Origin of the sequence: Natronobeatus ordinarius (assembly GCF_024362485.1) — an archaeon.
Lineage (GTDB): Archaea > Halobacteriota > Halobacteria > Halobacteriales > Natrialbaceae > Natronobeatus > Natronobeatus ordinarius.
In genome coordinates this window covers 1,164,149-1,218,851 of record NZ_CP101456.1, presented here as the reverse complement: position 1 = coordinate 1,218,851, position 54,703 = coordinate 1,164,149, and the positions used below count along the sequence as shown (strand labels likewise).

General features: G+C 64.9%; 59 protein-coding genes and 1 tRNA gene (2 of these 60 cut by a window edge). 34 read left to right on the top strand and 26 right to left on the bottom strand.

All coding sequences use genetic code 11. From position 1 onward, the window contains the following. On the bottom strand, positions 1–223 hold the 5' end (the start) of the coding sequence (locus NMQ09_RS06280) for a 2-hydroxyacyl-CoA dehydratase subunit D (protein ID WP_255193617.1). The gene continues 1,112 nt to the left of window position 1, outside the view; the window shows 223 of its 1,335 coding nt (coding positions 1–223); its start codon is at positions 221–223; its stop codon lies off the left edge, out of view. A 176-nt stretch (positions 224–399) separates the two neighbouring features. After that, on the bottom strand, positions 400–912 hold the full coding sequence (locus NMQ09_RS06275; RefSeq protein WP_255193615.1) for a winged helix-turn-helix transcriptional regulator: 513 nt from the start codon (positions 910–912) through the stop codon (positions 400–402). Positions 913–1,438: 526 nt separating this feature from the next. On the opposite strand from NMQ09_RS06275, the gene NMQ09_RS06270 reads away from it, so the two are divergent. After that, a complete protein-coding gene (locus tag NMQ09_RS06270) occupies positions 1,439–2,086 on the top strand; it encodes an HAD family hydrolase (RefSeq protein WP_255193612.1) in 648 nt (215 codons plus the stop codon). A gap of 3 nt (positions 2,087–2,089) precedes the next feature. On the opposite strand, the gene NMQ09_RS06265 is transcribed toward NMQ09_RS06270, so the two are convergent. Beyond that, a complete protein-coding gene (locus tag NMQ09_RS06265; protein WP_255193611.1) occupies positions 2,090–3,814 on the bottom strand; it encodes a YcaO-like family protein in 1,725 nt (574 codons plus the stop codon). 200 nt (positions 3,815–4,014) lie between these two features. On the opposite strand from NMQ09_RS06265, the gene NMQ09_RS06260 reads away from it, so the two are divergent. After that, positions 4,015–4,860 (top strand): universal stress protein, encoded by an 846-nt coding sequence (locus NMQ09_RS06260; protein ID WP_255193610.1) that lies wholly within the window; start codon positions 4,015–4,017, stop codon positions 4,858–4,860. A gap of 408 nt (positions 4,861–5,268) precedes the next feature. On the opposite strand, the gene NMQ09_RS06255 is transcribed toward NMQ09_RS06260, so the two are convergent. Next, entirely contained in the window at positions 5,269–6,465 is a 1,197-nt protein-coding gene (locus tag NMQ09_RS06255) for an MBL fold metallo-hydrolase (RefSeq protein ID WP_255193608.1), read from the bottom strand. 220 nt (positions 6,466–6,685) lie between these two features. Between NMQ09_RS06255 and NMQ09_RS06250 the strand changes: the two genes are divergently transcribed. The 15 genes from NMQ09_RS06250 (at position 6,686) to NMQ09_RS06180 (ending at position 21,498) form a co-directional block, all read left to right on the top strand. Next, positions 6,686–6,931 (top strand): sulfurtransferase TusA family protein, encoded by a 246-nt coding sequence (locus tag NMQ09_RS06250; RefSeq protein WP_255193606.1) that lies wholly within the window; start codon positions 6,686–6,688, stop codon positions 6,929–6,931. 6 nt (positions 6,932–6,937) lie between these two features. Further along, positions 6,938–7,504, top strand: coding sequence for a DsrE/DsrF/DrsH-like family protein (locus tag NMQ09_RS06245; protein WP_255193604.1), 567 nt, complete (start codon positions 6,938–6,940; stop codon positions 7,502–7,504). A gap of 136 nt (positions 7,505–7,640) precedes the next feature. After that, positions 7,641–8,312: a rod-determining factor RdfA gene (gene rdfA, locus NMQ09_RS06240; RefSeq protein WP_255193602.1), complete on the top strand. Its 672-nt coding sequence runs from the start codon at positions 7,641–7,643 to the stop codon at positions 8,310–8,312. Between the two features lie 87 nt (positions 8,313–8,399). Continuing rightward, positions 8,400–8,807, top strand: a complete 408-nt coding sequence (locus tag NMQ09_RS06235; RefSeq protein ID WP_255193600.1) for a hypothetical protein — start codon at positions 8,400–8,402, stop codon at positions 8,805–8,807. Beyond that, positions 8,807–10,315, top strand: a complete 1,509-nt coding sequence (locus NMQ09_RS06230) for a UbiD family decarboxylase (RefSeq protein ID WP_255193598.1) — start codon at positions 8,807–8,809, stop codon at positions 10,313–10,315. The genes NMQ09_RS06235 and NMQ09_RS06230 overlap by 1 nt, the downstream gene beginning before the upstream one ends. Continuing rightward, on the top strand, positions 10,312–11,703 hold the full coding sequence (locus NMQ09_RS06225; RefSeq protein WP_255193596.1) for a UbiD family decarboxylase: 1,392 nt from the start codon (positions 10,312–10,314) through the stop codon (positions 11,701–11,703). Before NMQ09_RS06230 ends, NMQ09_RS06225 begins: the two co-directional genes overlap by 4 nt. Before the next feature lie 392 nt (positions 11,704–12,095). Beyond that, positions 12,096–13,709 (top strand): long-chain-fatty-acid--CoA ligase, encoded by a 1,614-nt coding sequence (locus tag NMQ09_RS06220; protein ID WP_255193594.1) that lies wholly within the window; start codon positions 12,096–12,098, stop codon positions 13,707–13,709. A 156-nt stretch (positions 13,710–13,865) separates the two neighbouring features. Then, positions 13,866–15,188: an ABC transporter substrate-binding protein gene (locus NMQ09_RS06215; RefSeq protein WP_255193592.1), complete on the top strand. Its 1,323-nt coding sequence runs from the start codon at positions 13,866–13,868 to the stop codon at positions 15,186–15,188. Between the two features lie 27 nt (positions 15,189–15,215). Beyond that, entirely contained in the window at positions 15,216–16,106 is an 891-nt protein-coding gene (locus NMQ09_RS06210; RefSeq protein ID WP_255193590.1) for a branched-chain amino acid ABC transporter permease, read from the top strand. Then, positions 16,103–17,125, top strand: coding sequence for a branched-chain amino acid ABC transporter permease (locus NMQ09_RS06205; protein WP_255193589.1), 1,023 nt, complete (start codon positions 16,103–16,105; stop codon positions 17,123–17,125). Before NMQ09_RS06210 ends, NMQ09_RS06205 begins: the two co-directional genes overlap by 4 nt. Next, on the top strand, positions 17,122–17,892 hold the full coding sequence (locus tag NMQ09_RS06200) for an ABC transporter ATP-binding protein (protein WP_255193588.1): 771 nt from the start codon (positions 17,122–17,124) through the stop codon (positions 17,890–17,892). Before NMQ09_RS06205 ends, NMQ09_RS06200 begins: the two co-directional genes overlap by 4 nt. Beyond that, the gene (locus NMQ09_RS06195; protein ID WP_255193587.1) at positions 17,893–18,618 is read left to right on the top strand and encodes an ABC transporter ATP-binding protein; all 726 of its coding nucleotides are present in this window, start codon (positions 17,893–17,895) and stop codon (positions 18,616–18,618) included. Next, positions 18,619–19,839, top strand: a complete 1,221-nt coding sequence (locus tag NMQ09_RS06190; RefSeq protein ID WP_255193586.1) for a thiolase C-terminal domain-containing protein — start codon at positions 18,619–18,621, stop codon at positions 19,837–19,839. It begins immediately after the preceding gene. Positions 19,840–19,935: 96 nt separating this feature from the next. Continuing rightward, positions 19,936–20,316 carry a Zn-ribbon domain-containing OB-fold protein gene (locus NMQ09_RS06185; protein WP_255193585.1) on the top strand — a complete coding sequence of 127 codons (381 nt, stop codon included), beginning with the start codon at positions 19,936–19,938 and terminating at the stop codon, positions 20,314–20,316. Positions 20,317–20,355: 39 nt separating this feature from the next. Beyond that, positions 20,356–21,498: an acyl-CoA dehydrogenase gene (locus NMQ09_RS06180; RefSeq protein WP_255193583.1), complete on the top strand. Its 1,143-nt coding sequence runs from the start codon at positions 20,356–20,358 to the stop codon at positions 21,496–21,498. A gap of 21 nt (positions 21,499–21,519) precedes the next feature. On the opposite strand, the gene NMQ09_RS06175 is transcribed toward NMQ09_RS06180, so the two are convergent. Both NMQ09_RS06175 and NMQ09_RS06170 read right to left on the bottom strand, forming a co-directional pair. Next, positions 21,520–21,939 (bottom strand): hypothetical protein, encoded by a 420-nt coding sequence (locus tag NMQ09_RS06175; RefSeq protein ID WP_255193581.1) that lies wholly within the window; start codon positions 21,937–21,939, stop codon positions 21,520–21,522. A 117-nt stretch (positions 21,940–22,056) separates the two neighbouring features. Beyond that, positions 22,057–23,142, bottom strand: a complete 1,086-nt coding sequence (locus NMQ09_RS06170; protein WP_255193579.1) for an aminopeptidase — start codon at positions 23,140–23,142, stop codon at positions 22,057–22,059. Positions 23,143–23,289: 147 nt separating this feature from the next. Here NMQ09_RS06170 and NMQ09_RS06165 point away from each other — a divergent pair, with 147 nt between their 5' ends. Next, positions 23,290–24,246 carry a mechanosensitive ion channel family protein gene (locus NMQ09_RS06165; protein WP_255193578.1) on the top strand — a complete coding sequence of 319 codons (957 nt, stop codon included), beginning with the start codon at positions 23,290–23,292 and terminating at the stop codon, positions 24,244–24,246. 23 nt (positions 24,247–24,269) lie between these two features. On the opposite strand, the gene NMQ09_RS06160 is transcribed toward NMQ09_RS06165, so the two are convergent. Next, the gene (locus NMQ09_RS06160; protein ID WP_255193577.1) at positions 24,270–25,301 is read right to left on the bottom strand and encodes a hypothetical protein; all 1,032 of its coding nucleotides are present in this window, start codon (positions 25,299–25,301) and stop codon (positions 24,270–24,272) included. Between the two features lie 202 nt (positions 25,302–25,503). On the opposite strand from NMQ09_RS06160, the gene NMQ09_RS06155 reads away from it, so the two are divergent. After that, entirely contained in the window at positions 25,504–26,523 is a 1,020-nt protein-coding gene (locus tag NMQ09_RS06155) for a threonine aldolase family protein (protein ID WP_255193576.1), read from the top strand. A gap of 141 nt (positions 26,524–26,664) precedes the next feature. Further along, complete coding sequence (locus NMQ09_RS06150; protein WP_255193574.1) at positions 26,665–28,278, top strand: long-chain-fatty-acid--CoA ligase; 1,614 nt, start codon at positions 26,665–26,667, stop codon at positions 28,276–28,278. On the opposite strand, the gene NMQ09_RS06145 is transcribed toward NMQ09_RS06150, so the two are convergent. Then, entirely contained in the window at positions 28,279–28,527 is a 249-nt protein-coding gene (locus NMQ09_RS06145; protein ID WP_255193572.1) for a DUF8143 family protein, read from the bottom strand. Between the two features lie 62 nt (positions 28,528–28,589). On the opposite strand from NMQ09_RS06145, the gene NMQ09_RS06140 reads away from it, so the two are divergent. Beyond that, complete coding sequence (locus tag NMQ09_RS06140) at positions 28,590–28,808, top strand: zinc ribbon domain-containing protein (RefSeq protein ID WP_255193569.1); 219 nt, start codon at positions 28,590–28,592, stop codon at positions 28,806–28,808. Positions 28,809–28,844: 36 nt separating this feature from the next. Here the strand turns inward: NMQ09_RS06140 and NMQ09_RS06135 are convergent, their stop codons facing one another. Beyond that, positions 28,845–29,885 (bottom strand): PH domain-containing protein, encoded by a 1,041-nt coding sequence (locus NMQ09_RS06135; protein ID WP_255193567.1) that lies wholly within the window; start codon positions 29,883–29,885, stop codon positions 28,845–28,847. A 145-nt stretch (positions 29,886–30,030) separates the two neighbouring features. On the opposite strand from NMQ09_RS06135, the gene NMQ09_RS06130 reads away from it, so the two are divergent. Together NMQ09_RS06130 and NMQ09_RS06125 are read left to right on the top strand one after the other, a co-directional pair. Then, the gene (locus NMQ09_RS06130; protein WP_255193564.1) at positions 30,031–30,738 is read left to right on the top strand and encodes a V-type ATP synthase subunit D; all 708 of its coding nucleotides are present in this window, start codon (positions 30,031–30,033) and stop codon (positions 30,736–30,738) included. A gap of 5 nt (positions 30,739–30,743) precedes the next feature. Continuing rightward, a complete protein-coding gene (locus tag NMQ09_RS06125; protein WP_255193562.1) occupies positions 30,744–31,133 on the top strand; it encodes a DUF6276 family protein in 390 nt (129 codons plus the stop codon). Positions 31,134–31,173: 40 nt separating this feature from the next. On the opposite strand, the gene NMQ09_RS06120 is transcribed toward NMQ09_RS06125, so the two are convergent. After that, positions 31,174–32,805, bottom strand: coding sequence for an HTTM domain-containing protein (locus NMQ09_RS06120; RefSeq protein ID WP_255193560.1), 1,632 nt, complete (start codon positions 32,803–32,805; stop codon positions 31,174–31,176). 194 nt (positions 32,806–32,999) lie between these two features. Between NMQ09_RS06120 and NMQ09_RS06115 the strand changes: the two genes are divergently transcribed. The 3 genes from NMQ09_RS06115 (at position 33,000) to NMQ09_RS06105 (ending at position 33,743) form a co-directional block, all read left to right on the top strand. Then, the gene (locus tag NMQ09_RS06115; protein WP_255193557.1) at positions 33,000–33,380 is read left to right on the top strand and encodes a Rid family detoxifying hydrolase; all 381 of its coding nucleotides are present in this window, start codon (positions 33,000–33,002) and stop codon (positions 33,378–33,380) included. Between the two features lie 2 nt (positions 33,381–33,382). Beyond that, positions 33,383–33,598: a DUF7981 family protein gene (locus NMQ09_RS06110; RefSeq protein ID WP_255193555.1), complete on the top strand. Its 216-nt coding sequence runs from the start codon at positions 33,383–33,385 to the stop codon at positions 33,596–33,598. Positions 33,599–33,661: 63 nt separating this feature from the next. After that, positions 33,662–33,743: transfer RNA gene (locus NMQ09_RS06105), tRNA-Ser, on the top strand. Positions 33,744–33,937: 194 nt separating this feature from the next. Here the strand turns inward: NMQ09_RS06105 and NMQ09_RS06100 are convergent. After that, a complete protein-coding gene (locus NMQ09_RS06100; RefSeq protein ID WP_255193552.1) occupies positions 33,938–34,183 on the bottom strand; it encodes a DUF7127 family protein in 246 nt (81 codons plus the stop codon). A 235-nt stretch (positions 34,184–34,418) separates the two neighbouring features. Between NMQ09_RS06100 and NMQ09_RS06095 the strand changes: the two genes are divergently transcribed. Further along, a complete protein-coding gene (locus NMQ09_RS06095; protein ID WP_255193550.1) occupies positions 34,419–34,688 on the top strand; it encodes a hypothetical protein in 270 nt (89 codons plus the stop codon). Between the two features lie 10 nt (positions 34,689–34,698). Here NMQ09_RS06095 and priL read toward each other — a convergent pair whose 3' ends face one another. From priL to NMQ09_RS06080, 3 genes are all read right to left on the bottom strand, one after another. Then, complete coding sequence (gene priL / locus NMQ09_RS06090; protein ID WP_255193549.1) at positions 34,699–35,766, bottom strand: DNA primase regulatory subunit PriL; 1,068 nt, start codon at positions 35,764–35,766, stop codon at positions 34,699–34,701. Between the two features lie 87 nt (positions 35,767–35,853). Continuing rightward, complete coding sequence (locus tag NMQ09_RS06085) at positions 35,854–36,252, bottom strand: SHOCT domain-containing protein (RefSeq protein WP_255193547.1); 399 nt, start codon at positions 36,250–36,252, stop codon at positions 35,854–35,856. Between the two features lie 67 nt (positions 36,253–36,319). Beyond that, positions 36,320–37,492, bottom strand: coding sequence for an MFS transporter (locus tag NMQ09_RS06080; protein WP_255193546.1), 1,173 nt, complete (start codon positions 37,490–37,492; stop codon positions 36,320–36,322). A gap of 707 nt (positions 37,493–38,199) precedes the next feature. Between NMQ09_RS06080 and NMQ09_RS06075 the strand changes: the two genes are divergently transcribed. Further along, positions 38,200–39,060: a hypothetical protein gene (locus NMQ09_RS06075; RefSeq protein WP_255193545.1), complete on the top strand. Its 861-nt coding sequence runs from the start codon at positions 38,200–38,202 to the stop codon at positions 39,058–39,060. Positions 39,061–39,101: 41 nt separating this feature from the next. Here NMQ09_RS06075 and NMQ09_RS06070 read toward each other — a convergent pair whose 3' ends face one another. Beyond that, positions 39,102–39,830 carry a type 1 glutamine amidotransferase gene (locus NMQ09_RS06070; RefSeq protein WP_255193544.1) on the bottom strand — a complete coding sequence of 243 codons (729 nt, stop codon included), beginning with the start codon at positions 39,828–39,830 and terminating at the stop codon, positions 39,102–39,104. 160 nt (positions 39,831–39,990) lie between these two features. Next, positions 39,991–40,116 (bottom strand): hypothetical protein, encoded by a 126-nt coding sequence (locus tag NMQ09_RS06065; protein ID WP_255193543.1) that lies wholly within the window; start codon positions 40,114–40,116, stop codon positions 39,991–39,993. Between the two features lie 136 nt (positions 40,117–40,252). On the opposite strand from NMQ09_RS06065, the gene cofH reads away from it, so the two are divergent. The 5 genes from cofH (at position 40,253) to NMQ09_RS06040 (ending at position 44,128) form a co-directional block, all read left to right on the top strand. Beyond that, the gene (cofH, locus tag NMQ09_RS06060; RefSeq protein WP_255193542.1) at positions 40,253–41,626 is read left to right on the top strand and encodes a 7,8-didemethyl-8-hydroxy-5-deazariboflavin synthase subunit CofH; all 1,374 of its coding nucleotides are present in this window, start codon (positions 40,253–40,255) and stop codon (positions 41,624–41,626) included. Positions 41,627–42,075: 449 nt separating this feature from the next. Continuing rightward, the gene (locus tag NMQ09_RS06055) at positions 42,076–42,384 is read left to right on the top strand and encodes a hypothetical protein (protein WP_255193541.1); all 309 of its coding nucleotides are present in this window, start codon (positions 42,076–42,078) and stop codon (positions 42,382–42,384) included. 104 nt (positions 42,385–42,488) lie between these two features. Then, positions 42,489–42,911 (top strand): hypothetical protein, encoded by a 423-nt coding sequence (locus tag NMQ09_RS06050; RefSeq protein ID WP_255193540.1) that lies wholly within the window; start codon positions 42,489–42,491, stop codon positions 42,909–42,911. Between the two features lie 85 nt (positions 42,912–42,996). Further along, positions 42,997–43,506: a metallophosphoesterase gene (locus NMQ09_RS06045; protein ID WP_255193539.1), complete on the top strand. Its 510-nt coding sequence runs from the start codon at positions 42,997–42,999 to the stop codon at positions 43,504–43,506. Positions 43,507–43,996: 490 nt separating this feature from the next. After that, a complete protein-coding gene (locus NMQ09_RS06040) occupies positions 43,997–44,128 on the top strand; it encodes a DUF7859 family protein (RefSeq protein ID WP_255193538.1) in 132 nt (43 codons plus the stop codon). 308 nt (positions 44,129–44,436) lie between these two features. Here the strand turns inward: NMQ09_RS06040 and NMQ09_RS06035 are convergent, their stop codons facing one another. The 8 genes from NMQ09_RS06035 to ahaH all read right to left on the bottom strand — a co-directional run bounded on the left by NMQ09_RS06035 (position 44,437) and on the right by ahaH (position 52,584). Then, complete coding sequence (locus tag NMQ09_RS06035; RefSeq protein ID WP_255193537.1) at positions 44,437–45,843, bottom strand: ATP synthase subunit B; 1,407 nt, start codon at positions 45,841–45,843, stop codon at positions 44,437–44,439. Between the two features lie 2 nt (positions 45,844–45,845). Beyond that, positions 45,846–47,609 carry an ATP synthase subunit A gene (locus NMQ09_RS06030; RefSeq protein ID WP_255193536.1) on the bottom strand — a complete coding sequence of 588 codons (1,764 nt, stop codon included), beginning with the start codon at positions 47,607–47,609 and terminating at the stop codon, positions 45,846–45,848. 4 nt (positions 47,610–47,613) lie between these two features. Then, on the bottom strand, positions 47,614–47,943 hold the full coding sequence (locus NMQ09_RS06025; protein ID WP_255193535.1) for a V-type ATP synthase subunit F: 330 nt from the start codon (positions 47,941–47,943) through the stop codon (positions 47,614–47,616). Then, on the bottom strand, positions 47,940–48,992 hold the full coding sequence (locus NMQ09_RS06020) for a V-type ATP synthase subunit C (protein ID WP_255193534.1): 1,053 nt from the start codon (positions 48,990–48,992) through the stop codon (positions 47,940–47,942). Before NMQ09_RS06020 ends, NMQ09_RS06025 begins: the two co-directional genes overlap by 4 nt. Next, positions 48,989–49,570 carry a V-type ATP synthase subunit E gene (locus tag NMQ09_RS06015; protein WP_255193533.1) on the bottom strand — a complete coding sequence of 194 codons (582 nt, stop codon included), beginning with the start codon at positions 49,568–49,570 and terminating at the stop codon, positions 48,989–48,991. Before NMQ09_RS06015 ends, NMQ09_RS06020 begins: the two co-directional genes overlap by 4 nt. Before the next feature lie 18 nt (positions 49,571–49,588). After that, the gene (locus tag NMQ09_RS06010) at positions 49,589–49,852 is read right to left on the bottom strand and encodes a hypothetical protein (protein WP_255194562.1); all 264 of its coding nucleotides are present in this window, start codon (positions 49,850–49,852) and stop codon (positions 49,589–49,591) included. Positions 49,853–50,060: 208 nt separating this feature from the next. Further along, complete coding sequence (locus NMQ09_RS06005; RefSeq protein ID WP_255193532.1) at positions 50,061–52,265, bottom strand: V-type ATP synthase subunit I; 2,205 nt, start codon at positions 52,263–52,265, stop codon at positions 50,061–50,063. Further along, complete coding sequence (gene ahaH / locus NMQ09_RS06000; protein WP_255193531.1) at positions 52,252–52,584, bottom strand: ATP synthase archaeal subunit H; 333 nt, start codon at positions 52,582–52,584, stop codon at positions 52,252–52,254. The genes NMQ09_RS06005 and ahaH overlap by 14 nt, the downstream gene beginning before the upstream one ends. A 155-nt stretch (positions 52,585–52,739) precedes the next feature. On the opposite strand from ahaH, the gene NMQ09_RS05995 reads away from it, so the two are divergent. Then, positions 52,740–53,363: a methyltransferase domain-containing protein gene (locus NMQ09_RS05995; protein ID WP_255193530.1), complete on the top strand. Its 624-nt coding sequence runs from the start codon at positions 52,740–52,742 to the stop codon at positions 53,361–53,363. Between the two features lie 9 nt (positions 53,364–53,372). On the opposite strand, the gene NMQ09_RS05990 is transcribed toward NMQ09_RS05995, so the two are convergent. Next, complete coding sequence (locus NMQ09_RS05990; protein WP_255193529.1) at positions 53,373–53,861, bottom strand: type IV pilin N-terminal domain-containing protein; 489 nt, start codon at positions 53,859–53,861, stop codon at positions 53,373–53,375. 185 nt (positions 53,862–54,046) lie between these two features. Next, on the bottom strand, positions 54,047–54,703 hold the end of the coding sequence (locus tag NMQ09_RS05985) for a DUF7096 domain-containing protein (RefSeq protein WP_255193528.1). The gene runs 684 nt beyond the window's last position; only the last 657 of its 1,341 coding nucleotides appear in the window; its start codon lies off the right edge, out of view; its stop codon occupies positions 54,047–54,049.

Sequence of the window (54,703 nt, the reverse complement as noted above, 5' to 3'; positions counted from 1 at the left end):
AAGCGCGTACCGGAAGGACGCCACTCGCCCAGAGAATCTCTCGTGGAACGTACGTGCTCAGGTACGCGACGACGGGCGCGTCGTGCCGTCGTTTCCAGTCTCTCGCATACTCGTGTGGCTTCGTGACGACCGAGAGTGCGTCCGTGACTGCCGGGAACATCTCGGCTGCGTCCGAGTCGGAGCTGTCGCCGTCGTCCGTGACGGCATCTGTAAATGTCGACATGGGTACTTGTACAGGTACGCGTCAGGTCGTGACGCGACAGCAGTGATGTTTGAAACAAGACACCTTGAACAGGCTAGTCCAATCACTGAAATCCCACTCGCCGACTCGTGTGATCGAAGATTCCAGTATCGGCCGCTCGATCACGGGTGACGCGACCGCTCGAGAGTTGACCCGAGTCAACGCTCCTCGAGAAGTGAATCTGACAGCCGCATGAACCGATCGACCAGCGTCTCCGAAAGCGAGGGCGCGACGTGCTCGAGTGCGGTTTCAGTACTCGTCGGCCGAGTCGAATAGAGTCTAACGCGGCCGGATTCGACCTCCTTGTCGACGAGATCCTGTTCGTTCAACTGATCGAGATGGTACTCGAGCGTGCTCCGGGGGAGGTCGAGCCGGCTGGCGACGTCGTTCGGACGTGCCCCAGGTTCGGCGAGCAACGTCACGAGGATCTCTCGAGCGGTCTCACGGCGCAACATCGCGATCGCCCGGCGGTCCCACTCGTCGTACTCCGGGGGGAAGTAGTGTGATCGGCCGTACAGCGACTCTTGAACGATGCAGTCCGACCTGAGGAGCCGGTAGACGTGGTACTGGACCTGTCCGGACGCGATGTTCGTCGACCGGACGAGTTCGTTGAAATGTACTCCTGGATGCGTTTCGATGTGTCGCTCGATCCGTTTTCGTGTGGTTGTCATGGGTTGGATGCCGCCTGTGGAATCGACTGCTCGGGTGGTCGCGTTTCACTCTCGGCTCGATCCGACCGCCAGTCCGCCTGTGGTGTACGTCATCGTGCCTCACGCGGCACACACCCTGATACGGCGTGTGGTTCATGTCCTGCAAGTGTCACACACATTCGTACGTTTCACTATGAAGCCAGCAAAACATCATGAATATGGTCCATTCATCTAAGCGACCGACGTCATTAGACGATCGTACTACAACCCAGCGACACCGACCCACGCCTCGAGTCCAGTTCACCTGACGATCGAACGGACGGTCAGGGAGAGGGATGGAACGCCCGCTCGAGTCGAGGTTCGAAGCCCAGCTCCTCGGAGACCGTCGTCGCGCGCTCGCCGAAGAAGGGGTCGCCGGTAGGCGACGACCGTTTTCTGCGTCGAGTGTGGAAGTCCGTTACGACGACTCATTGAATCAGGTGACCATCCCATTGGGCTGCCGGCCGGGCGAAACGCCGAAGCCGTCCGTTCACGTAGGTGAACGCGAATGTCGTACGACGCGGTCATCTTCGACAACGATGGAGTACTGACGACGCCCACGAGCCGCGAGGCGCGCAATCGGGCCATGCGCGAGGCGTTCGCCAGTGTCGGCATCGCCGACCCGCCCGAAGCGCACCTCGAGACGCTCGTCCGCCCCGACGTCCCAGCCCTTCGCGCGATCGCGGCCGCACACGACCTCTCGGCGGAGCCGCTCTGGGAGGCCCGCGAACGCGCCGCGATCGAGGCCCAGGTCGAGGAGATTCGCGCCGGACGAAAGGTCCTCTACGACGATGTCGATGCCCTGGCTGCCCTCGAGCAGCCACGAGCGATCGTGAGCAACAACCAGCACGAGACGATCGGCGAGATCGTGAGCCACTTCGGCCTCGAGGGGTTCGACCCGTGGTACGGCCGCGAGCCGACGGTGAAGGGGATCGAACGCAAGAAACCGACGCCGTACTACCTCGAGCGTGCCATCGCGGACCTCGACGCGCGAAACCCGCTGTACGTCGGCGACAGCTGGATCGACGTGGCCGCCGCCGACGCCTGTGGCATCGACTCGGCGTTCGTCCGCCGCCCCCACCGAAAATCGTACGAACCGGAGCCAGAACCGACCTACGAGATCGACTCGCTCGAGGCGCTGGTCGACCTCGTGTGACGGTCAGGGATAGGGGTGGAACGCCCGCTCGAGTCGAGGTTCGAAGCCCAGCTCCTCGGGGACCGTCGCCGCGCGCTCGCCGAAGAAGGGGTCGCCGGTGAACAGCGGCTGTGCACCGGGGACGACCGTTCGGACGGCCTCGAAACCGAGCGAGTCGACGTCGCGGGTGGTGAGCCGGGCCGCGTACGGCGTCAGTCCCACGTCGGCGAGCCTCGAGACGAGTTCCTCGAGGGCGTCCCGGCCCGTCGGGGCGGGATCGGGGCCGACCGCCGCGGCGTCGATGCGTCGGTCGACCGTGACGTACGACTGGACCGATTCCGGGAAGTCGGCGTACTCGCCGATCGCCCCGCCCGCGTCGGCAGCGTCCTCGGGGCCGAGCGATCGCAGCTCCATCCAGTTCTGGATCGCCTCCGCAAGCGCCGACCGGGCTGCTGCGGTCGCGTCGAAGTCGGCTGCCGAACCCATGGCGAACGACGGCCACTCGCCCGGAGACTCCCGGTGGACGGCCACGGCCACGACCGGCACGTCGACGTCCTGGGTGACGAGCAACGGCGTCACGGAGAGCCCCTCGCTCCGGGCGCGTTTCTCGAGGGCGGCGAACTCCTCGTCGTCGACGGCGAGGCCGAGAGGCTCGAACGTGGAGTACCACGAGAGCATCGTCGCGTCGCGCTCGACGACCTCGAACAGCCCCGAGAGCAAGGCATCGACCGTCGAGGAGCCGAGTCCCAGACCGGTCGTGATCGCGGGCACGAACCGCTCGCCGGGCGGGGGAAACTGCACGGCTGCGGCGGGGAGGTGCGCGGGTTCGCCCGTCTCGAGATTCTCGCCTTCGACCCATCGACTCTCGGCGGTGGGGTCGAACGCGGGAGCGTCGGCCGGTCGGACGAGGTCGGTCGGCGAGACGGCCTCGTCGAGGGCCTCGAAGCTCGCGTGGACGAAGTCGTCCTCGCGGTAGACGCCCGCACAGTAGCGCTCGAGCGCCTCGCCGACGGCTTTCATCAGCGCCGTGTTCCAGTCGGGGTCGACGCCGGCTGACTTTCGCGCGGCGTCGGCGTCGCTGAACCCCGACGTGTCGGCCGTCGTCGCGAGGTAGTAGGGTGCCGGGAACGACTCGACCTCGCCGAGCCCCTCGACGATGCCGACGCGGTCGTCGATCGCGAGGTCCGCGCGGTCGACCGCCGCCTCGAGTTCGAGGGCCTCGTCGTCGCGCTCGAGGGTCCGGTTTCGGCCATCGCCGCAGTCACAGCCGGGCACAGGCAGGAATCGGCGGCGGACGTGCGGGAGTTCGACGACGCTCCCGAGGATCGTTTGCTCTTCGCCGGCGAACACCCGCACGCACTCGCGACCGGCGATGGCACCCGCGAGGCGGACGGCACTCCGATCACCTTTCACGGCGTCGGCGGGCTCGTCGACCGTGGCCGCGACGCGAGCCCTGAGACACTCGTAACAGCCAGTTTGCGGGGCGAACCCGGAGACGGCGGCGTCGACCTCCGCCAGCGGATGGCCGCCGACGCCGCCGACCTCGACGGCGATCCACGGCGTGTTCCCCTCGAGTGCGGCCTCGTTCGCGGCGCGCAACGGCTGTCCACCGGCAGCCCCACTGACGACGGCAAAGCGCGCGTCGGCGATCTCGCGGGGGTCGGCGTCGCGGACCTCGAGGTCGACCTCCTCGAGCGCGGCGACGACGGCATCGCGAATCGGATCCTCGGCGACGACGTGAACTGTCATAGGCGATGACTCGAGGGCGAGGGGGAAAAACGAACCGGCAGCCGTCAGACGCGATCGCAACCGTCGCTTCTCAGCGCTCCAGCGACCGAGAACGGGCTGTGCTACTGCCCCCTCGCTGAGAGTCGATTTCGCGTGACCCTCCGGTTCAGTGTATTGGGCCAACCAAACAATATTATATGCTGCAACGCGTACGACCGTCTATGAAGGCTGTCTACGCGACGGACCTCTCGGCGGCGAGCCAGGCGGCGATCGAGACCGAGACCTGCCTGCACTGTCTGGGTCGGATCGGCGTCGAGGAGTTTCACCTCGTCACGGTCGTCCCCGCGAACGTCCACTCGGGAATGCCCGGGATCGACTTCGAGAAGCGACGCAAACGCGCGCTCAGGCGGTACCGCGACGTCATCGAAGGCGAAGGGTTCGCCGTCGAGACCCACGTCGTCCGCGGAACGCCTCATCGACGGATCAACGGCATCGCCGAGACGGTCGGCGCCGACCTCACGCTCGTCGGTTCGCGCGGGAAGAGTCCCCTCGAGAACCGACTCATCGGCTCGACGACCCGAAATCTCGCCCGGACGACTGTCACACCGCTGCTCGTCACCCGGATCGAGCGCGGCGTGGACGAACCGGCGGTCGTTCGACGCCACACCTTCCAGCGGATGCTGTACGCCACGGACTTCTCGACGAACGCAGCGCACGCGTTCGAGGCGTTCTCCTACCTCAAAAACGCGACCCAGGAGGCGACGCTGGTCCACGTCGAGACGCCGAAAGACCCCGAGCCGTCGGCAGAAGACGATCCACGAGACCGACTCGAGGAACTCGCCGATCGGCTCGAGGGCTGGGAGATCGACACCAGAATCGACGTTCGGCAGGGTGATCCGGCCGAGGAGATCCTCGCTTCGGAGGCAGAACACGATCCGTCGACGATCCTGCTCGGAACCCGCGGACACAGCCGGCTGCGCCGATTGCTGCTCGGGAGCGTCTCCGAGGATGTCGTCGCCAGGGCGACCGGGAACGTGATGCTCGTGCCTCCCTCCCAGACGGTCTGATCGTCGGTCGTTCACAACGGTGTCCGGCGAGCAGTATGAACGCGCATCGAGCAATCGGTTTCTCTCTCCTCCATATCGGCGTGCTCACCGACGATCGAAGGAAATCGGAGCGGTCGCCGAGGCAGTCGGAGTATGCTGGCCACTGGACGTCAGTGTACACCGGCTCGTGATGTAGCGGCCAGTGCCGGCGAGCGTCCACCGGCACTGGCCGCTCCGCTGTGAACAGTGTGTGACTCGTCCCAGTTGTCACTACTGGTGACCTGAAAACGGTACCACAACAGTCAGCGACGAGCCGATCCCGTTGACCGACGTTCAGCGGCGGCTCACGTGGGCGATCGCCGTCGACAGTTCCAAAAAAGCCGCAACCAACGTGCAGTCTTCCGCGAGGAAGGAGCGTTCTCGACGGTTTCAGTCGCCCGTCAGCGCGTCCTGGCTGGCGGCGCAGTTGTTCGGCCCGAGCTCGAGCTCGAACGCCTCGTCGTCGTCCTCGACGTCGTTCTGGCCGAGGTTGGTGGGGATGATCGTCTCGTAGTTGGCCGGGCGCGGGGGCATGTCGGAGAGGATTAGCTCGACGAACGCGTCCTCGTCCATCGAGAGGGCGTCCATTTCGGCTTCGAGCTGGCCGATCGGCGCAGTGTAGGTGCCGTCCTCGGCGGGTTCGGCGGCGTCGCTGAAGTGAGCGCCACCGACTAGGGTGTCGTCGGGAAGTGGCAGCACACGCTCTTGCAGGCTCTCGTAGAGCATGCTCGCGGCCTCGGGGGCGCCGTCGTCGCCCTCCTCTAAGTCGGGACGGGCGACGCTCTCGGTGAACAACCCGTCGCCGGTGGCGAGCAGGGAGCCGTCGATCAGGTACGACGTCATGTCGGTGGTGTGACCGGGGGTGTAGACGGCCTCGATGGTGACGTCGCCGACGTCGAACTCGTCGCCGTCTTCGGCGAGCGTGACGACGTCGGTGTAGGTGGCGCCGCGGTCGGCGGACTTCTGGGGGATGACGCCCTCGACGCCCTCCTCGGCGAGTGCACGCACGCCCGAGATGTGGTCGGCGTGCATGTGCGTATCCAGGGCGTACGTCAGCTCGACGCCAAGTTCCTCGGCGTCTTCGAGATAGCGGTCGGTAAATGCCCGCAGCGGATCGATCACGGCGGCTTCGCCGTCGTCGTAGACGAGATAGCCCAGGCAGCCACTCGAGGGACGCTGGTACTGGAGGAGCGTCCCGGCGCCGTCGTAGCGGCTGACCTCGACGGCCTCATAGATGCGCGCCCAGCCGTTCATCCCGTCCTCGAGGTGGACGGCGTCGTAGCCGTGCTCGACGAGCGTGCCCGCGACGAACTCGCTGGCACCGCCTTTCGCACAGAGCACGACGATCTCGTGATCCTCGGGAATCGACTCGAACACCGACTCGTCGAGATCGTCCTCGAGGAACTCGAAGTACGCGACGTTAATCGACTCGACGTTCTCGTCGTCGATGTGCCACTCCTCGTAATCCGACGCCATCCGGGCGTCGAGGATGGTGACGGCCTCGCCTGCGTCGATTCGTCCCTTGAGTTCGTCGGGGGAGATCGTCTCGACCGGTACGTCCGGCGTTGGAAGGTCCATGTCGGCCATGTTGTACACTCACCAGTACCGAGCACAACCACTTAAAGTTTTGGGTAGTATTCCCCATATAGTGCAATACTGGTGTTCGAAGGAGCGCCTGGACTCGCACGGACGAAAGAGTATTTTTGGCGTTCAATAGCTATTTCTGGGGCGTGTGTCGACCGACACATATTTATCCAGTGTGTCCAGTAGTGTTTAGTAAGCCCATTACAGGGCACAGAGATAACCTATGAGTTCAGAATTCACCGTTACGGAGACGCTCGACGTGAAAGGACTGTCCTGCCCGATGCCCATCGTGAAGACCAAGCAGGCGATCGACGACCTCGAGGCCGGCGAGGTGCTCGAGGTGGTCTCGACCGACTCGGGCAGCATGAGCGACATTCAGGGCTGGGCCGACGGCACCGACGGCGTTTCCCTCCTCGAACAGGATGAGGGCGACGACGTCTACAAACACTACGTCGAGAAGACGGCCTGAGCGGCGATGAGTACGGATACACCCGCGCCAGCGGACAATTCTGCGGAGCTGCAGGCCCAGCTCGAGGCACTCGAGGAGCGCCTGACCGACCTCGAGGCAGCCGAGGGTGACGACCAGAAGCAGATGACGATCATCGCCACCAAGGGCAGCCTCGACATGGCCTACCCGCCGCTGATCCTGGCGAGTACCGCCGCCGCATTCGGCTGGGACGTCGTCGTCTTCCACACCTTCTGGGGGCTCGACATCCTCCACGAGGAGAAGTCGAAGAAACTCAAACTTTCAGCCGTCGGCAACCCCAGCATGCCGATGCCCAACGCGCTCGCGGCGCTGCCCGGCATGGACGCGATGGCGACGAAGATGATGGCGAAGAAGATCGACGACAACGGGACGGCGACGATCGAAGAGCTCATCGAGCTCTCACTCGAGTCCGGCGTCGACCTCCAGGCCTGCCAGATGACCATCGAGCTGATGGGCTACGACGAAGCCGAGTTCTACGACGGCGTCACCACCGGCGTCGGCGCCGCCACCGCCCTCCAGCACATGGCCGACGCCGACGTCCAGCTCCTCGTCTGAGCCGGCCGGTTCGACTCGATTCTCAACCACTCCGACCGTCGAGCCGACGGTTTCGGCTGGCGGAGATTGGTGTCGGGTGGCCGATAGCACGCCGAACGCGGATGAGCTATGTAATCGGAGGCGAAACGTACGGCGCGTGACCCGCTCTCGCTGTAAGGTATGCGACGCGATCACCACGTACGACGTCTCGCCACCGTCGGGTGACGGCGACGTCGACGAGTACCTCCTCGACCGCTGGCACGGCAGAGGAGACGAGCAGGAAGCCGGCTACCGAACGCTAACGGACTGGTTCAACCGACAGCTACTCCGAGCCGTCTACGAGCGATACGGCCGCGAAACCGTCGGAACTCGCGTCGAGGACGAGTACCGGACACTGACGGCAGAAGATAGTCCTGCGCGACGGGAGCTGATCGAGCACCTCAAGGGCGATGGGATCAACGTCCGAGCGGTTCGTGAGTCGTTCGTCTCCTGGAGTACGATGCGACATCACCTCACGGAGTGTCTCGGCGGCGAGAAACGTCGTCCGGAGGCAACGACCGACTGGGAACGAACGAGCATCGACGTCGCGGTCGATCGAACCGAGCGGACGGTCCAGGAAGCGATCCGTTCACTGGCGAACAAGGACGAGCTGGCCGACGGTGAGGATGCCGACGTCGCCGTCAAAGTTCACCTCGAGTGTCCCGAGTGTCCGGTTCGAGTGACGCTAACCGAGGCACTCCGGCGTGGCTTCGTCTGTCGAGTCCACGGGACGCCGAACTGGGGACGAGAGACCGTGGAGCAGGAAAACGACGACGAGGACCCAACGTAGCGGACGTCGGCGACGTCGAGCGGGGCCACCGTCGTCGGACTGGGGAACTTTAAGTCAGTACCCGCTCGAACCCCAACTGTTCGTGGCATGGTACGGGAATGCAGTACGTCGCAGGCGGGGCTCCACGAAGACACCGACGGCGTCGAGCGGCCGATGACCGACGCGGAGCCGGAAGTAATCGTTCGAACGGAGGCGCACCTGGCCCACTCGGCGGCGCAGCTGTCCGATCCAGTCTCGCCCACCGTCGGCAGCGGTCCACGCGAGACCCAGTGTGAGCAGTTGGACGCCGAGTTCCTCTCCGATCGGGTGGCGGGGCCGGTCGACAACCGACGCCTTCGACGGGGTGGGCTCGAGTCGCGAGCGTCGTCCGACGGAGTCGACACTCGCTCGAGCGACCTGAAGGCGGTACTGACGTCTCCGACCGAAGCGAGTGAGAAATCGAACCTCGAGGTGCGTTCGACGTTCGAGCGTGACGCTCTCGGCGGTGGTCGGTAATGGTCGGCGTCAACAGTTTTCGTGAGTATCTCGGCCTCCTCGACGCTCACGGGATGGTGAACCGAATCGAGCGGCCGGTGTCGTGGAACCTGGAAGCGAGTGCCATCACGATGCTGGCAAACGAGCAGGACGTCGAGATTCCGCTTTTCGAATCCGTGGCCGACACCGATTCGATCGCCCGGCTGGTCGGTGATCCCTACCGGGGAGCCGGCGATCGGCCGTGGGATAAGGTCGCGCTGGGGATGGGGCTCTCGCCGTCGATCGGCGGCGACGAGTATTACGACGAAGCGATTTCCCGGCTCCGATCGCCGATCGACCCGATCACCGTCCCAGCCGAGCAAGCGGCCTGTAAGGAGGTCGTTCGCGTCGGCGAGACGATGAGTTTGCTGTCGTTTCCCTGGCCGTACATTCACGACGGTGACGGTGGACGGTACTCGACGCTCCACAGCTTCATCGCACCCGATCCGAACACCGACGGGGAGAGCTGGGATCAACACCGGCTGATGATCCACGGCCACGACCGGGCGAGCGCGCTGTTGCTCGCGGGCGAGCAGATCCCGAACAACTTCTACTACCAGTACGCTCCTCGAGAGGAGGAGATGCCCTTTGCGGTCGCTATCGGGGTCGAACCGGCGGTGACGTTCGCGTCGCCGCTGTGGGTTCCGACGGATAAAACCGAGGCGCAGTTCGCCGGCGGACTGAAACGAGCCCCGATCGAACTGGTCGAGTGTGAAACGAACGGGCTCCGCGTCCCGGCGTCGGCGGAAGTCGTCATCGAAGGTCACGTGCGCCCGGATCGACAGCTCGACGAGGGGCCGTACGGCGACTACGTCGGCTACATCAACGGCCCTCGCCGATCGATGCCGGAGCTTCAAATCGACGCGATAACCCACCGGGAAGACCCGTACATCCCGTTCTGCGTCGACGGCTGTGCAACGGGCTATACGTTCAACTCGAACGCCTCACTCGAGGTCGCCTGTGCGGGCCCGGACATGACGATCGGCCTCAGAGCCGGCGGGTTCGACGTCGAACGCGTCGGCGTCTGGCAGTACGCCGAAAAGACGATGTACGTCTTTTCGACCGACGTCTCCGAGCCCGGCTACTTCCACGAGGCGGCGAACTTCGTGTTTACGACCTGGGGAATGCTCCACGTCGATTTCTTCGTCTTCGTCGACGGCGACGTCGACCCGCTGGACCAGCGAGCGGTCCTCGAGGCGGTCGCACTCCACGCCGACCCCGACGAGGATTTTCACCAGTTCGGCGTCGAGACGATGCCGAAAGTGCCGTTGAACATCTACCAGACCCCCGATGAGAAAGGCGACACCGAGCCCGGAACGTCGAAGACGCGGACCGCGAAGGCCTACATCAACGCGACGAGACGCGAGCGAGCGACCGGCGTCGAACAGGCGATCTACGCCGACGATCGGCTGGCCGCGCGCGCACGGGAGCTACTCGATCGGGCGATACGTTCCGGAGATGGCGAACGAACCGAGGTGACGGAGACGTGAACAGCGAGTTTCGCGCGCACGTAGCGCAGCTCGGGGCGACCGACGACCTGCTCTCGCTCGAGACGGCCGTCCACACGGTCGATGAGGTTGCGACCGTCGCGTGTGAAGCGCTCAGACGGAACGGACCGGCGGTGCGGTTCGAGTCGACGCCCGGCGCCGTTGGCCTCATCAGCGGGGCGTACGCCGGCCCCGACCAGCTGCGACGGCGAACCCGAAAGCCCTGGACGCGACTCGCGCTCGCACTCGGTGAGCACGACGAGTGTACGTACACCGACCTGTTGCGTCGCATCAATCGCCTTCGAACGTCGACGCCGGTCGAAGAGAATCCACGCGAGCAGCGGGCGGCGACGCCGTCGGAGCTGACGCTCGGCGACCTCGGCTTTCCGGTCCTCCCGACGGGCGACGCACCGGTCGTCACCCTCGGCATCATGTCGGTGCAGACCGACGGCGTCACGAGCTGGTGGCCGGTTCGCGGGCTGGTCAACGGCCCACACCGAATCAGAGTCTCTATCCCGCAGCTTCCGGCGGAGGCGCTCGAGGAACGGACGCCGGTTTCGATCGCGTTCGGCGTGCCGGCTGCAGCGCTCATCGGTGGCTATCTGCCGTGGCTGAAGAGCGTCCGACAGCGAGACCCGTTCCCGCCGACGGCCGTTCCCGACGACGTCCCGGTCGCGGAGACGGTCGGGGGGCTCCTCCCCGCCTCGGCCGAGCTGGTCATCGAAGGGATCGTCGGTGGCGCAGCCGAGCCACTCGGGGAGCCCCTCGCCGGCTGGGAGCGCCTGAGCGACTGTGGTCAGGCGACCGTCGACGTCGACCAGGTCCTCTGCCGGGAGGAGTCGATCGTCCCGTTCGTTCCACTCGGCGCACCGCTGAGCGACGACATCCACATCGCCGGCGTCCTCGAGGCATCCAAGCTGTACGAACGGGTGAACAACTACTGGGGCGTCTCGCCGATGAAGTGGCTCGCGATCCTCCCCGAGGCTCGACTCGGGCTCTGTATCGTCTCCAGTGAGATTCTGTACGCGGGCTTCGAATGGCAGCTCGCGAACGCCCTCTTTACGTTCTCCGACAGTTTCGATAAGGTCCTCATCCTCGACAGCGACGTCGAACCCATGGCGCTCGGACGGGCGCTGGCCGACCTGTGGGTGAAAGCCCATCCCTCCCACGACTGGACGTTCAGCGACGACGATGCGCCAGCGGCGACGGCACCGCTGTACCGGCGCGATGGATCGACCGGCAAACGGCTGTACATCAACGCGACGTGGGACCCCTCCTGGGAAGCAGAGTACATCGCCCCGAAAGTCAGCTTCGAGAACTCCTATCCCGAGGAACTCAAAGCGGAGATCCGTCGGTCCTGGGATAGCTTCGGATTCACCGCGCCCGAGTAAAAAACAAGGATCGGTATTCGAAATAATCCGGTGAACCCAGACAGAGCAGGTGATCCGTCGAAGAAGAACACACCCTCAGGGTGTGTTATGAACGATCCTGTGGCCGTCGCTTCCGCCGTGAGCGTGAGGCATCGGAATCGATGGCCCCTCCCACTGAACCTGACGCAGTCGACCGGTGATATGACGTCGACGACTGCCGGCGCAGAAATTGTATACACATCTGTAAACAGCATACGGTGGCGAGTTTGTGCTCGATAAAAGAGCGTTATTCAAATTAATCCTATGTATTATAGTCAGATGAAAAATCTGAAGCCTGCATATATGTCTTTTCCCGCCGGAAAAGGTTAGTCTCGAAGTGAGATTTATATGGGGGTGGTTGAACCCCCTCTCCCATGACGCAACCACTGCTGGTGACCGAGTTTCTGGACCGGGCTCGTCGCAGCTACGGAGAGCAAGAGGCGATCGTCGCGACGACGGGTGAACGATTTACCTACAGGGAGTTCGGCGACCGCGTCGACCGGCTGGCCGCGGCGCTGCAGGAACGGGGCGTCGAGAAAGGTGACCGCGTCGCCGTTCTCGATCCGAACACGCACTACCACCTCGAGGCCGCCCACGCCAACGTGGGAATCGGCGCGGTTCACACGCCGCTAAATTACCGACTCCTGCCGTCGGACTTCGAGTATATTCTCAACGACGCTCGAGTGACGGCGGTCATCGCGGACTACGAGTACGCCGAGAAGATCGAGGCGGTTCGTGACGAGGTGCCGACGGAGGTGTTCATCACGACCGACGCCGCCGCCGTCGCGGGCGACTGGGAGGACTACGAGAAGGTGATCGACGGCGTGACGACCGAGCCGACCCGTCCGGAGATGAGCGAAACCGAGGTGATCACGATCAACTACACCTCGGGGACGACGGGCGATCCGAAGGGCGTGATGCGAACGCATCGAAGCGAGACGCTTCACGCGTATGCCTCGTCGGTCCACCAGCAGATCCGCGACGACGACGTCTACCTCTGGACGTTGCCGATGTTCCACGTCAACGGCTGGGGACACATCTTCTCGATTACTGGCGCCGGTGGAACGCACGTCTGCACCCGTGGCGTCGACGTCGAGAAGATCTACGAGAGTCTCCGGGACGAGGGCGTGACGTACATGTGCGGTGCGCCGACCGTCCTGGACATGCTCGTCAAGTACCACCAGGACAACGACGTGGACCTCTCGGAGATCGACAACGTTCGAATCGCCACCGGTGGCGCTGCGCCGCCCGAAGTCACCGTTCGAACCATCGAGGACGAGTTCGGCTGGTACTTCAAACACGTCTACGGCGCGACCGAGACGGGGCCGCTCGTCACCACCTCCGACGCCCGTCGGTTCTTCGACGACGATTCGGCCGACCGCTTCGCCGTCAAGAAACGCCAGGGGCTCGAGTTCCTCGGCACCGAGGTGCGTGTCGTCGACGAGGACGGCAACGACGTCCCACAGGACGACGAGACGATCGGCGAGGTCGTCGTCAAGGGCCACCAGGTGATGAGCGGCTACTGGGAAAGCCCCGAGGCGACCGAGGAGGCGTTCTCCGACCGCGTCGAGGGCTACTACCACATGGGCGACCTCGCGACGGTCGACGAGAACGGGATGATCTCCATCCAGGACCGCAAGAAAGACATCATCGTCTCGGGCGGGGAGAACATCTCGAGCATCGAACTCGAGGACGTCCTCTTCGAACACCCGGAAGTCGCTGACGTGGCGGTGATCCCGTCGCCGAGCGAGCAGTGGGGAGAGACGCCGAAGGCGTTCGTTATTCCGGAGAGCGGTGACCCGGACAACCCGGACGTCACGGAAGACGAGATCATCGCCTACAGTCGGAAGAACCTGGCCTCCTACAAGATGGTACGACGCGTCGAGTTCGTCGATCAGTTACCGACGACGGCGACCGGGAAGGTTCAGAAGTTCGAGCTCCGCGAACGGGAGTGGGAAGAAGAAGACAGCCTGATCGGCGAGGGGTAAGCGACGGGTGCCGTTCCCAATTATTGGATTTATGCGCCCAATTCGGCCAATAACCTGGACAGAAACATCTATTTCTACCTAATAGGGTTTGGTTTTTCATTTATTTTCGGAATATTTATTACGGTAGGTGCGGCATGAGGGACGTAGGCAAGAACAATGCCAGAGACTACCAACACGACACGACGAACGCTCCTGAAAGGGGCCGGTGTGGCAGCACTTTCGACGACCGTTGCTGGCTGTGCGTTACTCGACGGCGGCCAGGCCACAGAGGAGGAAGTCGAAGGGATTCCGGACGAGCCGTTCCGGCTCACGCACATGACCTTCGAATCCGGCCCCGCAGCCTTCTACGGGGAACAGGCGGTCAACGCCCTGGAGTTGCTGGTCGACGACATCAACGCCGAAGGCGGACTGCTGGGTGAACGCGAGATCGACGTCGTCGAGACGATCGACGAGGGGGCTGGCGCCGACACGCTGGTGAGCGACACCCAGCGCCTCGGCCAGCAGGACGAGACGGACCTGCTGTTCGGCGTGATCTCGAGTGCGAACCTGCTCGCGGTCGCGCCGACGGCCGACGAACAGCAGCTGCCGTTCATCGCGACGATCGCCGGCACGTATCAGCTGTTCGAGGAGAATCCAGAGATGGAGTACGTCGCCCGAACGTGTGCGACCAACTCCGCCGGAGCCGTGTCGGCTGCACGCGTCGTCGCCGAGATGGAGGACGTCGAGACGGTCGTCACGATCGACCAGGACTACGCGTGGGGACACGACCACCGTGACATGGTGATCGCGGTGCTCGAGGGGCTCCGCCCGGACATCGACATCGTCGAAAGCCGAACGCCCGAGCCGTTCATCTCCGACTACAGCGCGCACGTCAGCGCGATTCAGGACCGCGGGCCCGACGTGCTGATGAGCAGCCTCTGGGGTGGCGACATCGCGACGTTCATGAATCAGGCCGTCGACGAAGGGCTGTTCGACGACGTCGGCACCGGCGTGCTGATGGGGGACACCGGCTCGCCCCTGTTGCAGTCACTGGGCGGCGACGTCCCCGAGAACGTCTTACTCGGTGGCCGAGGTGGCTACCAGTTCAACTTCCGCGCCGAGGAGAACCCCCTCCAGCGCGAGTTCGCCGAGGCGTACCTCGACGCCTACGGCGAGTATCCGGGCTGGGGTGCGTATCACACCTGGCAGGGCGTCCGCGCGCTCGAGGTCGGCGTCGAACGCGTCGTCGACATCACCGGCAACTGGCCGACCGACAGTCAACTCATTTCGGCGATTTCCAACGTTTCGTTCAACTCGCCGGGTGGGATGCACACGATCACCGACTATCAGGCGGTCGCACCCGGCGTCTACGGACGACCGGTGACGTCGGAATCGGCCCAAGAGTACGAACTGACCGACTATCAGGTCGTCTCGCCGGTGGACTGCAACCCACCACAGGGTGTGCCAACGATGGAGTACGTCGAGACGATCACCGAGTGATCGACCGAGCGTAAGAAAAGTTCCACAATGATATCAATATTTGGACAATTATTCAACGGGCTGTACTTCGCCGCCATCCTGTTCTTCGCGGCGGTCGGGTTGACGCTCGTCTTCGGCATCCTCAACCTGTTGAATATGGCCCACGCGGCGTTCTTCGCGGTCGGGGCGTACCTCGGCGTCTGGACGCTCAACAACCTCGGTACAGTCTCAGAATCGATTCTGTTGGCCCTGTTCACGCTCGTCGTCGCGATTCCCCTCGTGGTCACGGTGCTCGCAGCCGCGCTGGACAGGACGGTCTTCGCCCCCCTTTACGACGTCGAGCCGGTGTACCAGCTGTTGGCGACGTTCGGCGTTATTCTGATGCTCGACGACGTTATCAAAATCATCTGGGGAACAGCCCCGATCACCGCCGATCGAGCGATTAGCCCGGCCGCACAGCTCGGGTCAGTCGCAGGTGTGTCGGTGTACCGGACGTTCACGATTCTAACGTTCGTCGCAGTTGCCGCCGGACTCTACCTGATGTTCAAACGGACGCGACTCGGGAAGATCTCCCAGGCGATGTCCGAAGACTACGAGATGGTCGAGATGCTCGGCATCGACGTCGGCCGGGTTCGACTGTTGATCTTCGGCATCTCCATCGGGCTCGCCGCACTTGGCGGGGCGTTGTTCGTCCCGTTCGCCGCCGCCACACCGGGGATCACCCTCGAGTACGTCCTCCTCTCGTTCGCCGTCATCGTCATCGGTGGGCTGGGAAGTTTGAAGGGCGCGATCGTCGCGGCGCTGTTGCTCGGCTTCGTCCGGAGCTTCGGGATCGCCTACGTTCCCCAGATCGAACTGGCGATCGTCTTCGCGCTGATGGCGATCGTCATCATCGTTCGACCCGAAGGACTCTTCGGCGGCCGCGGGGTGGTCGAATGAGCACGCGATTCGCGCTGTTCGATCCAGCCGCCATCGGCGAGGCAGTGCGGACGCCACGGATTCTCGCGTCGATCGGCGTGTTCATCGCGCTCGCATCCGTTCCGGTCGTGACCGGCGACGCCTACCTCACGTACGTCGCGGGGTGGATCCTGTGTTTCGCGATCGTCGCCCTCGGCTACAACGTTCTACTCGGCTATACCGGGCTGTTATCGTTCGGTCACGCGGCCTTCTTCGGGGCCGGCGTGTACACGACCGCCCTGCTGATGCACCACACCGAGGTCCGTGACTTACTCGTCTTGCTCTTCGTGTCGGCGCTCGTCGCCGCCGCGCTGGGGCTCGTCATCGGCGCCCTCTCGTTGCGCAGTCACGAGATCTACTTCGCGTTGCTCACGCTCGCGCTGGCACAGCTCCTCTACGTGCTCACCGTCCGATTCAACAGCCTCTCGGGCGGAACCGACGGCATCTCCGTCGACCGGTTTAACTTCCTCGGGATCCCGGTCGGCGAACTCGCACCGAACGTCTACCTCATGGGCTTTTACTACCACGTGATTCTGATCGTCTTCGGGCTCTGCGTCGTCACGCTGTGGCTCATGATGCGGTCGCCGTTCGGGCTGACGTTGAAGACGATCCGCGAAAACCCAACTCGAGCCCGCTCGACCGGCGTTCCCGTCCAGCGGTATCGGCTCTACTCGATGGTCGTCTCCGCGATCTTCCCGGGGATCGCCGGCGCGCTGTACGCCGTCCACATCGGCCACGTCACTCCCGAGTATCTTGACTGGACGATGTCCGGCGACATCGTGTTCATGACGCTCCTCGGCGGCATCGGGACGTTCATCGGCCCGGCCGTCGGCGCCGCCGGCTACATATTACTCGAGCAGTTCGCCACCCAGTACGTTGGCGGCTACTGGCACTTCACCATGGGTGCCATCATCTTCGTCGTCGTGCTCACGCTCCGCGAACGGGGTATCTGGGGTGGCGCGAAAGATGCGGTCGCGAACCTACGGAGGCGAAGCCGATGACCGGACCAGACACGAGGGCACCGATACTGCGTACTGAGGGCGTCGAGAAGCGATTCGGAAGCCTGACTGCCGTCGACGGCGTCGACGTCGAGTTCTACCGCGACGAAATCGTCAGCATCATCGGCCCGAACGGTGCGGGGAAGACGACGTTTATCAACCTCGTCTCAGGGCTGTTGGAGTTAACCAGCGGCAGAATCGTCTTCGATGGCGACGACGTCTCCGAGCTGGCCCAGTACAAACGCGTCCAGCGAGGGCTCGTCCGTTCGTTCCAGTTGCCCCAGGTCTACGACGAACTCACCGTCTTCGAGAACTTACAGTCGAGCGTCATCACGCGAAACCGGGACAACAACAGGCTGCTCACGCCAGTGACTCGAGACGCCGGTTCGCTCGAGGAGACCGAACAGTTGCTCCGCACGTTCAACCTGTACGAACACCGCGACGAGCACACCGAACACCTCCCACACGGGGTGCGAAAGATCCTCGACATCGCGATGTCGTTCGCGCTCGAGCCGAGCCTGATGTTGCTCGACGAGCCGACGTCGGGCGTCGGGACGAAAGAGAAAAACGCGGTCATGGAGACGATTACCGAGGCCGCCACCGAACGGGGCGTCGGCCTCGTCTTCATCGAACACGACATGGAACTCGTGATGAACTACTCCGATCGCATCGTTGCACTGCACGAGGGCTCGGTACTGATCGACGACGACCCCGAACGCGTGATGAACTCCGAGACGGTCCAGGCGTACATCCTGGAAGGAGGGGTCTAGATGGCCGAGCGGCTACTCGACGTCGAGGGGATCACCGTCGACATCGACGGCGTGCCAGTCCTTGACGACCTCTCGCTTTCGGTCGACGCCGGTGAAACCGTCGGCCTGGTCGGGCGAAACGGAGCCGGTAAGACGACGACGTTTCGGTCGGTGATGGGGCAGGCGAACATCAGGGAGGGCACGGTGTCGATGCGAGGCGTCGACATTACCGACGCCTCGCCGAAAGCGCGCCCCGGCCACGGCCTCGGGTTCGCACCCGAGGATCGGCGGCTGTTCACGACTCTGAGTGTCGTCGACAACCTCCGGATGGCGACCTGGGGGAAAGGTGGCATCGACGAGGCCGGATTCCAGGAACGGGTCGATCTCGTCCAGGACATTTTCCCCGAGATGACGGAGTTCATGGACCGCCCCGCGGGGAACTTAAGCGGCGGTCAACAGAAGATGGTGACCGTTGGTCGCGCGCTGGCGGCCGACCCCGACCTGATCCTCATCGACGAACCCTTCGAGGGACTCGCTCCCTCCGTCCGGGAACGGTTCAGGGAGGGGATCGAGCGGATTCAGGAGATGGACGTCTCCGTCCTCCTCGCCGAATCGAACGTCCGCCACGCCGAAGAGGTCGCCGAACGCTTCTACGTCATCGAACGCGGCGAGATCGTCGACAGCGTCAGCCGGGACGAACGACTCACCGAGCACCCCTCGGTCAAACGAATCTTCGAGGGTGGATAGATGGCCGACAGCCAGCCGACTGACGGCCGACAGACGCGGAGACGGGAGACGTCCCTCGAGGGCGTCCGAGTCGCCGCCATCGGGCAGACGTCGTTCGGCAGCTCCCCCAACCGAACGGCCAGGGACCTGTTCGCCGACGCGGCGGACGAGGCGTTCCGGAACTCGGCGCTCGAGCCCCGAGACGTCGAAGAGGTCTTCTACGGAAACTTCATGGGCGAACTTAGCGAGTCACAGGGACACCAGGCGCCGCTCGCCGCCGACGTAGCCGGCGTCTCTGCACCGGCGACTCGCCTCGAGAACGCCTGCGCCTCCGGCGGCACGGCGGTCCGATACGGCCTCGAGCGAATTCGTTCCGGTTCAGCCGACGTCGTGCTGGTCGGCGGTGCAGAGCGGATGACGCACATGAGTACCGACGACGTGACCGCCGGGCTCTCGACGGCCGCCGACGCCCTCTACGAGATCACCGCCGGCGTCACGTTCCCCGGCGCGTACGCGCTCATGGCACAGGCGTACTTCGCCGAACGCGGTGGGAGCCGGACGGACCTCGCTCACATCGCCGTGAAGAACCACGAAAACGCCCTCGAGAACGACCACGCACACATCCAACAGCGGATCACCGTCGAGGAAGCCCTCGAGGCGCCGCCGATCGCCGAGCCGCTCGGCCTGTACGACTGTTGTCCGATCAGCGACGGCGCGAGCGTCGCGGTACTCACGAGCGACGCGTACGCCCGCCAGCACGGACTCGACGCGCCGATAGCGATCACCGGGTCTGGACAGGCCGGCGACCGGCTCGCACTCCAGGATCGGCCGTCGCTCTCGCGGACGCCGGCGACCGAGAAGGCCGCGACACGCGCGTACAGTGAGGCGGCCGTGACGCCCGCCGACGTCGACTGCGCGGAGGTTCATGACTGTTTCACGATCGCCGAGGCGATGGCGATCGAGGCGCTCGGGTTCGCCGATCCAGGCGAAGGGGTGTCTGCCGCCAGAGCCGGCCTGACGACCGCCGACGGCGACGTCCCCGTCAACCTCTCGGGCGGGTTGAAAGCGAAAGGACACCCCGTCGGTGCGACCGGCGTAAGCCAGCTCACGGAACTGACGCGGCTCCTCCGCGGCGACCATCCGAACAGCGACGCGCTTTCGAATCCACGCGTCGGCGTCGCCCACAACGCTGGCGGAACGGTCGCGAGCACGACCGTCCACGTTCTGGAGGTGGTCGCGTGAGCGTAGCGAACGCGAGTACGCCGGAATCCCTTCCGGAGGTGGTCGCGTGAGCGTAGCGAACGCGAGTACGCCGGAATCCCTTCCGGAGGTGATCGCGTGAACGCCGCTCGAGTCGACGGGTACGACGACCTGCTCGACGCGATCGTGGAGGGCGAGGGCTACTACTATCGGTGTCCGGACGGGCACGCGACGTTCCCGCCGGCCAGGCGATGTCCGGACTGCGGATCGGCAGCCCTCGAGCGGGCCCCGCTTCCGGATCGAGGGACGATCGTCTCTCACACCACCGTACACGTCGCGGGGCCGTCGTTCGTCGACGATGCGCCGTACGTGACGGCCGTCGTCAGCTTCGGGCCGATCAAACTGACGGGAATCGTCAGGGGAGGCGCAGTCGCCGTCGGCCAGGAGGTCGCCGTCGACGTCGGAACGACTGAGACGACCGGCGAGCGCTTCGTGGCGTTCGAACCGGTCGAGAAGTAGTACAGGCGGACGAACGAATACACACAACTAGCAAATTACATGAATTTCGAGTACACGAACGAGCAAGAGCAGATCAAGACCATGGTTGCCGACTTCGTCGACGAGGAGATCGTTCCGGTCGCCGGCGACGTCGACAAGCACGACGAGTTTCCCCACGAGATCGTCGACCAACTCGGCGAGCTGGGACTGATGGGGATGCCGTTCCCCGAGGAGTACGGTGGAGCGGGACTCGACTACCACGCCTACCCCGCCGCACTCGAGGAGATCGCCCGCGGGTCGGGCGGAATCGGGACGATCGTCGCCGCGCACATCTCGCTCGCGGGCAACATGCTCTATGCGTTCGGCTCCGACGAACAGAAAGCGGAGTACCTCACCCCGCTCGCGGAGGGAACCGACATTGGCGCGTTCGCCCTCTCGGAAGCTGGCGCCGGCAGCGACGTCCCCGCGATGGGGACGACCGCCGAGAAAGACGGTGACGGCTACCGTATCAACGGCGGGAAACTCTGGATCTCGAACGGCTCCGTGGCCGACACCGTCACCGTCTTCGCGAAGACCGACCCCGACGCCGGGAACAAAGGAATCTCTTCCTTTATTATCCGACCCGAGGACGACGACGGCTTCATCGTCGAGGGCACGGAGGAGAAACTTGGCGACAAGGGCTGTCCGACCGCCGAACTGCGCTTTGATGACCTCTGGATCCCCGAAGACCGCCTCCTCGGCGAGGAAGGTGACGGCTTCGTCCAGGCGCTAAAGACGTTAAACGGCGGCCGGATCACGATCGCCGCCCGCTCGGTCGGTATCGCTCAGGCTGCCCTCGACGCTGCGATCGAGTACGCCACCCAGCGTGAGCAGTTCGGCCAGCCCATCGGCGAGTTCCAGGCGATCCAGCATAAACTCGCGGATATGGATACGAAGACGCGGGCAGGCCGGTTGCTCATGCACGACGCGGCGGACAGGAAGATCCGCGGCGAGAACTTCATCAAGGAGGCCGCGCAGGCGAAACTGTACGCCTCCGAGGTGAGCCGCGAGGTCGCGAACGAGGGGATTCAGATCCACGGCGGCTACGGTTACACCAAGGACTTCCCCGCCGAGCGGTTCTACCGCGACGCCAAGCTCAACGAGATTTACGAGGGAACGAGCGAGGTGTTGCGGAACACGATTGCACGAGATCTCCTCACCTGAACCGTCTGATATCGGGGTCGTTCACTCGAGGCTCGAGTCCGCGTCGCTCGCCGCGAGGTGTGCAGCGAGGATCGCCGTGTGGACCGTCCGAAGGTCGGTCTCCTGAACCGTCGCCGCCGCCTGGAAGCGTTCGCGGGCGTTCGCCACCGTTTCGGGTGCCGCGGCGAGGTGGACGAGGACGAACGCGTCGGGATCGACGCGGCTCGCGGCCGCGAAGTCGGCGGCGTCGTACAGCTCGGCGAATCGCCGGACGACGTCCGTGAGGAGTTCGTGGGTCACCTCGGCGCCGGGGTCGTCCGCGGGGACCGTCGACTCGCTCTCGTCGAAGTACGTCTCGAGGTCGACCACGCCAGCGTCCTCGTACAGTCGGTCGGCGAGTGCGTCGGCGACCGACTCGGAGACGTAGACGCCCAACAGTTTGTGGTGCCCGGCTCCCGTCATCGGTCGACCGTTCGGCGGCCGAACGTAAAAGTGGGGCCGGTTTGCTCGAGTGAGGCCGGCTGTCGATTCGCTCGGCCTGGACGCCCGCTCATCGGAACTGACGGATAGCAGTCCGTCTCACTCGTCCTCGAAGACGAACGTGCCGTCTTCCTGGACGCGTTCGCCGTCGACCTCGATGAACGAGTCCTCGCTCATGTCGACGATCATGTCGACGTGGACGGCGCTGTCGTTCTGTTCGTTGCCCTCGCCGACGGTGTCGTCGTAGGCTCGGCCGACGGCCATGTGGACCGTGTCGCCCATCTTCTCGTCGAACAGCATGTTGTAGGTGAACTGGTCGATGTCCCGGTTCATGCCGATGCCGAGTTCGCCCAGTCGGCGGGCGCCGTCGTCGGTCTCGAGCACTTCCGTCAGCAGGTCCTCGTTTTTGCCCGCCGCGTGCTCGACGACCTCGCCACCGTCGAACTCGAGGTAGACGTCCGTAATCTCCCGACCCTGGTGGTACAGCGGCATGTCGAACAGCACGGTCCCCTCGACGCTGTCGGGGACCGGTGCGGTAAAGACCTCGCCGCCGGGGAGGTTGCGCTCGCCGTAGTCGTTGAGCGTTGGGTTGCCGGCGACGCTCATCGTGACGTCGGTCTCCTCGCCGCTGACGATCCGGACCTCGTCGGCGGGGTCTAAGATGTCGACCATGTTCGCCTGGTGGGCGCGCTGGGCGTCCCAGTCTTTGTTGACGGCGTCCCAGACGAAGTTCTCGTAGCCTTCGGTACTCATTTCGGCGAGCTGGGCGTTCGCCGGCGCGGGGAACTGCGTAAGACACCAGCGCTTCGAGAGGCGTTCCTCGAGGATGGGCCGGTGGGCCTGGGCGTAGGCCGCGTTGACCTCGGGATCGACGTCGCTCGTCTGGGTAACGTTGTCGCTCGCGCGGATGGCGATGTAGACGTCCGTCTCCTCGATGAGCGCGAGTTCGTGGGCGGGCGTCTCGAACTCGCCGTCCGACGCGCGCAGATACGCCCGCATCCCTCGCTTGCCGGTGCGCTGGCTCGTGGTGACCGGGTTCGCGCCCTGGTCGCCGACCACCTCGTGGAGGGCGACGACGAGGTCTTCGGCGACCGGGTGGGCGTCGATGACGACGTTGTCGCCTTCCTGTAAGTCGACGGAGTGGTTCGCGATGATCGCTGCGTGCTCGCGGATACGCGGATCCATGGACGACAACTTCTGCCACTACCGGCATACCCCTTTCGGAACGAAGGGCGTCGGCGTCCGTCTGCGTCGACTCGATTGCTGGCACGCCCGCCGACCCGGCCGCTGCCACGCCCGTGCTTTTTCCGCGGGCCGTGAAACGCCGCGTACATGCGACGATCCGTTCTCGGACAGACCCCCGAATCGATGCTCGTGGACGACGTGCTCGAGGCGCTCGAGGCGTCGTGGGTGCTCGCCCTCCTCGCGCTGATCGTGGCGTGGTACGGCTCGAAGCTCCTGACCGAGCGCGTTCGGCCGGCGCTCGAGGAACGCGTGCTCCGACCGACCACCGCGAACGCCGTCCTGCTGGTCGCTCGAGCGGGGATCGTGCTGTTCGCGCTCGTCCCGTTCGCCGGACTGTTCGGCTTTCGACCACAGAACGTCCTGCTCTCGTTCACCGTCATCTCGATCGTCGTGGGCGCGATGCTCGCGCCGGTCGCGCGCAGTTACATCAGCGGCCTGTTCATCCTGCTCAACCGCCCCTACGAGGTCGGTGACGTGGTCGAACTCGTCGATCGGGGCGAACGCGGCTACGTCGACGACGTCACCCTCGGCTACACGAAGGTGTTCACCCTCGAGAACTCGTTTCTGGTCGTCCCGAACGAGACGATGCGCGAGCGGGACGTCCGTAACCTCTCGGCGGAGGACGAGCGCGGCCGCATCTCGATCGAGGTCTGTGTCACCTACGAGGGCGACCTCGAGCGCGCCCGCGAGTTGCTCGAGGCGACGGCCAGGGACGTCGACGGCGTCGTCGAGGGCGGACCGCCGATCCGAATCGGCGACACCCGCTACCCCGCCGAACCGACGGCACTGGTCCGTGAGTTCGCCGACCACGGCGTCGTGCTCGAGCTCCGATTCTGGATCGAGCAGCCGTCTCGGACGCTGCCGATCCAGTCTGCGGTTCGGGCGGCCGTCTGGACGGCGTTCGAGGACGCCGACGTCGAGTTCGCGTACCCGCACACTCACCACGTCTTCGACGAGACGAGCGGCCGGGCGCGGCTCGCGTTCGACCGCGAATCCGGCCGGGCCGCGCCGACGGAACGAGAGGAAGAACAGGCGGCGGACTGATCGTAACCGCTCGAGTAAGTGCGTCAGTCGGCTGCCCGTCCGCTCCCCGCCGGCCGCCCGTCGTCACGTCGGTCGCCGACCGATCGCTCGTCCTCGACGAGTTCCCGGAGGAACGAGGTCGTCGCCGCCGTCAGCACGAGCGAGAGCGGGGCCGTGACGGCCAGCCCCAGGAGGAGCGCGACCGGGCCGCCGGGGCTGACGAGGATCGACAGCAGCGGCGAGACGACCAGCGTCACCCCGAGGTGCCAGAGCGCGAAGGTGAGGTACGGTCCGGCGTCGATCGCGAGCCGGTAGGAGCGACCGAACGACTCGAGCAGCGACGCGTCGGCGACGACGAAGAGGAACGGGACGGCGTAGAAGAGGTACGCCAGGACGAGGAAGGCGGGAATCGCGAACACGATGAGCCCGATCGTGGCACCCGGGGCGGAGGCGAGCATCGTCACGACGACGAGCACGAACGCGATCGCCGCGGCGAACAGGACGGCGAAGTAGCCGAGAAAGCGGCCGGCGTACCTGGTGACACACTCGAGCGGGGCGGCCGGTTCGCCCCGGAGCCGCCGATCGATCCCGCCGACGTAGACGGCGTAGACGACTGCGGCCACCACGGCGTAGGCGACGAGCAGGGGGACGAGCACTGCGAGCAGGCCGAATCCGACGTCCGCGAGCGCGACCTCGCCGGGGCCGACCGGCAACTCGAGGGTCACGCCGTCGCTCGCCGAACCCGTTCCCGGGGTGCCGGCCGGATCGGAAGCAGGGCTCGTTCCGGGGAGTTCACCGACTGAATCACCTGAGGATGACGACCCGGGCGGATCGACGAACGACCACAGGTCGAGCACCGGTGACGGAAACTCCGCACCGAGGTTGATCGAGAACTCGCGATTCCCGGAGGCGAGTAGTCGCTCGACGTTGCCGAACTGCATCAGTGACGTGAGTAGCGGAATCGCGAGGAACGCGAGAAGCTCGTCGAATCGACCGACCGCGCGGGAGACGTGTCGCCAGAACGGGCTCCCCCGGTCGGGAGCCGCGCTGGAGGGCGAGGAGGCGTCGGGGCTCACATTCACGCCGACTATAGGTACCACCATAATAGTTTACGGATCGTTGACCGTTTCCGAGGGGGGTCGCCGACACGTCTCGAGGGCGGGCGCCCCAGCTCTCGATGCGGGGCGTTCTCGATCTCGAGTGAGACGAGAACGAACGCGTGGCCGCCGTTGAGCCGTGTCGACAGCGTTAGGGGGCTGCCGACGGGAGTTCGTGGTGATGATCGATCTGCGCTCGGACACCGTCACGAAACCGGACGAAGAGATGCGCGAGGCTGCTCACAGCGCGGCCGTCGGTGACGACGTCTACGAGGAGGACCCGACCGTGACCGAACTCGAGTCACGCGCCGCCGACCTCGTGGGCACGGAGGCCGCCCTCTACGTGCCGACGGGGACGATGGGGAACCAGATCGCCGCTCACGTCCACACCGAGCCCGGCCAGGAAGTGATCGCCGACCGACAGAGCCACGTCGTCAAGTACGAACTCGGCGGGCTGGCCCAGCACGCGGGGGTGCAGGTCAGGATGATCGACGCCGACCCGCACGGCGTACCGACTCCCGAAGCGTTCGACGCGAGCTACGTCGAGGAAGATCTCCACCGGCCCGGCACCGGCCTGCTCTGGCTCGAGAACACCCACAACGTCCGGGGTGGCGTCGCGGTCGACTCCGAAACGATTGCGGCGGCCGCCGACGCCGCGCACGATCGGGGCGTTCCCGTCCACCTCGACGGCGCGCGCGTCTGCAACGCCGCCGCCGCCCTCGACGTCCCCGTTTCCGACCTCACAGCGCCCGTCGACTCCGTCATGTTCTGTCTCTCGAAGGGCCTCGGCGCGCCAGTCGGCTCGATGCTCGCCGGGAGCGAGACGTTCATCGAGCGCGCCCGTCGCACCCGGAAGCTGTTCGGCGGCGGCATGCGCCAGGTCGGCGTGATCGCCGGCCCCGGCCTGTGCGCCCTCGAGAACGTCTCCGACCTCGCGACCGACCACGAAAACGCCCGCGTCCTCGCCGAGGAACTCGACCGCGTCGACGGCCTCTCGGTCGCCGAGCCGGAGACGAATATCGTTCTCGTCGACGTCTCCGACACCGGCCTCGACGTCGAGACCGTCCTCGAGCGCCTGCGCGAGCAGGAGGTGCTCGCCACCCCGTTCGGTCCGACGACGATCCGCTTCTGTACCCATCGCGACGTCGACCGCGCAGCCGTCGAGACGGCGATCGATCGGGTCGCGACGGCACTCGAGTGAGCTCGGAACCTACGGATCGTTATACCGGTAACGAATTACAACGGACCGTACCGTCGTTTGACGCCGTCTCGAGCCCGTTTCGACGATCGTTCCAGCCCGTCGTGCGAAACAACTAAGTGCCGGCCGCTTGGGGTGTCAAGCATGCACAGGCCACTACTCGTCACGGAGTTTCTCGACCGCGCGCGCGAGTACTACGCGGACGACGAAGCCGTGATCGCCACGACGGGCGAACGGTACACCTACGGCGAACTCGCCGACCGTGCCGACCGCTTCTCCGCCGCGTTACAGGACCGGGGTATCGAGAAAGGCGACCGCGTCGCGGTGCTCGACCCGAACACCCACTACCACCTCGAGGCGGCCTACGGCTCGATGCAGGTCGGGGCGATCCACACGCCGCTGAACTACCGGCTCACGCCCGACGACTTCGCCTACATCCTCGCAGACGCGGGCGTAGACGTCATCTACGCCGATTACGAGTACGCCGAGAAGATCGAACCGATCCGCGAGGAAGTGCCGACGGAGACGTTCATTACGAACGACCCGGACGCCGTTTCCGGCGAGTGGGAGGACTTCGAGGAGGTGCTCGAGTCGGTCGACCCCGAGTACGACCGCCCGGAGATGGCCGAGAACGACGTCATCACGATCAACTACACCTCGGGGACGACGGGCGATCCGAAAGGCGTCTGTCGGACCCACCGCTGTGAGACGATCCACGCCTACCTCGTCGCCGTTCACCAGGAGATTGCAGACGACGACGTCTACCTCTGGACGCTGCCGATGTTCCACGTCAACGGCTGGGGACACATCTACGCCGTCACGGGGTTGGGTGCCAAACACGTCTGCACCCGTGGCATCGATGCCGAGTGGCTCTTCGAGACGATTCGCGAGGAAGACGTCTCGTATCTGTGTGCCGCGCCGACGGTGCTCAACATGCTGATCGACTACTACGAGGACAACGACGTCGAAACCAGTGGAGAACACGACGTGCGGATCGCCACCGCGGGCAGCGCCCCGCCGGAGGCCACGATCCGAACGGTCGAAGACGAGTTCGGCTGGTATCTCAAACACGTCTACGGCGCGACCGAGACGGGGCCGCTCATCACGACCTCCGACGCCCGCCGAACGTTCGAGGACGACTCGAGCGCGCGCTTTGCGGTCAAAAAGCGCCAGGGCCTGGGCTTTCTGGGCACCGAGGTTCGTGTCGTCGACGAGGACGGGGAGGACGTCCCCCGCGACGACGAGACGGTCGGCGAGGTCGTCGTCAGCGGCAACCAGGTCATGGAGGAGTACTGGAACAAGCCCGAGGCGACCGAGGAAGCCTTCACCGACCGCGTCGAGGGCTACTACCACATGGGCGACCTCGCGACGGTCGACGAGAACGGGATGATCTCCATTCAGGACCGCAAGAAGGACATCATCATCTCTGGTGGCGAGAACATCTCGAGCATCGAACTCGAGGACGCGCTGTTCGACCACGAGGCCGTCGGCGACGTCGCCGTCATCCCCGCGCCGAGCGACGAGTGGGGTGAGACGCCCAAGGCGTTCGTCGTGCCCGCCAACGGTGACCCCGAGAACCCGCCGGTCTCGGCCGAGGAACTCACGGCGTACACCCGCGAGAAGCTGGCGAGTTACAAGGCGGTCAGGAAGATCGAGTACGTCGAGGCGCTGCCGACGACCGCGACCGGAAAGGTCCAGAAGTACGAACTTCGCGAGCGGGAGTGGAAGGACGAAGACCGGATGGTCGGCCAGGGCTGATCACTCGTCCCGGCGCCCGAGGCTGCCCCACCCGTCGTCATCGCCGGTCTCTCGGTCAGTGTTCGGCGATCCCGTTCGATCCCCCCTGGAACGGTCGCCGAGGCCGCCACGCTCCTGTGCCTCGCGTTCCGCCGTCGCCCGATCGACGACTCTCGGATTCGACGTCTCCTCGCGGATGAGCGCGTACAGTCCGAACGTGAACGCGAGACCCAAAAACAGGACCACGACGACGAGCGCGCCAGCGGACATGATAGAAGACGAATCGTCAGCGAGGCACAAGACATTTATCATCGAGACAGAAGGATCCTCGTATGCAATCGGTCGACGACGATACTGACGAGCACGGCTGTCCGAAGTGTGGCCACACGGAGACGGAGGTCGACGACATCGCGACGACCGGGACGGGCCTGTCGAAGTTCTTCGACATCCAGAACCGACGGTTCCGGGTCGTCTCGTGTACGAACTGCGGCTATGCCGAACTGTACAAGGGCGGCTCAACGAGCGACATGGTCGACCTCTTTTTGGGGTAACGTCTCGGACTGCCGTCTCGAACCAGTCGGGCAGGCTCACCGTGCGTCGGACGTCGCTTCCGCATCGGACCGCGCGCGCTCGAGGAACTCGAGCGCGCGCTCGGGGTCGTCGATCACCGATCGCCGGCACCGAATCGGGTCGCCGCCCGCGCGTTCGACGACGAGGAGGTCGGGCGTCAGCGAGACGTCCGTGACGGCCGTCCAGGGGACGAACCGCTCCCCTCGCGGGCCGGTGACGACCAGGCCACGATCGTGCACGCGGAGTTCGGGGAACGCCGAGGGGTCGGCCCCGACGACCATCGTCTGTGACCACTCGGCGCCGAAGACGACCCGCCGCTGTCGGTCCGGCAGCAGTGAGTGGAGCAAGCCGTCGTCGGTTCCGCCGCCGTTCTCGTCCGCGTCGCGGGCGACGTGTAGCCACTGTGAGAACCCGGCGAAGACGAACGAGACCCCCACGACGAACGTGGCGCCCGCGGCGCCGGCGATCGTTCGCGATCCGCCGGGCGGTCGATACCTCGCCCCGGCGCCGACGAGGAAGATGACGACGGCAACGACCAGACAGCCGAGGCCGAATCCGATCACGCGACGATGGTAGCCGGGGGCCAGCCGGGGAATCGTCGCCCGCGGCTCGTCGGGCGTCAACGCCCGCGCGTATCGCGTTCGGGCCATCGACGCGATGCCATCGGCCGCGAGCAGCCCGCCGACCGCGCCGAAGCCCGTTCCCGCGGCGGCCGCCGCGGGCAGCGACGGAATCGTCAAGACGGCGACCGTGGCGAGAGCGAACGCGACAGGGGGGACGAACGGGAGCGCGGGCGAGCGCGGCCGGCTGCCGAGTCGCTCGGGGAGTCTTTCGAGCCGACTCGAGCCGACCGCGCCGACGAGGAGCCCGACCGTGGCCGCAGACGCGATGCTCCCGACGATCGTCGCCGTCGACGCCTCGAGTGTGAGGGCCGCGGCGACGGTAGCGCCGACGAGCGCGACGGCAGCGTAGACGCCCGTGGCGGCGACGAAGGCGACGTCTGGTGATCCAGGGGCATTGGGACGGTCGACGGCCGAGGTCGACTGCGAACGTGGCATACGCTCGAGGAAATGATAGGCTGGCAGTAGTAAAGTGCGTTCGCCCGGACGGCGTCGATCGAACGCACACACCCACACCAGGGGCGCGTACCCGCCGGGACGACTGAAAAAGGTTAACCGCCTCGGCACACAAGCGTCGACCAACATGGCCACGGACGTCAAGCCCACCCGCAAGAACCTGATGGCGATCGACGATCGGATCGATCTCTCGGAGCGGGGTCACAGCACGCTCGAGAAGAAACGCGACGGGCTGATCATGGAGTTCATGGACATCCTCGATAAAGCCCAGGACGTTCGCGGAGAGCTCTCTTCGGACTACGAGCGCGCCCAGAAGAAAATCAACATGGCCCGGGCGATGGAAGGCGACGTCGCGGTTCGCGGGGCCGCCGCCGCGCTCGAGGAACACCCCGAGATCACGACCGAGTCGAAGAACATCATGGGCGTCGTCGTCCCGCAGATCGAGTCGACGAGCGTCTCGAAGAGCCTCGATCAGCGCGGCTACGGCGTGCTCGGCACCTCGGCGCGAATCGACGAAGCCGCGGAGGCCTACGAGGACCTCTTGGAGAGCATCATCCTCGCCGCCGAGGTCGAGACGGCGATGAAGAAGATGCTCCGAGAGATCGAGACGACCAAACGGCGCGTCAACGCCCTCGAGTTCAAACTCCTGCCCGACCTCTACGAGAGCAAAGAGTACATCGAGCAGAAACTCGAGGAGCAAGAACGCGAGGAGATCTTCCGGCTGAAGAAGATCAAAGAGAAGAAAGAGCAGGAGGAAGCCGAAGAGCGGAAGAAGGCCGAAGCCGACGAGGAGCCCAAGCAGACGGCCGCCAGCGGCGTTCCGGGCGACGACTAGCGCGGATGGCCTGTTCGGCGTGCGGTGGCGCAGTGGTCGACTTTTCGATTCCGACAGACGCACGCGAGTACGCTCCAGGCGACACCGGGGCGGCGTCGATCTGCACGACCTGTCTCACGGTCGACTCGAGCGAGAACCCCGACGACCCCGACTTCTCGCGGGTGAGCGACGCGTTTCCGACGAACCGGTCCGCGGCGGTTCCGCTGGCGCTCGCGCTCGGACGCTGTGACTCGCTCGTGACGAACCGCGCGGCCCTCGAGACGCTGCTCGAGCGCGTCGAGCGTGCAGGCGCGGACCCGTTACTGATCATCGACCGGCTACTCGCCGACCCGTCGATCGAGCCGGCGGTCGACCTCGAGCGCCGTCGTCACCAGCTCGAGCAGCTTCTGTACTGATGCTTCCCTGACTCACAGCTCACGGTTGGTCCTCGCTCGGTTATGGCGGATCGATCGCTTTCGGCTCGTTGTCGTCACAGCCGTGAGTGTAAAACCGCCGGACGTCCCGGTCACGGTTCTCCGGGTTGTCGATCGTCTCGAGGGTCACGTCTTCGACGACGACGTACATATTGAGGTGGGTGAGCGATTCGCCGTGTTCGTCCTCCCACGTCGAACAGAGGTGGTCGGCGAGCGTCTCGGAGACGACGTCGTCCGGGCCGCCACGGCTCACACTGCTCATGTAGAACCGTTCGCGGTACGTGTCGTACTGACGCTGTAGCTCGTCGTAGGGCCGCTCGTACGTCAGCGATCGGCCGTTGTAGGCGTCGATCCGGTCGCCGCTTTCGTCCACCGCCGGGAAGACGTAGTAGCTGTCGGACGTCCGCGGGTGTGGGGCGAAGACGGTCCAGACGGGCTGGCTGACGCCCAGTTTCGACGCGGTGTCGTCGATCCGTTCGGCCGGGCCGTCGTCGTCCTCGAGGCTGTTGGCGACGGGGAGGTGACCGAGCGCCGGAATCACCAGGATCGAGACGACGGCGATGGCGACGACGACGGTGGAACCGATCCTGCCGGCTCGAGCGAGCGAGGCGCGCGTTTCCGGACCGATCCCGAATCGGAGTCGCGGGAACGTCGCTCCGAGTCGCACGAGGGTCGATCGGAGCGGATCGGCCCGGAGCCGACCGGACGAAGCGTACCGACGCAGGGCGGTCAGGTCCTCCCAGAACGGCGACTGCAAGAACAGCAACAGCCCCGCGATCGCGACGTACGGAAACGCCCCGATTCGGACCGTGAGCGCGAACGACGCGTGGCCGCCGACGAACATGGCGACGAGGAGCGTGCGTGCTCGACCGCGCAAGAGCAAGAGGAGCCACGCGAACAGGAGCATGTAGTACCACGTCAGCCCGCCGTACCGGAGCAGCGTCGGGACGTTCCGAGTGAACTCGCCCAGCAGGAACGTCGTGTCGTCGAGCCCCATGATCAGCGGCGTGGCCTCGCCGCCAGTCCATAGCTCCGACTCTCGCTTGTGGTAGCCGTTGAGAACGTACATGTAGACGATCTGTATCAGGATCGCCGCGGAGGCGAGACTCGAGATTTGCTCTCGCGGCCGAGAGTCCGCGTACAGGGCGTCGACCGACCAGCGTTCGCCGAGCGGGAGGAAGATGGCCCAGAAGAGAAGCATTCGAAAGAGCGTGTCGGCGTAGCTGAGAACGAGCGGGTTTCGGTGATCCAGCGAGATCACCAGCAAGAACGAGAGGATCGTCGCGAGTCTCGTCCTGTAGCCGACGATCAACTGGAGGGCGATCAGTACGTGGAGTACGAACAGCGCCGCGATCACGGTCGAGTTCGTCGTGTAGTAGAAGATCGAGAACGCCCCATCGGCTGACATCTGCTGTGCCAGCGAGAGAGGCACGGCTCCGTCTTCAGTGTAAAAGAACGTAAAGTTTCGAGATCGAAGGAGGACGTCCGCGATGATGAGCAGCCCGGCCGACACTCGGAACGCAGCCAGCGCCCGCGTGTCGATCGCCACGAACCCCGGATCGAGATAGACCGACTCACGAGCGCCGCGGCGGAGACGCTGTAAGAGGTGGGCGAGCTCGGAACGTCCGTGTCGTTGCCGGCGATCGTCGGTCATTCGTTCGCCGTCCGGGTCTCCCCAGGACGTACCGGGGTCGTACCACGCAACGGGGCAAAAACGCTCTCCTCGGGTCGACGGTACAGCCGTTCGACTCCACCGTCAACCGGTGCCGTCACCGGCCCGTCCGGGCCGCCACAACGCCGCGACGCGTTCCGCCGCCTTTTAAGGGTGATCGCGACGACGGTTGCGTCATGAAACGCATCGTCAGCACCGACGAGGCTCCCGAGGCGGTCGGGGCGTACAGCCAGGCAACGACGAACGGCTCGCTGCTGTTCACCGCGGGCCAGATTCCGCTGACCACCGACGGCGAGTTGCTCGCCGACGAATCGATCACCGCCCAGACCGAACAGGCGCTCGACAACCTCGTCGCCGTCCTCGAGGAGGGTGGCGCGAGCCCTGAGGACGTCCTCAAGGTGACGGTATTCCTCGGCGACATCGATGACTTCGAGGAGATGAACGAGACCTACGCGGGCTACTTCGACGAGGAGCCGCCGGCCCGCAGCGCCGTCGAGGTGGCGAACCTCCCGAAGGGCGTCGGCGTCGAGGTCGAAGCGATCGCCAGCCTCGAGTGAGCGTGAACCGCCGCGTCAAATCGGCACTCCTGTGGGGCGCGGTGGGCGTTCTGTCCTTTCTCGTGCTCGCCCAGGGGTACGCCCTCGTCGCCGGCCCGCTTGTGACGATCATCCAGGGGGCGGCCGTCGCCCTCCTCGTCGGGGCCGGCGCCGCCGCGAGCGCGTACGTCCTCGAGTACCGAATCGCCGAGTGGGCGGCAGAACGAGCCCGGAAGTGAACCGCCGACGGCGCGGGCGCTTCTCGTAACAGTTAAACGACCGACCCCGCTACGTTCGAGTGAGCCAGGATGGCCGAACGGTAAGGCGCACGCCTGGAAAGCGTGTTCCCTTTCGGGATTCTGGGTTCAAATCCCAGTCCTGGCGTTTCTGCCGCGAACAACTCGTGAGCGGCAGGAACCGAACGAGTGGGATTTGAGGCCCTGGAAGTCGCAGCCCCGGAACGGCCGAACGAAGTGAGGCCGCACGCCCGGAACGTCTTCCTATGGGTTCAAATCCCAGTCCTGGCGTGTCGTGATTCAACACCTGCGAGCGACGCGTAGCGACGAGATGGACGCGAGTCAGCCACGAATCGTCAGGATTCCGTCGTTGACGATGACGTCGGTCGCCTCGGGCGGGACGTCGAACTCGAGGTGCGTCCCGTCGACGACGACGATCGCCGTGTCGTCGACCACGTCGAGCGTCGGCTCGCCGATGACGGGGCCGAAATCGACCGTGACGATGGTCTCGTCGTCGTACTCGCGGACGGCGATCGCGACGTCGTCGCGGTTGCCCGCGGCTGCTTCGAGTTCGGGTGGCGTCTCCATAGCTGGCCGTTGGGCGTCGCCGCCAGTAAGCGTCCTGCACGAGTGTGCCCGCCGTCGCGTACCGAACGACTGGACGGCCTCGTCGATGGGCCGAGCGGGCGAGCGTCGAGACTCCATAGATCGTCCGGTGATGGATTCGCACCCGTCGGCCGAACGGTCGACGACCACCTGTCCGTTCTCTCGACGAGGTACATTCAGGGCCGAGACGTATGTCTCCCGATGGAGTGGAACCGCCATGGGCGAGCCACCAGCCGTCGAGAAGGTCGAGACTGAAGGTGGCTACGTCCACGTCCGATTTCGCGATCCGGATCGGTACGACGAGATCCGAACGCCAGACTGGGCGAAGGACCCAGCGGAGTCCGTCTCGGAGGCCAGCGAGGTACGCACCGGACGGCTCGAGGACGAGGACGACTGGGAGGTCACCAGCGTGTTGATCGAGAAGCACGTCGGCGAGGAAACGGCCGAGCAGCAGGCGCGAGAGATCGTCGAGAAGATCGAATCGTAGCGCGACGCCGTCAGTCGTCGTCGGCCCGCGCCTCGCGCCAGTCCTCGAGGTCGTCGTCGTCGGCGTCGTCCAGCCGCCGCTCGTAGTAGGCCATCGGGTGGGGAATCCGCTCACAGAGGTCGTCTTTGTTCACGCAGTCGCCGTAGGACTGCATCGTCGCACACGAGGGCGGCGAGTACTCAGTCGGCGAGGTCTCCCCGCGGATGTGGTCGGTCTGGTAACGGGTCATCTCCTCGCCGAACGAAGAGTTCACTCGATACAGGTCGACGATCTCGTCGGTACCCATCCCGATGCTGGCCAGGAACGAGGTGATCGCAAATCGGGAGTGGTGTGGGAGGTGCTCACCTTTCTGGACGTCGTCGAGCAAGGCCTTCATACACGGCGGGAACAGGTCGGGGACGACGGTGTCGATCTCGCGGGTGAGATCGAGGTCGGCGAGCGCGTCCCGAATCGCCTCGACCTCTGCCTCGAGCGCCGTCGCGATCGCCTCGGGCACCTCGAACGGCAGGCCGTCCTCGATTCGCTCGCGGATCGCCTCGCGCAGGAGCTCGAGCAGTTCGCCTTCGTCGACCGGCACCTCGCCGTCTGCCAGCGCCCGGTTGACGAGTCGCCACTCGTCGCCCCACAGGTCCGCGGCGAGGGTGAGGTACGCCCCGACGTCGACCCGGTAGCCGTCGTCGGTCTCCCTGACGGCCGACTCAAGGTCGAACTCCGCGAGCAGCGTCTCGCGGTCGAGGCCGGTCGTCTCGACGCTCTTGAGCTCGGTCGTGTCCGCGAGGTCGGCCGTAAACCGGTCGTACGCCGTGGCCGCCTCCGCGCGGGCGTACCGTCGGACGAGCACTCGTTCGTCGACGAGCGAGACGAGTACCCGCGCGACGGGGTAGGAGAGTAACTCGGTGCGTGCGTCCAGCCGCGGCTCGCCCGTGTGGCCGTCCTCGAGGGCGGTGTGAACCCGTTCGGCGGCGCGGTCGACCACGTCCCGATCCTGTTCGACGACCGCTGCGAGGTCGACGGCCGCCGCCGCGACCGACTCGCGGGCGACCTCGAGGAACGGATAGCGGGCGTGCAGTCGCTGCATCGGTCGTACGATACCAGCGAGACGGGTTAAGCCCGACGGTCGACGGCCCCGAGACGGTGCTGGCACACGGTGGCGAGGACCGGTCGGTCAGTGTCGCCTCGAAAGTGACCGGCTTCGGTTGGACGTCCCGTCGGTCGACTCCAGTGGCTCCGTACCGAGGACTCGCTCGAGTTTCCGTTCATACTCCGACTCGGTGAGTTCGCCGGCGACGTACTGCTCACGGAGTCGCTCGAGGTGGGCGTCGGTCGTCAGCTCTTCGGAGGCGCTCGCCGCGTCGGCGTCGTCCGACGCGGAACGTCGACGTGACCAGATGAACACGCGGTAGGAGCCGATCAGCGCGAGGAGCAGTACCGAAAGCGTCACCAGGGGGATGAGCAGCGCCGTCAGCAGCTTGACGACGAGCAATAGCAGCGTCAACAGCACGCTCACCGCGACGAGCACGGCGATAAGTCCGGTGAACGCAAACGCGACGGTACGGAGTCTCATGTTCCCTCCTGGGTGCTCGAGGAGCAAATACCTTACACGGATGAGGTGAATACTCGAGTCGGAGCCGTCAGTACCCCAGCGAGAGCACCAGGTTCGCGACGAGCGCGAGGAGGACCATCGAGAGGAGGCCGGCCAGAACGAGGAAGGCGACGCCCCAGCCGAAGAGGTCGGCGAACAGCCCCGTGCCGACAGAGCCGAGCGCGCCGACGACGCCGTAGACGGTCCTGACGAGGCCGAAGCCAGCCCCACGTTCGGCTTCGGAGAGCAGGTCCATGAAGCGGGGCAACAGTGCGGCGCTCCAGCCCATTCCAGTGCCCACGAGGACGACGGCCGCGACCACCGTCACGGGTTCGGACCCGGCGACGAAGAGTGCGAATCCGACGGCCGCGACCAGCGCACAGCCCGCCGCCGTGGGCTGGCGGCCGTACCGATCGGAGGCAGCGCCGATACCGACCTGCGTGACCCCGTGAACGACGAAGTACGCCGAGAAGACGAGGCCGGCGAGTTCCGTCGAGTAGCCCCGGTGTTCGACGAGGAACGTCGGGAGAAACGAGGCGGTTCCCTGCCAGACGAACGCACACAGGATCGAGAGACAGACCGTGAAAGCGATCTGTCGCCGGGAGAGCAACTCGAGGACGGGTCCCAGCTCGAATCGGTCGCCCATCGGTTGGTCGGGACGACGCGGCGGCGTGGGCCGGACGCGCCAGGCGAACAGAACGAAGATAGGGACGGCAAAGAGCGTCCCGAGAGCGACCGCGGGCCGCCAGCCGTAGGTGACGCCGATCCAGGCGGCGAGGACGGGGGCGATCAGGCCCGCGGCGGGCGCGCCGCCGTTGTGGAGTCCGATGGCGGTGCCGATGTCGTCGTAGGTGCGGCTCAACAGCGCCGTCGCGACGCTGTAGTGGAGGCCGGCGAGGAAGCCGAGGGCGATCGTCGCGAGGACGAAGACGGGGAAGACGGGCGCGAGCGCGATGAACAGACTCGCGGCGGCCGTGCCGCCGATCGCGAGGAGGATGATCGGTCGCTCCCCGAAGCGGTCGGCGGCCACGCCGCTTGGAAACTGCGAGAGGAAGTACGACATCCACAGCCCCGTCAACGCGACGCCGATCACGGAGTTCGAGACGGCGAACTCGTCGGTGATCGCCGGGACGACTGGGCTGATCGCCAGCCGGGCGACCATCGTCGCGAAGAAGGCAAGTGTACAGAGCGTGAGGACGGTGTCCCGGTATCGCCAGCGCATCGGATGGAGCGCGAATCAGTGACTCGCGAGTATATCTGCCAGTCAGACGGGTCGACAGATGAGCGTGTTGCTACCGGCAGACGGGACCCGAAAAGGGGGGAAACACGCATCGTCACCCGGCCACTCGATCTGGGCCGAGCGAGACAACACGCTCACTGAACGGTAGGTAGTGTGGGACTGTAAAGTGAGATGAGGCAGGGGAGAGGATCGCTGGGGGCAACGAACAAGGGTTCCCTGCCTATCGTGACGTATTGTCGAGTATTCTCATAGCCATTACTCCAAAATAGTTTGGTTCCGGATTGCTCGCGCTCGCGAACGGGCGCTCGAGGGAACCAACTCATTGCACCGAGAGACACGACGATGACGTGCAGTGCGTTCGGCCGGCTATAGTAGCCACTGAAGTCAGTGCACACCTGTTCGCGATCCAGCGGCCAGTACTGGCCGTTCAGCTGCGAGTTGTGTGTAACCCGTTTCAGTTGGTACTGTAGAGCATTGCAGACGCTCACCTCGACCCGCCCAGGTACTCACCTCACTGCACCGGTATCTTTTGACCAAGGCTCGACATCCAACAGACGGCGGGCAGTGCATGTCATAACACACCATATCGATAGATCATCTATTTCCAATAAAGTATTTATAATTCAAACACTCAGTTTGGACTGATGGTTTCGAGAAGGAGGATCCTGAAAATGGGGGCTGCGGTTGGAGTGACTTCGACGATCGGGCTGGCGGGTTGTCTCAGCAGCCTCACCGGAGGTGGTGCGTCCCAGGTCGAAGAGTGGCTCGTCGATCCGCGCAATTTAGCTGGGGCTCCGGATCAGTATCCTGTCATGTCGCTTTCACCTTCGACGTTGGATGAGTATTCGACGTCGTTCTCTAGAGATGACTGGGGCCGCATTCGCGATTCATTCGAGTACGATTTCACCCGGTTCTACGCAGATGAACTGGATCGGGTGACGACCGGTGGCTGGTCAGACGGATTTAATGTTATCGTCGGTGATATCGACGCAGAGGAACTCGACGACGACCTCCGACAGGAGGGGCTTCGCTCCCGAGGAGAGTACGACGGGTTCGAACTGTACGAGCACAGTGACGAACGGTGGGCCGCAGGAGTTATCGATGGGACAGTGGTCATTGCTCACGATAGACGAGAAGAGAACCCAGTTGTCGTCGTAGAGGACATCATCGACACGAACAACGGCGAGCGGCGCGACTACAGAGACGTCGACGCCGACTTCGACCTACTGATGGACGAAGCCTCCATTGGAGACCTGTTCTTCGCAATGGTAGAGGAACCAACCGACGAGACCGAGCCGGAACGGGGGCGGTTCCGAAACCACGTCGGGATTGCAAATACGGTCACACTCGGAGAAGACGACTCGACGGCCGAACTGGTGTTGACGTTCCTGGACGAACGAGACCCACGCGAACGCGACATCGAAGACTGGACGCGTGAAGCTGACGTATTCCGTTTCTGGCGGGACATCGAGATCGAGATCGACGAGGAGGTCGCCCGAATCGAAGGCGAAGTTCCGACCCGCGATCTCCTGGACGTCTCCTTCCTGTAAATCGTCGACACACCGAGGAGATCGTAACGGAACGACGGCTGTTACGATTCGACGACCTTGCCGTCGGAATCACCGTCGGCTGCGACCTCGAGCGTCCGAACCTCGCGAACGTACTCGAGGAAGTTCTCGAAGACGAGTTTCGCCGCACACGCCGCCCGGTAGTTCTCCTCGGTGATGCTCGCGAGGACCCGGTCGCGGCGCTCGTCGGATAACTCCTTACGCAGCGTCAGTTCGCGCGCCGTCTTCTGATCGTACTCGGGGTGAAACTGGACGCCGAAGACGCGATCTTTTCGGAATCCGTGGTTCGAGTATTCGTTCTCGGCCAGCGGTCGCGCACCGGGTGGGAGCTCGACAACCGCGTCCTCGTGAGAGGTAAAACAGGAGAACCGACGGCCGATCCCCTCGAGGAGTCGCGACTCGCCGAGGCGTTCGATCTCGCTGTAGCCGATCTCGTAGGCGCCCATGTGTCTGACCTCGCCGCCGAGGACGTCCGCGAGCAGCTGGTGGCCCCAGCAGACGCCGAGACACGGCAGATCGCGGTCGATCGCGCCGCGAACCCACGCCTTTGTGGGCTGGATCCACGCCTCGTCGTCGTACACCGACGACCGCGAGCCGGAGACGACGACGGCGTCGTAGGCGTAGTCGGCCGGAAGTTGCCCCTCGGTGACGTGGAATTCGCTCACGGAGCCCTCGAGTTCGCGCCGGAAGTTCCGCGTCGTGTTCCGGTCCTCGTGGGCGGCGATCAGCACGGCGATCCGGGCGTCCGTCATTAGGCGTATCCATGTGAGTCGCGACGGATAGGTTTTCTGCCCGGGTCGGACGTTGCCGGCGGCTCCGTGACGGTCGGTTCACCCTGGGATGTAGTTCGATGGACGGAGCGTCGGATCCGTTCGACCCTCGCTCTGTCAGCCGTTCGGGCGTGACGAGCCGTTAGAAGGCTCCCGCCATCGTCAGGATCGCGAGCGCGTACAGAATGCCGACGACGAGCGTCGCGATGAACAACAGTATGCTATCCTGCGTCTCCGGCATTCGCATGCCGTTGTACGTTTTGGCCATTATGACTCTCCTCACTTTCCCTTACTCTCCTGTTCCATCGACAAGCTTTCGGTCTGTTCCGGAGCGCGCTCGAGTTCGACCGCCGACGGCCGACGATCCATCACGTTTTTGCCCCTGTGACGGATTCGTATCCACGATGGACCGACCGGTGGCGGAGACGGATCTCGAGTTCGACCACCGACCGGAAACCGACCAGTCGTTCGAGAACGCCCTCGAGAAGGCACGAAACGGCGACCGGCTAACGGTCGAAGACGGCGTCGAGCTGCTGACGACGGGAACCGACGTGGCGGGGATCGACTGGCGACGAAAAGAGCAGGTACTCGAGGCCGCCGACAGGCGACGCCAGGAGGTCGTCGGCGACGAGGTGACCTTCGTCGCGAACCTGAACAACAACGTGACGACGGCCTGCACCGTCGGCTGTCTGTTCTGTAACTTCAAGGATTCGGCGCACACCTTCGAGCACGAGTACGACGGCGAGACCGCTGGCTTCACCAAGACGCCCGCCGACTCGCGCGAGATCGTCCGCGACGCCGTCTCCCGCGGCATCTACGAGGTCACGTCCGTCTCCGGACTCCACCCCGCACTGGTGCTCGACGAGGAACACCGCGAGGCGCTCGAGGCCCACGACGCCCCGAGGCAGATCGATTACGTCCCGCCAGACCGTTACGAAACCGACCCCGGCACCTACGTCGACCAGCTCCGGGCGATGAGCGTCGACGGCGTCCACGTCCACTCGATGACGCCCGAGGAGGCCGCCCATGCTCGCCGCGGGACCGACTGGAGCTACGAGGAGGTCTACCGCCGGCTGAAAGCGGCGGGACTGGACACCGTTCCCGGGACGGCCGCCGAAATCCTCGTCGACGAGGTTCGGGACGTCATCTGTCCCGGCAAGATCGACACGGCGGGCTGGCTCGAGGCGATGGAGGCGGCCGCCTCGGTGGGGTTGGGGCTGACGGCGACGATCATGTACGGCCACGTCGAGAACGAGGCCCACCGCGTCATGCACTTAGCGGAGATCCGCCGGCTCCAGGAGCGCGTCGACGGCGCGATCACCGAGTTCGTCCCGCTCTCGTTCGTCCACCAGAACACACCCCTCTACGAACACGGCGTCGTCTCTGGCGGGGCGACCCGCGACGAGGACGAACTCATGATCGCCGTCTCGAGGCTCTTCCTCGACAACATCGACCACGTCCAGTCCTCGTGGGTCAAGTACGGCGACGAAGGCGGGCTGAAGATGCTCACCTGCGGCGCGGACGACTTCATGGGGACGATCCTCTCCGAGGAGATCACCAAGCGCGCCGGCGGCCAGTACGGCGAGTTCCGCTCGTTCGACGACTACGTCGAGCTCATCACCTCGATCGGGCGCGTTCCGGTCGAACGCTCGACCGACTACGAGGAACGACGCGTCATCGACCCCGACGACCCGCCATTTGGCCCTCAACTCGGCCCGAAAGCCGACGGGACGCCGCTGCTCGAACCGGACGAGCGGCCGCTTCCGGCGGACGACTGAGACGGATCGTTGTAACGTGTTACCGGTGATCGCTCGAACGGGACGGCGATCACCGGTAACGAATCACAACAGAACGTATGACTCGAGGCCAGCAGCTGCGGGTTCTGAATCCACGACCGAGCCACAGGTAGCGGCGCATCCGTGAGTCGCGCCGACGGCGCGACGAACACGCCGCCGCGCCGTCGGATGCGCGGTTCGGAGCCAACGGCGAGAACCGCGACGAGCGAACGGCGAACGGAGTGAGCCGTGAGCCAGGGGAGGTGTGGGGACGACTCCACCCGAGTGCGGACCGAGCCACGGCGAGGTCCGCGCGAGGACGGGCGAGCTCCCACCGTGTTTCGTGCGAGCACGACGACGTCTGGGCTCGACTCGATCGGCACGGAAAACACTCGGTCCGACGAACGTCGACGACCCCAACAGTCGTTACCGTCGCGGACGATCACATAGCTATGAACCACCTCGAGCCCGCGGCCGAGAACCGGTGGAAGCTCCCGCGACACGCCCACCTCGTGATCTACGAGCGCGAGGGGGACGGCGGCGACGATGACGACGGCGACGGCGACCAGCGCGGCCTGCTCACCATCTACGACTGTGGCGCAGCCCAGAAACCGCCCTCGGCACAGCTGCTCGGGACCCTCGAGTCGGTCGACGCCCGCGCCGAGATCGACCGAAATCCCACGGGTCGCGTCGTCAGGATGCGCGAGCAGTCCATCCTCGAGCGACGGCCGGGCGATCGCTTCCGGATCGTCCGGCGATGACGGCGGCCCCGCTGGGCGCGACGCGGGCGGTGGTGTGACCGTCGCCGTCGCAGGTGGCGAGCGCGCGGCCTAGTTCTACGTGGATCGAGCCCCTCACCTCGACTATGGCCATCCCTGGCTACGATCCCGAAGACGTCGAACAGGCACTGCTCGAGCGCGAACCGGGCGACGTAGACGGGAACGTGTCGGTCGTCGCGACGGTCGTCCCCGACGAGTTCGGACTCGAAGAGTGCCCCGCCGAGGCGCCGTCGGGCGCGCTGAGCGATCCCGTCGAGTTGACCGGCGTCGACGGACTCGAGGGACTCGACGTGCTCCAGGTGGAACTCGCGTACGATCCCACCGAACTGCCACCGGGAGCGAGCCCGACCGAGGTGGCCGTTGCCGTCGAAACCGACGCGGGGTGGGAGTCGCTGAATTCGGACGTCGACCTCGAGGACGCGACGGTGACGGCGACGACGACCGAGCGGCCGGCGGGGACGACGCTGGTCGCGATCCACTACCAGACGGCGTCGTCGACCGACGAGTGATCGACCGCCGACGAGGACGAGCGGCGATCGGCGTCAGGATTCTCCAGTCGAAAGTCTCGTCACCCCTGGAAGAAAAGCAACGGTCATGATTGCCCTTTTCTCTGATACACACAGCAGGCAGGGACACGAACTCGAGAACGAGGCGCTCGCGGCGGCACGGGAAGCGGACGTCGTGATCCACGCAGGCGACTTCACCAGCCAGGCGGCACTCGAGGCGTTCCGCGAGGAGTGTTCGACGCTCCTCGCCGTTCACGGAAACGCAGACGAGCCGGCGGTTCGCGAGCAGCTTCCGGCCGAACGAGTCGTCGACGAACGCGGGATTCGGTTCGCCGTCACACACCGGCGCGACGGCGGCGAGACGGGACTGGCGATGTTCGGCCGGGCACACGACGCAGACGTCGTCGTCTCGGGACACACCCACCGGCCGACGATCGTCGACGCCGGGGACGTCCTCCTTCTCAACCCCGGCAGCCACGCCCAGCCGCGGGGGAACCGGCCGGGCTTTGCGATCCTCGAGCCGACCGACGAGGGCATCGTCGGCCAGCTGCTCGAGCCGGACGGAACGCTCATCGAGCCGTTCGAGTACGAACGGTAACCGGGGTGCAACTCGGATTGTCGTGAACGGGAACGAACACCGGTGAAAAAGTCGCTGGAGGACGGGCAGCGAAGTCAGTGGGGACAGTTCGAGTGGTCAATGGGGACGGTTCGGGTGGGGGACCCGAACACGGATTGGTCAGCGGGTGTCGTCCGGTTCGTGGAGGGGGAGCCCGAACCGGAGCCGCCAGGGGGACGCGACGGGAGACCACCGGTTGTGGGGACAGGCCCCAGCCTCGACGCACGACGGGTCGTGGAGGGCCGAAGACCGGGGCGCACATGCAGCTACGTTCCTGTGTGAAAAATAGTCACCGCAAGGTGAAACACTGGTTTTAGCTAGGGAGGTGTGACCGACGCCCGTGTGGACGGCCGCCCCTCGAGCGTCGCCATCGGCCGCTCGAGGCGGCGAGGCCGGTGAACGCAAACCGGCGGCCGTCGCGTCGAGCCCGGCGTCGAAACGGTTTTGCCGACCCATCGTGTACCCGTCTGCAATGCGAGGATTCATTCCCGACGATCCCGTTATCATCGCGATCGTCCTGATCCTGCTCTCGTTGATCTTCTTTACGTATCTCCTCCTCCGCCGGACGATCCTCGAGTTCCGCGAAGGGATGGAGGGGCGCTGACGCGAGTCGGCGAGCGTCACCGCGACCGGGGTTGATATAGTAGCCACTGAAAGTCATTGCACACCTGCGAGCTGTGTGTAAACCGTTTCAGTTGTTACTATAACTCGCCCTCGGCCAGCCAGATTGGAACACCGTTCGCTCGAGCAGCAGGTCACCTTCAGTAGCCACTGAACGTCAGTGTACAACCCGTCTCAGTGGTGGCTGTGACCGAGCACGGACTGGAGCGCCACGTCGGCGGTCACAGAAACGGAGCAAACCGAAAGCGCACGGAGAGATCGAACCGAGACGACGGCTCGAGCGATCGGTGCTCAGTCAGCCTGGACGGCTTCGGCTTCGTCCTCGCGGTAGTGTTCCGCGATGAAGTCCTCGTCGATACGGTTGAGCTCTTCTTTCGGCAGGTCAGAGAGGAGATCCCAGCCGATCTCGAGGGTCTCCTCGATCGAGCGGTTCGTGTCGTAGCCCTGCTGGACGAACTCGTCTTCGAAGCGGTCGGCGAAGTCGAGGAACTTGTTGTCACGCTCGGACAGCGCCTCGCGACCGACGATGTTCACCAGGTCACGGAGGTCCTCACCTTCCGCGTAGCCGGCGTACATCTGATCGGAGACGTCGGCGTGGTCGGCGCGGGTCAGCCCCTCACCGATCCCGTCGTCCATCAGCCGCGAGAGGCTTGGCAGGACGTTCACCGGCGGCTCGATACCCTGGCTGTGGAGGTCACGGTCCATCACGATCTGACCCTCGGTGATGTAACCGGTCAGGTCGGGGATCGGGTGGGTGTCGTCGTCGCCGGGCATCGTGAGGATCGGGATCTGGGTGACCGACCCGTCACGGTCTTTGAGTCGACCTGCACGCTCGTAGAGCTGGGCCAGGTCGGTGTACATGTAGCCGGGGTAGCCACGCCGACCCGGAACCTCCTCACGCGCGGCACCGATCTCACGCAGCGCCTCACAGTAGTTCGTGATGTCGGTGAGGATGACGAGCACGTGGTAGTCCTTCTCGAAGGCGAGGTACTCCGCCGTGGTCAGGGCAAGTCGCGGGGTGACCGTCCGCTCGACTGCGGGGTCGTCCGCGAGGTTCATGAAGACGACAGAGCGCTCGAGTGCGCCCGTCCGCTCGAAGTCGGCCATGAACTCGTTGGCCTCTTCCTGGGTGATCCCCATCGCGCCGAAGATGACTGCGAACTCCGAGCCCTCGCCTCCTTCGTCTTCTTCCGGCACCGTCGCCTGCCGGGCGATCTGGAGTGCGAGGTCGTTGTGGGGCAGCCCCGACCCGGAGAAGATCGGCAGCTTCTGGCCACGAACGAGGGTGTTCATGCCGTCGATGGCGCTCACACCGGTCTGGATGAACTCCTCGGGGTACTCACGCGAGTAGGGGTTGATCGCCGCGCCGACGATATCCTGGCGCTCCTCGGGGACGATCTCCGGGCCGCCGTCGATCGGTCGGCCGGAGCCGTCGAGCACCCGTCCGAGCAGGTCCTCGGTGACGGGCATCTTCATCGTCTCGCCCAGGAAGCGAACCGAGGCGTTGCGGTCGATACCGCCCGTGCCCTCGAAGACCTGGATCGAGACCAGCCCCTCGGAGGACTCGAGCACCTGTCCGCGCAGGGTCTCTCCCTGTGGCGTCTCGATCTCGACGATCTCGTCGTAGCCGACGGGCTCGTCGACTTCGGCGAACACCAGCGGACCGCTAATCTCCGTAATAGTTTGGTATTCTTTCATGTTCAGTACAGCCCCCGAATCTGTTCTTTGAGGTCTGCCTCGAGTTCCTCGATGAACTCGCGCCACTCGTCGGCCGTTCCCATCCGGTTGAGCCGCGGTGCGGCGTCGACGTTCTGGATCTCCTCGACCGGGACGCCCGCCTCGAGCGCCTGGAAGGCCTCGTCGTTGAACGTCTTGATCGCCTCGAGCATCCGGTAGGTCTTCTTCGGCTCGCAGTAGGTGTCCACGTCGTGGAACGCGTTCTGCTGGAGCCACGCTTCACGCAGGTAGCGGGCGACCTCGAGGGTCAGCTGCTGGTCCTCGGGCAAGGCGTCCTTGCCGACGAGCTGAACGATCTCCTGGAGCTCGTCTTCCTCGTCGAGGACGTCGATGGCCCACTGGCGGACCTCCGGGAAGTCCTCGGCGACGTTCTCGCGGAACCAGGGGTCGAGTTGCTGGCGATACAGCGAGTACGACTCGTTCCAGTTGATCGACGGGAAGTGTCGCCGTTCGGCGAGGTCCGCGTCGAGCGCCCAGAACGTCTTGACGATCCGCAGGGTGTTCTGGGTGACCGGCTCGGAGAAGTCTCCGCCCGGTGGCGAGACGGCGCCGATCGCCGTCACCGATCCCTTGGTGCCGTTTACGTTCTGGAACAGGCCAGCGCGCTCGTAGAACTCGGAGAGCGCCGCCGCGAGATAGGCGGGGTAGCCTTCCTCGCCGGGCATCTCCTCGAGTCGGCTCGAGATTTCACGCATGGCTTCCGCCCACCGGGAGGTGGAGTCGGCCATCAGCGCGACGTCGTAGCCCATGTCACGGAAGTATTCCGCGATCGTGATTCCCGTGTAGATACAGGACTCACGGGCGGCGACAGGCATATTCGAGGTGTTCGCGATGAGACACGTTCGGCTCATCAGCGGCTTGCCCGTCATCGGATCCTCGAGGTTCGGGAAGTCCTCGATGACCTCGGTCATCTCGTTTCCACGCTCGCCACAGCCGACGTAGACGACGATGTCCGCGTCGGACCACTTCGCGAGCTGGTGCTGGGTGACCGTCTTCCCCGAACCGAACGGACCGGGAATCGCTGCGGTCCCACCCTTGGCGATCGGGAACAGTCCGTCCTGGATACGCTGGCCCGACTGCAGCGGGACCGTTGGCGTCTCCTTTTCGGCTGCGGGGCGGGCCTTTCGGACCGGCCACTCCTGGTGCATCGAGATCTCTTCGCCGGAGGACAGTTCCGCGACGGTCTCTTCGACCGTGAACTCACCGGCTTCGATCGACGTGATCTCACCGCCCTCGTAATCCGGCGGGACCATCACTTTGTGGGTGATGCTCTCGGTCTCGGGAACCTCGCCGATGACGTCCCCTGGCTCGACCGCGTCGCCTTCCTCGACGGACGGGGTGAACTCCCAGGTTCGCTCGAGGTCGATGCCCGGCGCGTCGACCCCGCGGTCGAGGAACGCCGACTGCATCTTCTCCTCGAGTTCGTCGAGCGGGCGCTGGACGCCGTCGTAGATGGTGTCCAGCAGGCCCGGTCCGAGGTCGACGCTCAGGGGCTCGCCCGTGTTCTCGACGGGTTCGCCGGGGCCGACCCCGGAGGTCTCCTCGTACACCTGAATCGTGGTCAGGTTCCCTTCGATTTCGATGACCTCGCCCATCAGCCCTTCGTCGCCGACGTAGACGACGTCGTTCATCCGGGCGTCGAGGTCCGCGGCGGTCACGACCGGACCGCTCACGCTTTCGATGACACCGTCCTCGCGGACGGTCTCCGTTTCCTGTGCCTGACTCATAGTTTTACTCGTTGTCTTCTTCCATCAGGTCGATACCGATCGCGCGCTTGATCTGGTCGCGCAGGCCGCCACCACCGGTTCCGCTGCCGATCGTGACGACGACCGGTTCGACGCTCGTCTCGACGTCCTGTCTGACGTTCCGCGAGAGGTGCTCGAGGTCGTCGTCGTGCATGACGACGATGCCGACGCCGTCGTCGTCGAGAACCTCCGTCACCGCATCGTCTAACGCGTCTGCTTTCTCGGCGTCCGGGACGTTCTCGAACCGTCTGACGCCGGCGAGCCGGAATCCAGTGGTGAACTCCGGACTGCCGACGACCGCGATCTCCTGGCTCATAGGACCACCAGTTCGTCTTCGATTTCGCTCTCGGTGAGGCCGACCTCGCGACCGCGCGCGATCGCGCGGATATTCTCGACCTCCCGCTCTTTCGCGAGGATGTACGACAGCACCGCCGACACCGACACCGGGTAGATGCTCGAGAGCCGATCGGCGTACTCGAGCAACGCGGCGTCCAGCGCGTGTTCGAACTGGATGAGGCTCTCTGCCTCGCGCAGCCTGGTCAGCGCCGTCGACAGTCGATTACCGTAGCGGCGGTTGTCGGCGATGTGGCTCACGAGTTCGTCGTAGTCGTTGACCAACCGTGAGAGTTCCGCCTCGGTAAAGAGGACGCCACCCTCGATGTAGAACTCCGCCGGGTCGAGATCGGCGCCGCTGCGGGCGAGCCGCAGCGCGTTCCGGGCGTTCCGGAAGTCGATCTCGGCCTCGAGGAACTCGACGTACAGCGCTTCAGGGCCCTCCTGGGGCCGGCCGAGGTCACCGAGTAAGTTCTCGTAGAACTCCCGGTCGAGTGCGTTCTCGAGTGGGATGAGCATCCCCGTCTGTTCGTACTCCTCGTAGGCCACCTCGAGCGGCGCGTGGAAGATCGTCCCCTCGAGCATGTCGACGACGTCCTCGATCTCGTCGGCTTCGACCAGCCGGTTGAGCAGCGCGTCGTCGAGTTCGCCGGCGCGGATGAGGTCCGTCTGGATATCCTCGGCTGGCGTCTCCGTGTAGATGCCACGGATGATCGTCTTGACGTTCCAGACGTCGAACTTCCGGAGGTACCGGGCGATGAGGTCGTAGAGGCGGCCCTCCGACCAGTCGAGTAAGTCGTGGAAGTGCTTTGCGAGATTGCGGTTCAGCGCATACTCGATCAGGTCGACGCCCGAAAAGCGCGTCCCGAGCTGGTTGATCTCGCGTTCGTACTCCGTCTCCTCCATGAACCGTGCGATCCCGCTCGGCCCCATCCGGATCAGCTTCCGATAGTCCTCGTCTGCGAACAGCGACGCTCGACGGGACCGCACGCGGGCGTTCACGAACTCCGGATTCGAGGCACCTGCACTCATTGCTCGAAGAGTCGGTTGCTGATCTCTCGGAGATTCTCTTCCCAGACGTCCTCGAGGAGCGAGTCGAACGTGTTGTTCACCCGGACGCGGGACTGCTCGCTCTCGACGACGACGCCGCCGAGACAGTCGTACTCCCCGGCGTACTCGTAGCCGTCGTACTCGCCGAGGATCGACTCGAGGAGGTCGGCGTCGTCGCCACGGCCGTAGACGCTGACGTCGTCGCCCGCCTCGAACTCGACGCTCGCGGCGTCGAGCAGGGTCCGGGTGAGCTCCTCACGGGTGCCCTCGTCGAGTTCGACGAGTTCGCGCTCGACTTGCTCGCGGACCTCGCCGAGAACGTCACGGCGTGCCTCGAGACGCTTCTGTTTCGCCTCCAGCTTCGCACTGGAGAGTCGCTGTTCTTCCAGCTGGTCGATCTCTCGTCCGACCTCCGTTTCCGCCGCGTCGAGGATCGCGTCTGCGTCGTCTTCGGCCGCCGAGACGATCTCATCGGCGCGCGCATCGCCTGCTTCGCGGATCTCCTCCGCACGCGCGCTAGCTTCTTCTCGAATGTCCTCAACGACTGTATCCAAACTCATTGGTGAAAGAAGGAGGCGTTAGGGCATCAGGAAGATGACGACGATCGCGAAAATGACGAGTGTTTCGGGCAACACCGTCATAACGATCCCAGGAACGAACATGTCGTCATCCTCTGCGATAGCGCCGACAGCGGCGGCGCCGATACCACGCTCTGCGTATCCGGCGGCGAGTGCGGCCAGACCCACACCGAGGGCGGCTGCCCCGTGGTCGGTCAGGATCGGCGACTCGTTGACTCCGTTCTGCAGTGCGACGTTGGCGAATTCAGGTAGGGTTTCGATCATGGCTAATTTGCTCACTGTGAGCTTGATTGCTCCGAACAGTCGTATCTGTCGTTGCGGCCCTCATAAAACTCTCGAAAGAATTCGACATAGCTAAGGTAGACTACTAGATTTCGCCGCCGTATGAGAGATAGTAGCAATATTCCGTACTACCAGATATGAGAGAGGTTCGAGAACCGAGAACGGGACCGCGAGCTAAAATCCGGGCCGATCAGTCGGCCTGGATCGACCGTTCCTGGCCGAACGGTTCGTACTCCTCACCGCCGCCCTCGTAGAACTTCTGGAAGAACTCGACGTACTCGAGGCGGAGCATCTGGATGCCCGCCGCGGTGATGCCGAGCAGGAGCACGAGGATGTGTCCCAGCACGAACACGAGGATCGCGATCGGGATCGTCACGATCAGCGGATCGATGTGAACGAGGCCAGCGAACCCGGGCTCGAGCGCTTCGTACTCGTAACCCGAGATGGTCTCGATCGGGATGCCGGGCAGGTTGAAGTAGGTGTAGCCCTCCGGCGTGTCGTAGGCGCCGAACACCAGCAGGTTCACTGCGAACGCCATCCCACCCTTCGCGAGCAGGACGGCGACCATCCGCAGGTACGAGAGGACGTGACCGAACGCCCACGCCGGGATCTCGAAGATGCCGGCGATCCCTTCGCCAACGCCGACGAGGATGGCGCCGACGAGCACCATCACGAGTCCGACCTGACCGACGACCTCCGGCAGGCCGGCGAAGCCCATGAACTGGTAGAGGATAGCCTCCTCACCGGCTCCAACCAGGAATCCGGGCTTCTCCTCGACCAGGTGCAGGCTGAAGATCCAGAGGAACAGCCCGTTCATCGCGAGCAGCCACGACAGGCGCTCGTAGACGGCCGCCTTGAGGCCGTGGCTGAGCTCGTTGACGAAGCCCATGATCAGGCCGATGTTCAGGTGGATCAGCCCGAAGACCAGGCTGAGGATGATCCAGAGCATCGCCCACTCGGTGGCTTGCAGGCCCTTGTCGAGCGATCCTGCGAGCGGGAGTGCCAGTCCGAGGTCGGACATGTGGACGCCGAAGATGTCGTCGTACAGCCAGCCGAAGATGACGGTGAACGCACCGGCCCAGATGCCGATGGTCCCGAGCGCCTTCCCGGCGTCCGAATCGAACACCTTCCAGCAACCCCAGCCCATCAGCATGTAGAGGAGCCCGTAACCGATGTCCCCGATCATGAACCCGAACGCGAACGGATAGGTGAGGAAGACGAGCAGCGTGGGATCGAGTTCGCTGTACTTGGGCTGACTGACCATCTTGACCAGCAGCTCGAACGGCTTCGCCGGGGTGACGTTGTTGAGGATAACCGGCGGCTGGTCGTCCATCGTGACGGCGCCACGGCGCTGGCTCGTCCCGCCGTCGGTGGCGGCCTTCGGCGGCTCCTCTCGAGTTCGCTCTGCGGCGTCTTCTTCCTCGTCGTCGCCGGCACCCGTGTGCGCCTCGGCACCGTGCTCGTGGTCGTCGTAGTCGGCGACCTCGAGCTGTTCGATCTCGACGCTGTCGCCGACGGCACCCTCGAGCGCAGCGACGAACTCGTCGTACTGGCTCGCAGGGATCCAACCCTCGGCGATGAACGCTCGACGGGTCGTCGCGAACTGCAACGGCGCGTCGGCGCGCTGGGACTCGATCGTCAGCTCCGCTTCCAGCCCCAGCAGGAAGCCGCCCTCCTCGCGTTTGACGTGCTCGAGTTCGGCGTCGATCTCCTGGAGATCGTCCTCGAGGTCACGCTTTCTGTCCTCGAGTCGCCCAACGTACTGCCGTGGACTCTGGTCGGTCTCCGGCACCGCGTGACGGGTGAACTCGATACCCACGAGCGCGTCGTCGATGACGTCTTCCTCGTCATCGGCGGGTGCAGCCACGATGGCCACGACGTCCCCGCCGGTGAACGTCTCGTAGGCCCGGATCGCCGCTTCGGACTCGAGGGCGTCCTCGACGGCCGACAGCGAGCCTTCGCCGACGAGCACCTCGACGCTGTCGTAGCCAGACAGCAAGTCGAGGTCGATCGCGAGTTCGGCGAAGGGAGCCACGCGGTCGATCTCCTCGTCGACCTGTCGGAGCTGTTCGCGGATCTCGCTGCGCTCGTCGTCGAGTTCGTTCACCCGGGTCCGGATCCCCTCGAGGCGTGCTTCCCAGTCGTCCTCGAGGCGGCCGGGGACGGCGTCGTCGGGGTCGAGGTCGAGCGTACTCTCGAGCGCCCGGACGGTCACCAGCTTTTCGGAGACTTCGTCGGCACCCTCGATCGGGTTGCCGTTGTCGAAGCCCTCCCAGGTGCCGTCGTAGTCCGAGAGGTGGACCAGGTTCAGCTCGTGGATCGTCTCGATGACCGTGGGCATGACGCCCTTGGAGCCGGTCACCGAGACCTTGCTCATCCGCTCAGGTCTGAGCATGGACGTCCTCCTGGAACAGGGTAACGACGTACTCTGTCACCTCGTCGACCCGGTCCGCGGCGCGTCCCTCGAGTGCCTCGCGTTCGGCCTCGCCCTCCTCGAGGAGCCGTTCACACTCGGCATCGATCTCCTCACGAGCCTCCTCGAGGCGCTGCTCTTTGAGCTCGCGCGCCTCCTGTTCCGCCTGCGAGCGGATCTCCTCGGCTCGTTCCCGGGCCTCGGCTATGCGCTCGTCGCGGTCGTTTGCTGCCAATGCGACGATTTCGTCGGCCTCTTCCTCCGCCGACTGGAGTCGTTCAAGAACCTTTGGCCTCGGCATACTCTAAGCACGCGATGGTTTGTGAGGTCCGTATAAGGTAGTTGCGAAAGCGAATGCTGCATCTTTCACGCGCGAGCCCCGGAGAGCCGAAAGCCGTCGTTCGACCCCGATCGAGAACAGCAAACCTATCACCGTTCGGTTGGAACCACCGGTTAATGGGTATCCTCGAGAACAAGGCCCGCGCCCGGCTGTTCTACAAGTACCTCTCTCGGGTCTACGATCAGGTCAACCCCTTCATCTGGACCGAAGAGATGCGAACCGAGGCACTCGAGTTACTCGAGTTTCCCGACGATGCGACGGTTCTCGACGTCGGCTGTGGCACCGGCTTCGCCACCGAAGGACTGCTCGAGTGCGTCGACGAGGTGTACGCGATCGACCAGAGCGAACACCAGCTCGAGCAGGCGTACGCCAAGTTCGGCAGGACCGACGGCCCGGTGCACTTTCACCGCGGCGACGCCGAACGCCTCCCCTTCGCGACGAACACCTTCGATATCGTCTGGTCGTCGGGCTCGATCGAGTACTGGCCCGACCCCGTCCGGACGCTCCGGGAGTTTCGCCGCGTGCTCAAACCCGGCGGACAGGTGCTCGTCGTCGGACCGAACACCCCGGACAACCCCGTGACGCGACGGCTCGCCGACGCAATCATGCTCTTTTACGACGAGTACGAGGCCGATCGGATGTTCAAGACCGCCGGCTTCGAGGACGTCAAACATCTGTTCCAGGGGCCGTCGTACGACCCCGACATCGCGATCACGACGATCGGCCGCGCTCCCGAGTAAGTCAGGTGCTCAGCCGGCCGTCGCCGAGAGTTCCGCGATCGTTCGTCCGTCGACCGCGAGCCGAATGACCACTTCGTCGCCCGCCTCGACCGTCGGCGCGTTCGTCTCGGCGATTCGAAACGTCGCACGCTCTCCCGCTATCCAGCGAGGCTCGGCCTCGGCGTTGAACGGTCCCTCCGGCGTCCCGTAGAACCCCTCGGCCCCGACGAACGGAACCGGTGGCTGGTCCGCGAGCGGCTCGCCGTTGACTTCGACCCACACCGTGAGCGCCGCGACGTCGACCGGGTCGCCAGCGACGTGCTCGATCGTCACCGCGTTTCGGTCGGCGTCGACGTCGAGAGCGAACGCGGCGGTCGAACCCGCCGGCTCGAGCGACCACGCACCGACGACCGCTGCGACCACAGCGACCAGACAGACCGTAATCGCGACCAGGAGGACGACACCGACGAGCGGGCCGACCCCACGACACCCGTCCTCGAGTTCGACTGTCGATGACACGAACGGTCATCGCCGACTCACCGTAGATATACCCACGGCTACAGCAATCCGTCCGAATCGTTCCCCGTCAAAGCAATCCCGGTCGATCGTCAGTCGCCGGCGGCTCATACGGTCTGTTGTAATTCGCTACCGGTGATCGCTCGAGCGGGGCAGCGATCACCGGTAAAACGGTATACCGATCCGGATCAGATCGTGCTCGCCCAGCCCGAAACGGTCGCGTTCACCGTTTCGTCCGGCGTCTGTGCAGACAGTTCGAACTCGCCGACCGGCGGCAGGATCCACAGCGTTCCGTCCTCGCCCGTTTGACCGAGCTCGCGACCATCGACGACGACCGTGACGTCTGCCGGGTCACCGGTTTCCTGGTCGGTGACGACGACTTCCATCGGCCCGTCGACAGCCGTTCGATTGATCGAGAGCTCGAGCGTGTCGTTCGTCCACGTTTCTTCCTGGGACGTCGAGGGTACACTCTCGATCGACAGCGACTGCACCTCTCGGTAGACGCCGGTCGAGCCCGTGTCCAGACTGACCTCGAGGTCTCCCTGTACGGTCCGCATCTCGACCCAGTGCAGCCGAACCGGTGAGTAGTCGCTGATCGTGTTCAGCCCCATTCTAACGCCGACCGGCTGTTCGTTGACCGTCCACGGGTAGTACAGCTCGGCGTACTCCTCGGCAGCCGAGAGACTTTCGACCTCTGGCGATCGGTCGAGCTCTCGATTGTCGAACCGAATCGTTTCAGTAACGTATTCGTCTCCGGCGATCATCGCGAGGCTCACGCCGTCGGCGGACGTCTCGAGGCGAACGTCCGCCGTCGTTTGAGGACCGGATCCACCCACTTCGAACTG

What these genes read in the sequence shown, in the direction of transcription:
- NMQ09_RS06120 (WP_255193560.1), bottom strand. Translation starts at nt 32,805, where the DNA reads ATGACCGACGATCGCCGGCAACGACACGGACGTTCCGAGCTCGCCCAC.
- NMQ09_RS06040 (WP_255193538.1), top strand. Translation starts at nt 43,997, where the DNA reads ATGCGAGGATTCATTCCCGACGATCCCGTTATCATCGCGATCGTCCTG.
- NMQ09_RS06220 (WP_255193594.1), top strand. Translation starts at nt 12,096, where the DNA reads ATGACGCAACCACTGCTGGTGACCGAGTTTCTGGACCGGGCTCGTCGC.
- NMQ09_RS06205 (WP_255193589.1), top strand. Translation starts at nt 16,103, where the DNA reads ATGAGCACGCGATTCGCGCTGTTCGATCCAGCCGCCATCGGCGAGGCA.
- NMQ09_RS06245 (WP_255193604.1), top strand. Translation starts at nt 6,938, where the DNA reads ATGAGTACGGATACACCCGCGCCAGCGGACAATTCTGCGGAGCTGCAG.
- NMQ09_RS06275 (WP_255193615.1), bottom strand. Translation starts at nt 912, where the DNA reads ATGACAACCACACGAAAACGGATCGAGCGACACATCGAAACGCATCCA.
- NMQ09_RS06170 (WP_255193579.1), bottom strand. Translation starts at nt 23,142, where the DNA reads ATGGATCCGCGTATCCGCGAGCACGCAGCGATCATCGCGAACCACTCC.
- NMQ09_RS06235 (WP_255193600.1), top strand. Translation starts at nt 8,400, where the DNA reads ATGGTACGGGAATGCAGTACGTCGCAGGCGGGGCTCCACGAAGACACC.
- NMQ09_RS06115 (WP_255193557.1), top strand. Translation starts at nt 33,000, where the DNA reads ATGAAACGCATCGTCAGCACCGACGAGGCTCCCGAGGCGGTCGGGGCG.
- NMQ09_RS06015 (WP_255193533.1), bottom strand. Translation starts at nt 49,570, where the DNA reads ATGAGTTTGGATACAGTCGTTGAGGACATTCGAGAAGAAGCTAGCGCG.
- NMQ09_RS06200 (WP_255193588.1), top strand. Translation starts at nt 17,122, where the DNA reads ATGACCGGACCAGACACGAGGGCACCGATACTGCGTACTGAGGGCGTC.
- NMQ09_RS06080 (WP_255193546.1), bottom strand. Translation starts at nt 37,492, where the DNA reads ATGCGCTGGCGATACCGGGACACCGTCCTCACGCTCTGTACACTTGCC.
- NMQ09_RS06085 (WP_255193547.1), bottom strand. Translation starts at nt 36,252, where the DNA reads ATGAGACTCCGTACCGTCGCGTTTGCGTTCACCGGACTTATCGCCGTG.
- NMQ09_RS06250 (WP_255193606.1), top strand. Translation starts at nt 6,686, where the DNA reads ATGAGTTCAGAATTCACCGTTACGGAGACGCTCGACGTGAAAGGACTG.
- NMQ09_RS06130 (WP_255193564.1), top strand. Translation starts at nt 30,031, where the DNA reads ATGGCCACGGACGTCAAGCCCACCCGCAAGAACCTGATGGCGATCGAC.
- NMQ09_RS06070 (WP_255193544.1), bottom strand. Translation starts at nt 39,830, where the DNA reads ATGACGGACGCCCGGATCGCCGTGCTGATCGCCGCCCACGAGGACCGG.
- NMQ09_RS06135 (WP_255193567.1), bottom strand. Translation starts at nt 29,885, where the DNA reads ATGCCACGTTCGCAGTCGACCTCGGCCGTCGACCGTCCCAATGCCCCT.
- NMQ09_RS06150 (WP_255193574.1), top strand. Translation starts at nt 26,665, where the DNA reads ATGCACAGGCCACTACTCGTCACGGAGTTTCTCGACCGCGCGCGCGAG.
- NMQ09_RS06180 (WP_255193583.1), top strand. Translation starts at nt 20,356, where the DNA reads ATGAATTTCGAGTACACGAACGAGCAAGAGCAGATCAAGACCATGGTT.
- NMQ09_RS06005 (WP_255193532.1), bottom strand. Translation starts at nt 52,265, where the DNA reads ATGCTCAGACCTGAGCGGATGAGCAAGGTCTCGGTGACCGGCTCCAAG.
- NMQ09_RS06030 (WP_255193536.1), bottom strand. Translation starts at nt 47,609, where the DNA reads ATGAGTCAGGCACAGGAAACGGAGACCGTCCGCGAGGACGGTGTCATC.
- NMQ09_RS06125 (WP_255193562.1), top strand. Translation starts at nt 30,744, where the DNA reads ATGGCCTGTTCGGCGTGCGGTGGCGCAGTGGTCGACTTTTCGATTCCG.
- NMQ09_RS06255 (WP_255193608.1), bottom strand. Translation starts at nt 6,465, where the DNA reads ATGGCCGACATGGACCTTCCAACGCCGGACGTACCGGTCGAGACGATC.
- NMQ09_RS06025 (WP_255193535.1), bottom strand. Translation starts at nt 47,943, where the DNA reads ATGAGCCAGGAGATCGCGGTCGTCGGCAGTCCGGAGTTCACCACTGGA.
- NMQ09_RS06140 (WP_255193569.1), top strand. Translation starts at nt 28,590, where the DNA reads ATGCAATCGGTCGACGACGATACTGACGAGCACGGCTGTCCGAAGTGT.
- NMQ09_RS06035 (WP_255193537.1), bottom strand. Translation starts at nt 45,843, where the DNA reads ATGAAAGAATACCAAACTATTACGGAGATTAGCGGTCCGCTGGTGTTC.
- NMQ09_RS06095 (WP_255193550.1), top strand. Translation starts at nt 34,419, where the DNA reads ATGGGCGAGCCACCAGCCGTCGAGAAGGTCGAGACTGAAGGTGGCTAC.
- NMQ09_RS06065 (WP_255193543.1), bottom strand. Translation starts at nt 40,116, where the DNA reads ATGGCCAAAACGTACAACGGCATGCGAATGCCGGAGACGCAGGATAGC.
- NMQ09_RS06175 (WP_255193581.1), bottom strand. Translation starts at nt 21,939, where the DNA reads ATGACGGGAGCCGGGCACCACAAACTGTTGGGCGTCTACGTCTCCGAG.
- NMQ09_RS06045 (WP_255193539.1), top strand. Translation starts at nt 42,997, where the DNA reads ATGATTGCCCTTTTCTCTGATACACACAGCAGGCAGGGACACGAACTC.
- NMQ09_RS06195 (WP_255193587.1), top strand. Translation starts at nt 17,893, where the DNA reads ATGGCCGAGCGGCTACTCGACGTCGAGGGGATCACCGTCGACATCGAC.
- ahaH (WP_255193531.1), bottom strand. Translation starts at nt 52,584, where the DNA reads ATGCCGAGGCCAAAGGTTCTTGAACGACTCCAGTCGGCGGAGGAAGAG.
- NMQ09_RS05995 (WP_255193530.1), top strand. Translation starts at nt 52,740, where the DNA reads ATGGGTATCCTCGAGAACAAGGCCCGCGCCCGGCTGTTCTACAAGTAC.
- NMQ09_RS06165 (WP_255193578.1), top strand. Translation starts at nt 23,290, where the DNA reads ATGCGACGATCCGTTCTCGGACAGACCCCCGAATCGATGCTCGTGGAC.
- NMQ09_RS06230 (WP_255193598.1), top strand. Translation starts at nt 8,807, where the DNA reads ATGGTCGGCGTCAACAGTTTTCGTGAGTATCTCGGCCTCCTCGACGCT.
- NMQ09_RS06155 (WP_255193576.1), top strand. Translation starts at nt 25,504, where the DNA reads ATGATCGATCTGCGCTCGGACACCGTCACGAAACCGGACGAAGAGATG.
- NMQ09_RS06215 (WP_255193592.1), top strand. Translation starts at nt 13,866, where the DNA reads ATGCCAGAGACTACCAACACGACACGACGAACGCTCCTGAAAGGGGCC.
- NMQ09_RS06055 (WP_255193541.1), top strand. Translation starts at nt 42,076, where the DNA reads ATGAACCACCTCGAGCCCGCGGCCGAGAACCGGTGGAAGCTCCCGCGA.
- NMQ09_RS06145 (WP_255193572.1), bottom strand. Translation starts at nt 28,527, where the DNA reads ATGTCCGCTGGCGCGCTCGTCGTCGTGGTCCTGTTTTTGGGTCTCGCG.
- NMQ09_RS06270 (WP_255193612.1), top strand. Translation starts at nt 1,439, where the DNA reads ATGTCGTACGACGCGGTCATCTTCGACAACGATGGAGTACTGACGACG.
- NMQ09_RS06260 (WP_255193610.1), top strand. Translation starts at nt 4,015, where the DNA reads ATGAAGGCTGTCTACGCGACGGACCTCTCGGCGGCGAGCCAGGCGGCG.
- cofH (WP_255193542.1), top strand. Translation starts at nt 40,253, where the DNA reads ATGGACCGACCGGTGGCGGAGACGGATCTCGAGTTCGACCACCGACCG.
- priL (WP_255193549.1), bottom strand. Translation starts at nt 35,766, where the DNA reads ATGCAGCGACTGCACGCCCGCTATCCGTTCCTCGAGGTCGCCCGCGAG.
- NMQ09_RS06100 (WP_255193552.1), bottom strand. Translation starts at nt 34,183, where the DNA reads ATGGAGACGCCACCCGAACTCGAAGCAGCCGCGGGCAACCGCGACGAC.
- NMQ09_RS06190 (WP_255193586.1), top strand. Translation starts at nt 18,619, where the DNA reads ATGGCCGACAGCCAGCCGACTGACGGCCGACAGACGCGGAGACGGGAG.
- NMQ09_RS06265 (WP_255193611.1), bottom strand. Translation starts at nt 3,814, where the DNA reads ATGACAGTTCACGTCGTCGCCGAGGATCCGATTCGCGATGCCGTCGTC.
- NMQ09_RS06010 (WP_255194562.1), bottom strand. Translation starts at nt 49,852, where the DNA reads ATGATCGAAACCCTACCTGAATTCGCCAACGTCGCACTGCAGAACGGA.
- NMQ09_RS06050 (WP_255193540.1), top strand. Translation starts at nt 42,489, where the DNA reads ATGGCCATCCCTGGCTACGATCCCGAAGACGTCGAACAGGCACTGCTC.
- NMQ09_RS06020 (WP_255193534.1), bottom strand. Translation starts at nt 48,992, where the DNA reads ATGAGTGCAGGTGCCTCGAATCCGGAGTTCGTGAACGCCCGCGTGCGG.
- NMQ09_RS06210 (WP_255193590.1), top strand. Translation starts at nt 15,216, where the DNA reads ATGATATCAATATTTGGACAATTATTCAACGGGCTGTACTTCGCCGCC.